This window comes from Ignavibacteriales bacterium, from assembly GCA_026390795.1.
Lineage (GTDB): Bacteria > Bacteroidota > Ignavibacteria > Ignavibacteriales > Melioribacteraceae > Fen-1258.
Genome location: JAPLFG010000001.1, coordinates 346,028 through 403,698, shown reverse-complemented (window position 1 = coordinate 403,698; position 57,671 = coordinate 346,028). Strand labels below are relative to the sequence as shown.

57 protein-coding genes (2 of these 57 running past the window's edge) are annotated in these 57,671 nt (G+C 36.4%); 36 read left to right on the top strand and 21 right to left on the bottom strand.

Features of this window, described 5'->3' with window-relative positions:
* From guaB to purD, 3 genes are all read left to right on the top strand, one after another.
* Positions 1–271: the 3' portion of an IMP dehydrogenase gene (gene guaB / locus NTX65_01720; GenBank protein ID MCX6168030.1), read on the top strand. The gene continues 1,208 nt to the left of window position 1, outside the view; only the last 271 of its 1,479 coding nucleotides appear in the window; its start codon lies off the left edge, out of view; the stop codon is at positions 269–271.
* A gap of 81 nt (positions 272–352) precedes the next feature.
* Positions 353–1,636 (top strand): glycosyltransferase, encoded by a 1,284-nt coding sequence (locus NTX65_01715; protein ID MCX6168029.1) that lies wholly within the window; start codon positions 353–355, stop codon positions 1,634–1,636.
* A complete protein-coding gene (gene purD / locus NTX65_01710; GenBank protein MCX6168028.1) occupies positions 1,636–2,910 on the top strand; it encodes a phosphoribosylamine--glycine ligase in 1,275 nt (424 codons plus the stop codon). Before NTX65_01715 ends, purD begins: the two co-directional genes overlap by 1 nt.
* 72 nt (positions 2,911–2,982) lie before the next feature.
* Here the strand turns inward: purD and NTX65_01705 are convergent, their stop codons facing one another.
* Genes NTX65_01705 through NTX65_01670 form a run of 8 tightly spaced genes read right to left on the bottom strand, consistent with a single transcriptional unit; the run spans position 2,983 to position 10,744 of the window.
* A complete protein-coding gene (locus NTX65_01705) occupies positions 2,983–3,366 on the bottom strand; it encodes a histidine triad nucleotide-binding protein (GenBank protein MCX6168027.1) in 384 nt (127 codons plus the stop codon).
* 2 nt (positions 3,367–3,368) lie between these two features.
* On the bottom strand, positions 3,369–4,721 hold the full coding sequence (locus tag NTX65_01700) for a sigma-54 dependent transcriptional regulator (protein MCX6168026.1): 1,353 nt from the start codon (positions 4,719–4,721) through the stop codon (positions 3,369–3,371).
* Positions 4,718–5,347, bottom strand: a complete 630-nt coding sequence (locus tag NTX65_01695) for a hypothetical protein (protein ID MCX6168025.1) — start codon at positions 5,345–5,347, stop codon at positions 4,718–4,720. Before NTX65_01695 ends, NTX65_01700 begins: the two co-directional genes overlap by 4 nt.
* 51 nt (positions 5,348–5,398) lie before the next feature.
* Positions 5,399–7,054: an acyl-CoA carboxylase subunit beta gene (locus tag NTX65_01690; protein ID MCX6168024.1), complete on the bottom strand. Its 1,656-nt coding sequence runs from the start codon at positions 7,052–7,054 to the stop codon at positions 5,399–5,401.
* A 12-nt stretch (positions 7,055–7,066) separates the two neighbouring features.
* Positions 7,067–8,236 (bottom strand): acyl-CoA dehydrogenase family protein, encoded by a 1,170-nt coding sequence (locus NTX65_01685; GenBank protein ID MCX6168023.1) that lies wholly within the window; start codon positions 8,234–8,236, stop codon positions 7,067–7,069.
* Positions 8,237–8,244: 8 nt separating this feature from the next.
* The gene (gene meaB / locus NTX65_01680; protein ID MCX6168022.1) at positions 8,245–9,204 is read right to left on the bottom strand and encodes a methylmalonyl Co-A mutase-associated GTPase MeaB; all 960 of its coding nucleotides are present in this window, start codon (positions 9,202–9,204) and stop codon (positions 8,245–8,247) included.
* Between the two features lie 8 nt (positions 9,205–9,212).
* The gene (nadD, locus tag NTX65_01675) at positions 9,213–9,788 is read right to left on the bottom strand and encodes a nicotinate-nucleotide adenylyltransferase (protein MCX6168021.1); all 576 of its coding nucleotides are present in this window, start codon (positions 9,786–9,788) and stop codon (positions 9,213–9,215) included.
* A complete protein-coding gene (locus tag NTX65_01670; protein ID MCX6168020.1) occupies positions 9,785–10,744 on the bottom strand; it encodes a PrsW family intramembrane metalloprotease in 960 nt (319 codons plus the stop codon). Before NTX65_01670 ends, nadD begins: the two co-directional genes overlap by 4 nt.
* Before the next feature lie 97 nt (positions 10,745–10,841).
* On the opposite strand from NTX65_01670, the gene NTX65_01665 reads away from it, so the two are divergent.
* The 24 genes from NTX65_01665 (at position 10,842) to NTX65_01550 (ending at position 33,277) form a co-directional block, all read left to right on the top strand.
* Positions 10,842–11,012: a hypothetical protein gene (locus NTX65_01665; GenBank protein MCX6168019.1), complete on the top strand. Its 171-nt coding sequence runs from the start codon at positions 10,842–10,844 to the stop codon at positions 11,010–11,012.
* Between the two features lie 6 nt (positions 11,013–11,018).
* Positions 11,019–11,345 carry a DUF177 domain-containing protein gene (locus tag NTX65_01660; GenBank protein ID MCX6168018.1) on the top strand — a complete coding sequence of 109 codons (327 nt, stop codon included), beginning with the start codon at positions 11,019–11,021 and terminating at the stop codon, positions 11,343–11,345.
* 15 nt (positions 11,346–11,360) lie between these two features.
* Positions 11,361–11,540, top strand: coding sequence for a 50S ribosomal protein L32 (rpmF, locus tag NTX65_01655; GenBank protein ID MCX6168017.1), 180 nt, complete (start codon positions 11,361–11,363; stop codon positions 11,538–11,540).
* Positions 11,541–11,555: 15 nt separating this feature from the next.
* Positions 11,556–12,584: a phosphate acyltransferase PlsX gene (gene plsX, locus NTX65_01650; protein MCX6168016.1), complete on the top strand. Its 1,029-nt coding sequence runs from the start codon at positions 11,556–11,558 to the stop codon at positions 12,582–12,584.
* Positions 12,568–13,578 carry a ketoacyl-ACP synthase III gene (locus NTX65_01645; protein MCX6168015.1) on the top strand — a complete coding sequence of 337 codons (1,011 nt, stop codon included), beginning with the start codon at positions 12,568–12,570 and terminating at the stop codon, positions 13,576–13,578. Before plsX ends, NTX65_01645 begins: the two co-directional genes overlap by 17 nt.
* Positions 13,578–14,492, top strand: coding sequence for an ACP S-malonyltransferase (gene fabD / locus NTX65_01640; GenBank protein MCX6168014.1), 915 nt, complete (start codon positions 13,578–13,580; stop codon positions 14,490–14,492). The genes NTX65_01645 and fabD overlap by 1 nt, the downstream gene beginning before the upstream one ends.
* Positions 14,492–15,106 (top strand): DUF3109 family protein, encoded by a 615-nt coding sequence (locus tag NTX65_01635; protein MCX6168013.1) that lies wholly within the window; start codon positions 14,492–14,494, stop codon positions 15,104–15,106. Before fabD ends, NTX65_01635 begins: the two co-directional genes overlap by 1 nt.
* Positions 15,093–15,836, top strand: coding sequence for a 3-oxoacyl-[acyl-carrier-protein] reductase (gene fabG, locus NTX65_01630; GenBank protein MCX6168012.1), 744 nt, complete (start codon positions 15,093–15,095; stop codon positions 15,834–15,836). The genes NTX65_01635 and fabG overlap by 14 nt, the downstream gene beginning before the upstream one ends.
* 76 nt (positions 15,837–15,912) lie before the next feature.
* Positions 15,913–16,149, top strand: coding sequence for an acyl carrier protein (locus NTX65_01625; GenBank protein MCX6168011.1), 237 nt, complete (start codon positions 15,913–15,915; stop codon positions 16,147–16,149).
* A 175-nt stretch (positions 16,150–16,324) separates the two neighbouring features.
* On the top strand, positions 16,325–17,569 hold the full coding sequence (gene fabF, locus NTX65_01620) for a beta-ketoacyl-ACP synthase II (GenBank protein ID MCX6168010.1): 1,245 nt from the start codon (positions 16,325–16,327) through the stop codon (positions 17,567–17,569).
* 3 nt (positions 17,570–17,572) lie between these two features.
* On the top strand, positions 17,573–18,337 hold the full coding sequence (gene rnc, locus NTX65_01615) for a ribonuclease III (protein MCX6168009.1): 765 nt from the start codon (positions 17,573–17,575) through the stop codon (positions 18,335–18,337).
* Between the two features lie 860 nt (positions 18,338–19,197).
* Positions 19,198–19,527 (top strand): metalloregulator ArsR/SmtB family transcription factor, encoded by a 330-nt coding sequence (locus tag NTX65_01610; protein ID MCX6168008.1) that lies wholly within the window; start codon positions 19,198–19,200, stop codon positions 19,525–19,527.
* A complete protein-coding gene (locus tag NTX65_01605; GenBank protein MCX6168007.1) occupies positions 19,521–20,051 on the top strand; it encodes an SRPBCC domain-containing protein in 531 nt (176 codons plus the stop codon). The genes NTX65_01610 and NTX65_01605 overlap by 7 nt, the downstream gene beginning before the upstream one ends.
* On the top strand, positions 20,052–20,570 hold the full coding sequence (locus tag NTX65_01600; GenBank protein ID MCX6168006.1) for a hypothetical protein: 519 nt from the start codon (positions 20,052–20,054) through the stop codon (positions 20,568–20,570).
* 542 nt (positions 20,571–21,112) lie between these two features.
* A complete protein-coding gene (locus NTX65_01595; GenBank protein ID MCX6168005.1) occupies positions 21,113–21,775 on the top strand; it encodes a hypothetical protein in 663 nt (220 codons plus the stop codon).
* 181 nt (positions 21,776–21,956) lie between these two features.
* Positions 21,957–22,535 (top strand): Cthe_2314 family HEPN domain-containing protein, encoded by a 579-nt coding sequence (locus NTX65_01590; protein MCX6168004.1) that lies wholly within the window; start codon positions 21,957–21,959, stop codon positions 22,533–22,535.
* Positions 22,536–22,994: 459 nt separating this feature from the next.
* Complete coding sequence (locus NTX65_01585; protein MCX6168003.1) at positions 22,995–23,501, top strand: DinB family protein; 507 nt, start codon at positions 22,995–22,997, stop codon at positions 23,499–23,501.
* Positions 23,502–23,902: 401 nt separating this feature from the next.
* Positions 23,903–24,850 (top strand): NAD(P)-dependent alcohol dehydrogenase, encoded by a 948-nt coding sequence (locus NTX65_01580; protein MCX6168002.1) that lies wholly within the window; start codon positions 23,903–23,905, stop codon positions 24,848–24,850.
* A 235-nt stretch (positions 24,851–25,085) separates the two neighbouring features.
* A complete protein-coding gene (locus NTX65_01575) occupies positions 25,086–25,532 on the top strand; it encodes an SRPBCC family protein (protein MCX6168001.1) in 447 nt (148 codons plus the stop codon).
* An 856-nt stretch (positions 25,533–26,388) separates the two neighbouring features.
* Entirely contained in the window at positions 26,389–27,789 is a 1,401-nt protein-coding gene (locus NTX65_01570; protein ID MCX6168000.1) for a FapA family protein, read from the top strand.
* Positions 27,790–27,907: 118 nt separating this feature from the next.
* Positions 27,908–30,799: an aminomethyl-transferring glycine dehydrogenase gene (gene gcvP / locus NTX65_01565; protein MCX6167999.1), complete on the top strand. Its 2,892-nt coding sequence runs from the start codon at positions 27,908–27,910 to the stop codon at positions 30,797–30,799.
* Entirely contained in the window at positions 30,796–31,218 is a 423-nt protein-coding gene (locus NTX65_01560) for a CoA-binding protein (protein MCX6167998.1), read from the top strand. Before gcvP ends, NTX65_01560 begins: the two co-directional genes overlap by 4 nt.
* A 114-nt stretch (positions 31,219–31,332) precedes the next feature.
* Positions 31,333–32,580, top strand: a complete 1,248-nt coding sequence (locus NTX65_01555; GenBank protein ID MCX6167997.1) for a hypothetical protein — start codon at positions 31,333–31,335, stop codon at positions 32,578–32,580.
* A complete protein-coding gene (locus NTX65_01550) occupies positions 32,561–33,277 on the top strand; it encodes an RsmE family RNA methyltransferase (GenBank protein MCX6167996.1) in 717 nt (238 codons plus the stop codon). Before NTX65_01555 ends, NTX65_01550 begins: the two co-directional genes overlap by 20 nt.
* Here NTX65_01550 and NTX65_01545 read toward each other — a convergent pair.
* Genes NTX65_01545 through floA form a run of 7 tightly spaced genes read right to left on the bottom strand, consistent with a single transcriptional unit; the run spans position 33,272 to position 40,057 of the window.
* On the bottom strand, positions 33,272–34,093 hold the full coding sequence (locus tag NTX65_01545) for a purine-nucleoside phosphorylase (protein ID MCX6167995.1): 822 nt from the start codon (positions 34,091–34,093) through the stop codon (positions 33,272–33,274). The two genes, NTX65_01550 and NTX65_01545, sit on opposite strands and share 6 nt — an antisense overlap.
* On the bottom strand, positions 34,090–35,442 hold the full coding sequence (locus NTX65_01540; GenBank protein MCX6167994.1) for a NupC/NupG family nucleoside CNT transporter: 1,353 nt from the start codon (positions 35,440–35,442) through the stop codon (positions 34,090–34,092). Before NTX65_01540 ends, NTX65_01545 begins: the two co-directional genes overlap by 4 nt.
* 15 nt (positions 35,443–35,457) lie before the next feature.
* Positions 35,458–36,030 carry a thymidine kinase gene (locus NTX65_01535; GenBank protein ID MCX6167993.1) on the bottom strand — a complete coding sequence of 191 codons (573 nt, stop codon included), beginning with the start codon at positions 36,028–36,030 and terminating at the stop codon, positions 35,458–35,460.
* Positions 36,027–36,512 (bottom strand): cytidine deaminase, encoded by a 486-nt coding sequence (gene cdd / locus NTX65_01530; protein ID MCX6167992.1) that lies wholly within the window; start codon positions 36,510–36,512, stop codon positions 36,027–36,029. Before cdd ends, NTX65_01535 begins: the two co-directional genes overlap by 4 nt.
* Before the next feature lie 41 nt (positions 36,513–36,553).
* Positions 36,554–38,548 (bottom strand): ATP-dependent helicase, encoded by a 1,995-nt coding sequence (locus NTX65_01525; GenBank protein ID MCX6167991.1) that lies wholly within the window; start codon positions 38,546–38,548, stop codon positions 36,554–36,556.
* Positions 38,548–39,069 (bottom strand): hypothetical protein, encoded by a 522-nt coding sequence (locus tag NTX65_01520; GenBank protein MCX6167990.1) that lies wholly within the window; start codon positions 39,067–39,069, stop codon positions 38,548–38,550. The genes NTX65_01525 and NTX65_01520 overlap by 1 nt, the downstream gene beginning before the upstream one ends.
* Entirely contained in the window at positions 39,062–40,057 is a 996-nt protein-coding gene (gene floA / locus NTX65_01515) for a flotillin-like protein FloA (GenBank protein ID MCX6167989.1), read from the bottom strand. Before floA ends, NTX65_01520 begins: the two co-directional genes overlap by 8 nt.
* Before the next feature lie 190 nt (positions 40,058–40,247).
* Here floA and NTX65_01510 point away from each other — a divergent pair, with 190 nt between their 5' ends.
* From NTX65_01510 to NTX65_01480, 7 genes are read left to right on the top strand one after another with little or no spacing between them, the layout of a single operon-like run.
* On the top strand, positions 40,248–42,749 hold the full coding sequence (locus NTX65_01510) for an ATP-dependent Clp protease ATP-binding subunit (GenBank protein ID MCX6167988.1): 2,502 nt from the start codon (positions 40,248–40,250) through the stop codon (positions 42,747–42,749).
* 18 nt (positions 42,750–42,767) lie between these two features.
* Positions 42,768–43,052, top strand: coding sequence for a 4a-hydroxytetrahydrobiopterin dehydratase (locus NTX65_01505; GenBank protein ID MCX6167987.1), 285 nt, complete (start codon positions 42,768–42,770; stop codon positions 43,050–43,052).
* Positions 43,049–43,627: an orotate phosphoribosyltransferase gene (gene pyrE, locus NTX65_01500; protein MCX6167986.1), complete on the top strand. Its 579-nt coding sequence runs from the start codon at positions 43,049–43,051 to the stop codon at positions 43,625–43,627. Before NTX65_01505 ends, pyrE begins: the two co-directional genes overlap by 4 nt.
* A 19-nt stretch (positions 43,628–43,646) precedes the next feature.
* A complete protein-coding gene (locus NTX65_01495) occupies positions 43,647–44,915 on the top strand; it encodes a M64 family metallo-endopeptidase (GenBank protein MCX6167985.1) in 1,269 nt (422 codons plus the stop codon).
* 8 nt (positions 44,916–44,923) lie between these two features.
* A complete protein-coding gene (locus NTX65_01490; GenBank protein MCX6167984.1) occupies positions 44,924–46,159 on the top strand; it encodes a PP2C family protein-serine/threonine phosphatase in 1,236 nt (411 codons plus the stop codon).
* Between the two features lies 1 nt (position 46,160).
* On the top strand, positions 46,161–47,474 hold the full coding sequence (locus NTX65_01485; protein ID MCX6167983.1) for a 4Fe-4S dicluster domain-containing protein: 1,314 nt from the start codon (positions 46,161–46,163) through the stop codon (positions 47,472–47,474).
* A gap of 57 nt (positions 47,475–47,531) precedes the next feature.
* Entirely contained in the window at positions 47,532–48,083 is a 552-nt protein-coding gene (locus NTX65_01480; GenBank protein ID MCX6167982.1) for a BMC domain-containing protein, read from the top strand.
* A 108-nt stretch (positions 48,084–48,191) separates the two neighbouring features.
* Here NTX65_01480 and NTX65_01475 read toward each other — a convergent pair whose 3' ends face one another.
* The 3 genes from NTX65_01475 to NTX65_01465 all read right to left on the bottom strand — a co-directional run bounded on the left by NTX65_01475 (position 48,192) and on the right by NTX65_01465 (position 49,765).
* A complete protein-coding gene (locus NTX65_01475) occupies positions 48,192–48,785 on the bottom strand; it encodes a YdeI/OmpD-associated family protein (protein MCX6167981.1) in 594 nt (197 codons plus the stop codon).
* 52 nt (positions 48,786–48,837) lie between these two features.
* A complete protein-coding gene (locus NTX65_01470) occupies positions 48,838–49,182 on the bottom strand; it encodes a hypothetical protein (GenBank protein MCX6167980.1) in 345 nt (114 codons plus the stop codon).
* 112 nt (positions 49,183–49,294) lie between these two features.
* The gene (locus NTX65_01465) at positions 49,295–49,765 is read right to left on the bottom strand and encodes a RidA family protein (protein ID MCX6167979.1); all 471 of its coding nucleotides are present in this window, start codon (positions 49,763–49,765) and stop codon (positions 49,295–49,297) included.
* Positions 49,766–49,890: 125 nt separating this feature from the next.
* Between NTX65_01465 and NTX65_01460 the strand changes: the two genes are divergently transcribed.
* Positions 49,891–50,685: an SDR family oxidoreductase gene (locus tag NTX65_01460; protein ID MCX6167978.1), complete on the top strand. Its 795-nt coding sequence runs from the start codon at positions 49,891–49,893 to the stop codon at positions 50,683–50,685.
* An 8-nt stretch (positions 50,686–50,693) separates the two neighbouring features.
* On the opposite strand, the gene NTX65_01455 is transcribed toward NTX65_01460, so the two are convergent.
* The 3 genes from NTX65_01455 to NTX65_01445 are packed head-to-tail and all read right to left on the bottom strand — an operon-like array spanning position 50,694 to position 57,044.
* Entirely contained in the window at positions 50,694–52,382 is a 1,689-nt protein-coding gene (locus NTX65_01455; GenBank protein MCX6167977.1) for a hypothetical protein, read from the bottom strand.
* Positions 52,382–53,107, bottom strand: coding sequence for an ABC transporter ATP-binding protein (locus tag NTX65_01450; GenBank protein MCX6167976.1), 726 nt, complete (start codon positions 53,105–53,107; stop codon positions 52,382–52,384). The genes NTX65_01455 and NTX65_01450 overlap by 1 nt, the downstream gene beginning before the upstream one ends.
* 25 nt (positions 53,108–53,132) lie before the next feature.
* Positions 53,133–57,044: an AAA family ATPase gene (locus NTX65_01445; GenBank protein MCX6167975.1), complete on the bottom strand. Its 3,912-nt coding sequence runs from the start codon at positions 57,042–57,044 to the stop codon at positions 53,133–53,135.
* A 162-nt stretch (positions 57,045–57,206) separates the two neighbouring features.
* Here NTX65_01445 and NTX65_01440 point away from each other — a divergent pair, with 162 nt between their 5' ends.
* Positions 57,207–57,671: the 5' portion of a DUF2807 domain-containing protein gene (locus tag NTX65_01440; protein ID MCX6167974.1), read on the top strand. It continues 183 nt past the right edge of the window; 465 of the gene's 648 nt are visible here — the first part of the coding sequence; the start codon lies at positions 57,207–57,209; its stop codon lies off the right edge, out of view.

The following is a 57,671-nucleotide window of genomic DNA, read 5'->3' as shown; positions in this document are numbered from 1 at the left end:
TTTCCAAGATATAGAAGCTGATATAAAGAAGTTAGTACCGGAAGGCATAGAAGGACGCGTTCCATTTAAAGGATCTTTGTCCGATACAATTTATCAATTCATTGGTGGATTACGCGCAGCAATGGGTTATTGCGGCGCAAAAACAATTAAGGATCTTAAAACAAAATCCAAATTTGTCAAAATATCAAATGCCGGATTGCGCGAAAGCCATCCGCATGATGTTTTAATAACCGAGGAAGCTCCGAACTATCAGATGACTAAGAAAATTTAATTCAACGTCTTTAAATTGATTATAAGAGATTAAAAATTGAGCGGTCTAAAAGAATAATTACTCATAAATAAATTATACTCTATGTTCAAAGTACTCGTTATTGCTTATTATTATCCTCCACTCGGTTTAAGCGGGGTTCAGCGGACTCTGAAATTTACAAAGTACATGAGCCGTTACAATTGGGAACCGACTGTTATAACTACAGGTAATGTTGCCTATTTTGCACACGATTTTTCTTTGCTTAAAGAAGCTGAGGAAGCCGGCGTTAAAATCATTCGAACGGAAGCTTTTGATATTAATACAATTCTTGGCAAACAATATAATACTGTGAGTATGCCTAAAGAATTTATACGTAAAATTCTTTCGAGGATTAGTAAAGCGTTCTTTATCCCGGATAATAAAAATTCTTGGTCAAAGAAAGCTTATAAAGTAGCCAGAGAACTTTTACAGAAAGAAAAATTTGATATTATATTTGTTTCAGTTCCACCTTATTCGGGATTTGTAACAGCTTCTAAACTGAAAAAGGAATTTGGGATCCCTCTATTTGTAGACTACCGCGATTTGTGGTTCGGAAATCATTTCTCTTTTTATCCTTCGCCCTATCACCGTTACAAACACAAGAAGATGGAGTACAACGCATTACGAACTGCGGATAAAGTTGTTGCTATAAATCGTAAGATCAAAGAAAAAATTTTATTAACGTATCCATTTCTTTCTTTTAACGATGTGATGTTAATTCCTCATGGATTTGACCCGGCGGATTTTGAACCTTCGAAAGAAAAAATTGCTTCCACCCATAAAATGAAATTGACTTATGCAGGTATATTTTATGAAAATATAACCCCTGAATATTTTTTGAAGGCATTTAAAGAACTCTCTGTAGAAAGACCCGATATTGCAGCTAATATTGAATTGGAATTTATAGGACATCTTCGCAATGAAAACAAAAAACTAATTAAAGAACTTGGTATAAATGAATTTGTTAGAGATCATGGATATTTAGAACATAATGAAACGGTTAAGAAATTAAAAACAAGCGATATATTGTGGATGATGATTGGAAAAATTCACAACGCAGATACTATCTCTACTAGCAAACTTTATGAATATTTTGGTTCTCGTAAACCGATTCTTGGATGCGTGGTTGAAGGAACTGCTAAGTCTGCCATGCAAGAATACGGCGCTTCATTTATTACGGCTCCAGATGATATTAAAGAAATAAAAGAAACTATAATTAAAATACATGATCTATTTCAGAAAAAAATATTACCGGTTCCAAACGAGGAATTTGTTTCTAAGCATGATCGAATAACATTGACCCAGCAGTTGACAAAAGCATTCCAATTTTATTTGAAGGCAGAATAATGAAAATTGTGATAATTGGCTCCGGTGGAAGGGAACATGCCCTTGCGTTAAAAATTGCTGAATGTAATTCGACTGAAAAACTTTTTATCATCCATGGAAATCCGGGAACGCAGCATGTTGGAGAAAATATTCAGATTGACCAAGATGATCATGAAATGATAAGTAAGTTTTGTCTGGAGTGTTTAATTGATCTTGTTATTATAGGTCCGGAGAAACCTTTAATTGATGGGTTGGCTGATAAATTACGAGAAGATGGTATAAAAGTTTTCGGACCATCGAAGAAAGCTGCGCGGATTGAAGGGGAAAAATCATTCGCAAAAAATCTGATGAAGGAAGCAAAAATTCCAACCGCGTCTTTCGAAGTATTCGATAAAGATAATTATGACATTGCCATAAATTATTTAAATAAAAGCACTTATCCGGCAGTAATTAAAGCAGATGGTATCGCCGCCGGTAAAGGTGTTATGATTGCCGATACTTTTGAAGATGCAAAAGAAGCACTAAAAGAATGTTTTATTAATTGCTCGTTTGGTAGTGCCGGTGATAAAATTGTAATAGAAGAATTTATGACCGGGCATGAAGCCTCGATCTTTGCTATCACTGATGGAAATAATTTTATACTTTTACCGGCTGCGCAGGATCATAAAAGGGTTTATGATGGCGATAGAGGAAAAAATACTGGCGGAATGGGTGCGTATGCTCCAACTCCTTTCGTAACTAAGAATGACCTCGATTATGTTGCAAATAAAATAATCGAACCGACGCTTAGAGCATTACGCGAAAAGGGAATTCCCTTTATAGGATGCCTTTACTGCGGATTAATGATGACAGACTCGGGACCTAAAGTAGTAGAATTTAATTGCCGTTTTGGGGATCCGGAAACTCAAGTAATCCTTCCATTACTTGACGGAAATTTTGTTGAACTTCTGTACTCTGCCGCTTCCGGCAAAATTAACAAAGAATCAGTTTGGTATAATGGAGGAGCATCCGTTTGTGTAGTCGCCGCATCCGGTGGTTATCCCGACAAATTCGAAAAGGGTTTTATAATTACCGGTTTGGAAAATGATTTTCCAAATGCAAAAGTATATCATGCTGCTACAAAAGAAGTAAATACAAAAATCATTACGAACGGTGGAAGAGTATTGAGTGTTTCATCCTTTACAAAGAAGAACGACCTAATTGAAGCTAAAAGAATATCTTACGATGCTATTTCAAAAATAAATTTTGATGGTATGCATTACAGAAAAGATATTTCCGACAAAGCTTTGAAGTAATTTTTATATCGAAATATTCTTACTAACCAAGTTGACTTATTCGCAATTATCCATTCTAAATTCTCAATTAATTTATCCTGGTGGCCAGTTCATTTTTCGACCGCCCAATAAATGCATGTGAAGATGATAAACTTCCTGCCCGGCATCCGGACCGCAATTCAAAACCAATCGGAATCCAGTTTCACTCACTCCAAGTTCTTTAGCAATTTTATTCGCTGCATCGTATAATGCTCCGAGCAGGGCTGCATGCTTTTGCGGATCAATATCACGGGTGGTCTCGATTTCCGTTATCTTAGGAATTATAAGAACATGAACGGGTGCCTTAGGATTGATATCATTAAATGCCAGCACTTGATCATTTTCAAAAACAATTTGTGCAGGAATCTCTTTTCGTATAATCTTGGAAAAAATTGTCCCGCCATTTGCGGGATCCCGTTTTGCGGTGATTTCTCCCATAACTATTCCTTTTCTATTTCGTATTTCTTTAATTTATTATAAAGATGGCTTCGTTGAATTCCAAGTATATCGGCCGTTTTACTAATATTCCAACCGTTCGCATTAAGTTGTTTGATGATAAATGCTTTTTCCGCTTTTTCTTTGAATTCTTGGAAGCTGTTCGAAATATTAAGAAGATCATCAACGTTTGAATTGGAACTCTGTGTGAAGATTGATACATCTTTCTCGTTTATCTCAGATTTAGGAACCATTATAACAATGCGTTCAACAACATTTCGCAGTTCGCGAACATTTCCTTTCCACTGAAGAGTTTGAAGTGCTTTTAATGCGGCATCAGAATACCTTTTAGGTGAGAATTTATTTTTTTCACAAATAATTTTAGAGAAGTGCTCTACCAATAGAGGAATATCATCTTTCCGTTCTCTTAAAGGCGGAACATGAATCGGAATTACATTCAATCTATGAAAGAGATCTTCCCTAAAGTTTCCTTTCTTAATTTCTTCCTGTAAATCCTTATTTGTCGCTGAAATAATTCTAACATCGACTTCAATTTTGGAATTTCCACCAACTCGTTCAATTTTACCTTCTTCAATAGCCCGCAAAACTTTTGCCTGTGCCTGGAGGCTCATATCTCCGATTTCATCAAGAAAAAGATTCCCTCCGTTTGCTTGTTCGAATTTTCCTGTATGTTGTTTTATCGCGCCAGTGAAAGAACCTTTCTCATGTCCGAACAATTCTGACTCAATTAATTCATGGTGTATTGCGGCACAATTAACCTCAATTAAATCTTTATTAGCCCGGACGCTCAAACGATGAATCTCTTGTGCCACTAATTCTTTTCCGGTACCATTTTCACCGGTGATTAGAACTCTTGCATCTGTCTTTGCAACTCTTGAAATAGTTTCGTGAATGGTTTGTATCACTTCACTATTGCCTATTATTATCTCAGAACCTGAGAGTTCACTTTTTAATTTCTTGTTCTCTTTTACAAGGTTTGTTTGATCGACAGCATTCCGTACGCTTATTAATAGTTTGTCGCGATCAATTGGTTTTTCGAGAAAGTCGAATGCGCCTAGTTTAGTAGACTTAACAGCATTCTCAACGCTTGCATGCGCCGAAATCATAATAACTTTCAGTTCAATCTCTTTTTCATGAAGCCAGTTTAGAACTTCAAAACCGTTTTTGCCAGGCATTTGAATATCCAGAAGAAGAGTATCATAATTTCCGAATTCGATCTTCTGTAATCCTTTATAAGAATCGGTTGTGTAATCGACAAGATAATCTTCATACTCCAGAATCATCTTAATGCTTTCACAAATTTCTCTTTCGTCGTCAATAACTAAAATTGATTTCATGGGTAGATTCTAAAATTAAGTAGTTGATAAACCTTTAATGCTTCCGACGGCTTTGCGTCCGAATTGTTCCGGACCATTAAGGAAAATAGTTCACCAAGATGATTCGCAATTAAATCCCGTCTGTCATAACCGCCCTGAAGAAAAAATCCTTGTTCGAAATACTCGACAAAGATACCTAGAAATTCAGACAAATTAAAAATGGTTACATCGTATTTGAGGAATGCATTAGCAAAAAAGTGAGCCAGTTTGTCTTTATCACCAAAATCATTATTAGGGGAATCATAAAATAATTTCTTGGGAGTATTCTTCAATTTTTCATTAAATACTTTTTGCGGCGGAGAGGGAAGTGGAATTCTAATATGTGTGCCGATTAGCGGAAGTTTCATTTCAATTTTGTTATAAGGAATAAAAACAAAAGTAAGACAAAAAAAAGTTTCAGATTTGTCTCCGTCAAAAAACTTCAGCGCTTTTTCATAAATAAAATCAACAGATTCCAAATCATTGTGAGATTTAGAGAACTGCTTAAATTCGTCTGAGGCAATATATCTTGTTAAATAAAATAACCCGCCGTAGAAAGATTTATCATATTCAGACTGCGCTTTTATTGGTGAACTGATCATGACCATGAGTAATAGCAAGATCACAGATTTATTTTGAATGAATTTGCTCACCAAAATTTATGTTTGAATAACGCCGGGATTAAAACGGGGGATGTTAGGATTATTATTAGCGCATTCTATAGAATATGAAATGTACTCGCGTGTTTGAGCAGGGTCAATTATTTCATCAACCCATAAACGGGCTGCTGCATGAAGCGGATTGCTTGTTTCTTCATAAGATTGCATAATTTCATTTAGCAATTTTTCTTTCTGTGCTTTTGTAAATTCTTTACCGGTATTTTCCATTTGCTTCAGGCGTATATCAAGAAGAACTGAACTAGCTTGTGCACCTCCCATAACCGCAATTTTTGCATTTGGGAATGCAAAAATAAAACGGGGATCGTAAGCTTTTCCGCACATCGCATAATTACCGGCTCCAAAACTATTCCCAATAATTATTGTGATTTTTGGAACAACAGTATTAGCAACGGCATTCACCATTTTTGCGCCGTCCTTAATTATTCCGCCATGTTCAGCTTTGCTTCCAACCATAAATCCGGTTACATCTTGCAGAAAAACGAGTGGAATTTTTTTCTGGTTGCAGTTCATAATAAAACGTGTAGCTTTATCTGCACTATCGCTATAGATCACACCGCCAATCTGCATTTCACCTTTTTCTGTTTTTACGACACTACGTTGATTAGCAACGATTCCAACAGCCCATCCGTCTATCCGGGCATAAGCTGTAATTATACTTTTTCCGAAACCGGATTTATATTCGTCAATTTCTGAGTTATCAACTATCCGCGCGAGCAATTCGTAAGTGTCGTACGGTTTGGAACCATCCTCTGCAATTACACCATAGATATCTTTAGTCTCAAATTTTGGAGGAACTGAATCTGTGCGATTAAAACCGGCTTTATCATTATCTCCATATTTACTTACCAGGCTTCTGATCTGAGACAGACATTCATCATCATTTTTCATTATATAATCTGTTACACCGGAAATATTGGATTGCACACGAGCGCCGCCGAGAATTTCGTTTGCAACTTCTTCACCAATTGCGGCTTTAACTAAATGAGAACCGGCAAGAAAAACAGATCCTTCACCTTCTACAATTAATGCCTCATCGCTCATAATTGGAAGATAGGCACCTCCAGCAACACATGGACCCATAATTGCGGCAATCTGCGGAATTCCCATTGAGGACATGATCGCATTGTTGCGGAAGATTCTTCCAAAATGTTCCTTATCTGGAAAAATATCTTCTTGAAGTGGGAGGAATACTCCGGCACTATCAACGAGATAAATTATTGGCAAACGGTTTTCGATTGCGATTTCTTGTGCACGTAAATTTTTCTTTGCTGTAATTGGAAACCAAGCACCGGCTTTAACAGTTGCATCATTGGCTACAATTACAAAATTCTTTCCGTGAATTTTTCCAATTCCGAAAATTGTTCCGCTGCTTGGAGCGCCGCCGTATTCCTTATACATATCAAATGCCGCGAAAGTATTCAGCTCAAAAAATGTTGTTCCGGTATCTATTAATTTTTCAATACGCTCACGTGCGGTAAGTTTCCCTTTTTCATGCTGCTTATCGATTGCAACTTTTCCTCCGCCGAGTTTTATAGTATCTCTAACCGCGTTTATCTTTCTAATAAGATTTTTATGAAAATCTTCCCTTCGAAGAAAAGTTTCGCTCTGATTTAATTGAGTCCCGATTTGTGCCATAAGTAATTCGACTTAGTCCTTTAAAAGATTTCTTGCGATGACCATTCTCTGAACCTCAGATGTACCTTCGCCAATTGTTAAAAGTTTTACATCGCGGTAAAATTTTTCAACCGGATAATCTTTTGTGAAACCATATCCGCCGAATATTTGCACGGCTTCATTTGATGCACGAGTTGCAACTTCACTGGCAAAAAGTTTTGCTTTGGAGGCGATATCTAAAATATTTTTCTTTTCATCTTTCATTCTGGCAGCTTTAAAAGTCATTAGGCGAGCCGCCTCGATTTCACTTGCCATATCCGCCAGTTTGAATTGTATAGCTTGAAACTCAGACAAAGTCTTACCAAATTGTTTTCGTTCTTTAGAATAAGAGAGAGAGGCTTCAAGACAACCTTGCGCAAGTCCCACACTCAAAGCGGCAATAGAAATTCTTCCGCCTTCAAGAATTTGCATTGCTTGGATAAATCCTTCTCCTTCATTGCCGATCATATTTTCTTTTGGTACCCGGCAGTTTTCAAAAATTAATTGTGTCGTCTCACTTGCGCGCATTCCCAATTTATTTTCTTTCTTGCCAACAGAAAATCCTTCGGTTCCTTTTTCAACTATGAAAGCGGAGATACCCTTTTTATTCTTACTTTTATCGGTGACTGCAAGTACAACTGCTGTCTTACCAACACCCCCATGTGTGATAAATGCTTTTGTACCGTTCAATATAAAATAATTATCATCTTTAATTGCAGTTGTCTGCATCGCCGCGGCATCGCTGCCGCTTCCGGGTTCCGTTAATCCCCAGGCTCCAATAATTTTTCCGGAAGCAAGATCCGGCAAATACTTTTTCTTGAGTTCTTCATTTGCAAAAACATTAATATGATTAGTGCAAAGTCCATTATGAGCCGCAACCGAAAGCGCAACGGAAGGGTCAATTCTTGCCACTTCTTCAACAATCAGCGCATATTCAACATAACCAAGTCCCGAACCACCGTATTCTTCGGGAACAAGTATTCCGAGGAATCCTAGACCTCCTAACTGCTGCATCAATTCCATTGGAAAGTGCTGTGATTCGTCGTATTCCATGACGTGCGGTTTTAATTTTTCTTCAACAAAGTTTCTTATTGTTTCTTTTATTGCAAGCTGGTTTTCATCCAGCTCAATTATAAAATTAATTTCTGTATTAATTTCTGCCATGATAAACCTTATTGCTTTATGGTTGATTTGAAATTGTTAAATATTGATTCGGCAATTTGATATGGAGATGTTTCTCCTTCAACAACTTTTGCTAGGGAAGCTTCTAAACTTTCAGCCCGTTCATCTTTCCACAATTCATTTTTCATAAGATGTTCAACAATTTCTTTGATACGTACTTTGTAATTGGATTCGCGCTTCTCTTTAAGTAATCCGTTTTGTTCCAAATAGTTATGATGACGTTCTATTTCATCTGCGATTTCTTTTGTACCGTTATTTTCAGATGCGATCGCTTTGATAATATTCGGCAGCCAACTTTTTTCGGTATGATCACGAAGCATAAGAATTGTTTTAAGCGCCATCATTGCGCTTTCGGATCCCGGACGGTCGCTTTTATTCAATACGAAAAAATCGGCAATTTCCATCAAGCCGGCTTTCATTGCTTGAATGGAATCACCGGATTCCGGAACAAGAACTACAATAGTTGTATCTGCCGCTTTTGCAACATCAAGTTCTGATTGACCTACACCGACTGTTTCAAGAATTATGAAATCATATCCGGCAGCATCAAGAACATCGGCGGCATCAATTGTTTTTTTACTTAATCCTCCGAGACTTCCGCGTGTTGCCATACTCCGGATGAATACTCCTTCGTCGCTTCCGACTTCACTCATTCTAATGCGGTCTCCGAGTAGAGCACCGCCGGTAAAAGGACTTGTCGGATCAACCGCAATGATTCCGACTTTTTTATTTTGTTTTCGGAAATATTTTGTAAGCTGATTTGTGAGAGTAGATTTTCCAGCTCCGGGGGGACCGGTTATTCCTATCCTGTAAGCTCGTCCTATATTTTTGTGCAGTTCTTTAAGAATCTCTGTTGAAATAGAGTTTCCCGATTCAATAATACTTATTGCACGGGCAACAGCACGTTTATCGTTTAAAAATATTCTATCAATTAAATTATTTGATAACATGAAAGTATCTAAATGTATAATCTGTTTTGAGAAATATATTCTTTTACTTTTTGCGGAACAAGATAATCAATTGGCAAACCATTCTTCACACGGCTCCGGATTTCTGTAGAGGAAATATTAATGAGGGGAGTATCAAGTAAAATTGCCGAGTCGAAATATTTGTTATGCACAACCGGAATGCTATCAATTTCCCGTTTAAGTACAATGACCTTAGCAAGTTTAAAAATATCATCCGGACGATTCCATTTATCGAACACAATCAAATTATCGAAACCGATGATGAGTTCTATATCAGAATATTTTTTTCTTAACTCAACCAATGTATCATATGTATAAGAAACATCTCCTTTGCGGATTTCATAATCGCAAGTTTCAAATAAAGGAGAACTTTCAATAGCGAGATTGACCATATTCAAGCGATGTATATCTTCAGTCGGCGTTTGATCTGTCTTATGCGGAGAGATATGACACGGTACAAAAATAATTTTTTCTAAATTCCGTCGCTTGATAACATCGAAAGATGTTGTAAGGTGACCAATATGAATCGGGTCAAAAGAGCCGCCAAATACACCAACAGTTTTCATTTTATTTCAAGTGTGTTCGTTTTTAAAAGTGAACCGACAATCTGCCTATTCTTTTCGATTTCAAAAGCATAAAAGTCTTTAGAACCATCTTTCACGTTTTTAAATTGATTTTTGCTGAAAGCAAGCCTGATTGCATAGCGGCAATAAAGTTTTCTAATCTTTTCATCTATCCATCCTTTCCTAAATCTCAAATGGCTGCTGAGAATCTTTATATGCTCTTCCGGAATTAAACCATCATTGCTTTCTTCAAATAGTTCGCGTTCAACAATATATTTTTCATTTTTGATAGACAATCTAAAAACAAAAAAGAAAACGAGTGCTAAAAAAATCATAAAAATAAATCCATAAAAAAAAGTAGTTTCAAAACTGATTGTCGCATTCCACAAAAAATGGATTAACATTGCAAAACTCAGACCGGCAATTGGAAGAACTCTCTTTAATACAGGGGATGAAAATTTTGCAATTGCGAGAAAAGCGCCGAATGTTGCTGTAGAAATACAATGCATCACAGCAGAAAAGAGTGAGCGTACTAATACGAGGTAAATCCATGATGAGAAAGAATCTCCATAAGTTAAAAAGTAAATGAAGTTTTCCGTCATACCAAAACCGAGACCAATAGCTGCGCCGTAAACAATTCCGTCTGTGATGTTATCAAAATGTCTTGAATTTATTGAATAGAGGAGAAATAGACCTTTTGCAATCTCTTCGCTGAAAGGCGCAAAGAAAATTGTTTGAATCAACGATGATGATTTTGAAGACGCTCCGGCATCGCCGGTGACGGACAATAGAATCATGTTTCCGATAATACTTATTATTACGGCACCAAAAGCACCCCAAAGAAAATGGATAAAAAGAAAAGGGAATGGTTCACGGTCGTACTTATCCATCCACCAAATTAAGAGAAGATAAACCAACATTGGAATTAATGCAGCTAAAAGTGAAGCAAAAACCGGCATAGCTTCAAACTCTTTGATTAATAATCAAATTAACAGTTTCCTTGATTATAAAAGATTGGCTGTATATATTTTGACCCAATTTTTCCATGTTCTTCAAATGATAATAAAATATACGACTTTTTCTGACGGTATACATAATTTCCAACTTTCGGCACCCGTAAAGAAGCTCGGACTAGAAGAATTGTTCTTTGGAAATGTTGAAGTTGATTGTAAGATGGATAAATCACATCATCAGATTGTTCTCGATTGCGATTTGCTGGTTCATTAAAGAAATATTTGCGACAGATGCGCCGTTGAATTTGAAACTAATCTGACAAGTCATTTCCAGATTAGCTATCTTTTCACTCGGGAAACTGTGAAATCTGACGAATACAACGTAAAGTATCTTTCACCGGATCAAGAAAAGATCTACTTGAAAGAAGATATTTATGAATATGCCGAGCTTTCGATCCCTTTAAAACGTTTATGTAAAGACGATTGCAAAGGTTTATGCCCGCATTGCGGAAAAAACTTAAACGAAGAAACATGTAACTGTAAAGACGAAAAAACCCATGATGTATGGGAACCTTTAAAAAAATTAAAAGGTAATTTTAATAACTAATAAACAGGTAGTACGATGCCAAATCCGAAACGCAAGATGTCTAAAACAAGAAGAGATAAGCGAAGAACACACTATAAAGCGACTGTTCCTTCCTTGAGCCGCTGCTCTAACTGTGGTGAAATTAAATTGAGCCATAGAGCTTGTCCGAACTGCGGCTATTATGCCGGCAGATCTATGTTCGTTCCAGAGTCGTAACATTCTTTCTCTTAGATGACAGAAAAAAAATTAGAAAAATGCAGAATTGCAGTTGATGCTATGGGGGGCGACTATGCCCCTAAGCATGAACTTCTCGGTGCTTTCGATGCATTGCAGGAAGATTCGAATTTTGAATTAATTCTTGTCGGTAATAAAGAGAAAATCTTAAAGACTGCGCGTGAAGAAAAAATTGATCTTGACGAAAAATTGATTTATCACACATCTCAAATTGTTGAAATGCATGATAAACCGACCGAGGCAATTAAATCGAAACGCGATTCTTCTCTTGTTGTTGGCGCCAGATTGGTTCAAGAGAAAAAAGCGGATGCATTCGTAAGTGCCGGTAATACCGGTGCTGTTGCAGCTGTTTCTACTTTATTAATCGGCCGTTTAAAAAATATTGAAAGACCAACGATCGGAAGTTTTATACCGAGCGAGAGCAACGCAACTTATCTTTTTGATGTAGGCGCTTTTGTGGATGTTAAACCGCAGCATTTGTTTCAGTATGCGGTCTTAGCAAAAATATTTGTAAGCGAATTACATGGAATTGAAAATCCGACAATTGCTTTACTGAATGTCGGTGAAGAAGATGAAAAAGGAAATAAGCAGGTTAAAGAAACTGCGGAATTGATGAGAAATTCAGATCTGAATTTTATAGGAAATGTTGAAGGAAGAGATATTCTAAAAGGAAAAAGCAATATTGTAATTTGTGACGGCTTTGTAGGAAACATCCTATTAAAATTCGGCGAAAGCGTTCCTGGATTTATGAAGTATTTATTAAAAAAGCATTCCGAAACAAGTTTCTTTGAAAAAATAAAAATCGGTTTGTTCAAGAGCACTCTTAGACAAGCACTCAGTCCTTTGAATCCTGATCTTTACGGAGGAGTTCCGCTTCTCGGAATAAACGGAATTAGTATAATCGGTCACGGTTCAAGTTCTCCATTAGCAATTAAGAATATGATTCTCCGTGCAAAAGAAATGTATGATAAAAATTTAATTCAAAAATTTGAGAAAGCGTTAGAAAATTATGCAAGCAAAAATTAAAAAATTACGGAATGCTTCAATCACGGCTGTTGGAATGTACGCTCCGGAAAAAATCCTTGATAATAAATATTTCGAGAGTATTGTTGAAACAAACGACGAATGGATAACATCCCGAACCGGAATTCGTGAAAGACGAATGATGGAAAACGGAGCTACAAGCGATATGGCTGCCATGGCATGTGAAGATCTTTTCAAAACAACAAATGTAAAACCGGAAGAGATCGATGTTATAATTGTAGCTACAGTTACACCGGATATGTCCTTTCCAGCAACTGCTTGTTTGGTACAGGAAAAGATCGGCGCGAAGAACGCATGGGGATTTGATCTCTCAGCAGCTTGTTCCGGATTTCTATTTGCACTTCAAACCGGGGCAAGTTTAATTGAAAGCGGTTCATATAAAAAAGTTTTAGTTATCGGTTCCGATAAAATGAGCGCGATAACAGATTACACCGACCGCAATACATGTATTCTATTCGGCGATGCCGCTTCAGTAGTTTTGCTTGAGCCCTCGGAAGATTTAAACTTCGGCATAAAAGATTCGCTGTTATATGTTGATGGTTCCGGTAAGAATGCTCTTAATATGAAAGCTGGTGGAAGTGCTCTCCCGGCATCTCACGAAACTGTCGATCAAAAATTACATTACATCTACCAAGACGGTAAAGCGGTTTTTAAAGTAGCGGTTAAAGGAATGGCGGATATTTCTTTTGAGATTATGGAGCGGAACGATTTAAAATCAGAAGACGTTTCTTACCTGGTTCCTCACCAGGCTAATTTAAGAATAATTGATGCAACGGCTCAGAGGATGGGAATTCCGAAAGATAAAGTTATGATCAACATTGATCGATACGGAAATACTACCGCTGCTACAATTCCTCTTTGTTTAACAGAATATTATAGGGACGGAAAAGTTAAAAAGGGTGATAATCTAATTCTTTCGGCATTTGGTGCTGGTTATACCTGGGGTGCTATCTATTTAACCTGGGCAATTGATTAATGGGTAAGAGGGCATTCATATTTCCAGGTCAAGGTTCGCAGTATGTCGGAATGGCAAAAGACCTTTTTGAAAATTCTGTTGAAGCGAAAGAAATGATTCGCACAGCAGAAGAAGCAATAGGTCTTACAATTTCTCATACTATGTTCAACGGTCCGGAAGACACTCTTAAACAAACCGATGTAACGCAACCGGCAATTTTTATTCATAGCGTAATACTTGGAAGTGTAATTAGAACATTGGAACCCGACATGGTTGCGGGTCATTCTCTTGGTGAATACTCCGCGCTTGTTTCCGCTAAGGCAATTCAATACTATGATGCTGTTCAGCTTGTCGGCTTGCGCGGAAGTGCGATGCTTCAGGCTGGAATTGATGAGAAGGGAACGATGGCTGCAATTGTTGGTTTAGATTCCGATCTTCTTGAGGAAATTTGTGCCGAAGCTTCTTCAAAAGGAATTGTTCAATGCGCTAATTTTAATTCGCCGGGACAAATTGTAATTTCCGGCTCGGTTGAAGGTGTTAATGCCGCAATGAAGATCGCAAAAGCAAAAGGAGCTAAGCTTGTAAAGGAATTAGTTGTAAGCGGAGCTTTTCATTCACCTTTGATGGCAAGCGCAAAAGAGAAATTAAAATTGAAATTGGATACAACTCCTTTTTATGATGCAAAAATTCCGGTTTACGCAAACGTAACCGCAAAACCGGTTCATCAAAAGGAGGAAATAAAAAATTTGCTTTACCGGCAGCTTGATAGTCCGGTAAGATGGGAAGAAACAATTGTTAATATGATTAATGACGGCGCAGATGAATTTTATGAAATTGGTCCCGGTAAAGTTTTGCAAGGACTAGTTAAAAGAATTAATCCGGATGTAAAAGTTTTCGGGATCGACAAATATTCTGATGTAGAAAGGTATTTATAATGGAGCAAAAATTTGAGAAGAAAATTAACGGGATGTATATAGATCCTGTTATCTTTACTAAACCGTTCGTAAAAGCTTGCGATGTTTGCATCTGCAGCGGAGAGTGCTGTTACTACGGCGTTTATACTGATAAATCCGAACACGAAATAATTATGTCTGTAAAAGATAAAATTATTTCGCATATGGATGACTCGCAAATTAAGGAGCCGGAAAAATGGTTTGAAGCTCCGGAACCCGATAACGATTTTCCATCGGGTGTTGCAGTCGGTACCGAAGTTTACAACGGCAAATGTGTTTTTTTAGATAAACAAGGTTTTTGCACACTTCAAAAGATGGCAATGGTAGAGGGTGAATACAAGTGGAAATATAAACCCCTATATTGTATATTATTCCCGCTTGTAATTTTTGAAGGCGTCTTAACATTTGATGATGAGCATTTAGATAGAATGCATTATTGCAGCGTTCCGAAGAATCAAGTCTCTACAATTTTTGATTGCACAAAGAATGAATTAAAACATCTTTTAGGCGATGAAGGATTTGAAGAACTACTTAAATACAGAGAAGAATATCTGAACAGACAAAAAACAGAAGAGACGGAAATTGAAGCTGCTTAATAAAAGAGCAATTGTAACCGGCGGTACGCGCGGTATCGGTAAAGCAATAGTTAAAGAGCTTGTCGCGAATGGTTGTAATGTGGTTTTTACTTATTTCAGCTCGGATGAATCGGCACTCGCGATTGAAAATGAGTTGTCGAACGAATCAGTAAAAATATTTGGATTCAAGGCAGATGCTTCTTCCTTTGCAGCGGCAGAAGAAACAGTTAAATTCGCGCTTGAAAAACTCGGCGGTATCGATATTCTTGTTAATAATGCCGGCATTACTAAAGATACTTTGATGCTTAGAATGACAGAAAAGGATTTTGATCTTGTGATCAATTCGAACTTGAAAAGTGTATTTAATTATACCAAAGCAATTTTGAAACCGATGATCTCACAACGCTTCGGGAAAATTGTAAATATAAGTTCTGTAGTAGGAATAGTCGGAAATCCCGGACAGGCAAATTACGTTGCCTCGAAAGCAGGTGTAATAGGATTGACAAAATCGAACGCTAAAGAATTGGCATCGAGAAATATTAATGTAAACGCGGTTGCACCGGGATTTATAGAAACCGATATGACGGGTAAAATGAACGATCAGCAGAAAGAAGCAATATTATCTAATGTTCCGATTAAACGTCTAGGCAAACCGGAAGATGTCGCAAAAACAGTATTGTTCTTATGCAGCAGTGATTCAGATTATATCACTGGGCAAGTCTTAACGGTTGACGGCGGAATGGTAATGTAGTTTTTTGTAATTCAATTTTTATTAAAAAAATAAATCAATTAATCAAATATCATTTCAATCACAAAGAGGAGCAGAAATGGACGTTGAAGCAAAAGTAAAAGAAATCGTTATGGATAAACTTGGTGTGGAAGAATCACAAATTACACCAGCAGCTTCATTCACAAACGATCTCGGTGCAGACTCACTTGACATCGTTGAATTAGTTATGGGTTTTGAGTCGGCTTTTGATATTTCCATTCCAGATGAAGACGCCGAAAAAATCTCTACTGTTGGCGATGCAACTAAATACTTGAAGGAAAAATTAGGCAAATAAAATTACGGTAACGAGGATGTCTCAAAAGTAATCTGTTTTGAAAATAACGGCTCATTACAAAATATTATGCGCCGGCAGGATTAAAACAGATCATTTTAAGAAATTTGGAGAATTACTTTTGAGACCGCCTTTGTTATAAATTCAACTCCTTCAAAAAAATAAATAAGGAATAGTGATGAGTAAAAGAAGAGTAGTGGTAACCGGCATCGGCGCATTAACTCCGATTGGTAACAACGTCCAGGAATTCTGGGAAGGTTTATCAACCGGCAGAAACGGCGTATGTCAAATTACAAAGTTCGATCCATCTTCTTTTAATACTCATTTTGCTTGCGAGCTTAAAAATTTTGATCCACTCAACTATATCGACAAAAAAGAACTCCGCCGTATGGATCCGTTTACTCACTACGCTTTAGCAACCGCAACAATGGCAATGGAAGATTCCAAACTTGATCTTTCTAAAATCAATTTGGAAAGAATAGGCGTTGTTTTCGGAAGCGGTATCGGCGGTATGGTAACATGGGAAGAAGAACATACAAATTATATGAACGGCGGCGCGAAAAGGATCAGCCCTTTCTTCGTACCTAAAATGATTCCGGATATTGCCGCGGGACAGATTTCAATTCGCTTTGGTTTAAAAGGACCGAACTATGCAACAGTATCGGCATGCGCAACTTCATCGCACGCGATTGCTGATGCATTCATTTTGATCGAACGCGGTTCGGCAGATCTTATGGTAACCGGCGGATCGGAAGCATCAATCACACCGATGGCAATCGGCGGATTTAATTCCGCGAGGGCGCTTTCAACCTGGAATGATAGATACATGGAAGCATCAAGACCTTTTGATAAAGACAGAAACGGTTTTGTAATGGGAGAAGGTTCGGGTACTCTTGTACTGGAGGAATTAGAACACGCGGTAAAACGAGGAGCGAATATTTACGGTGAAATCGTCGGAGTCGGTTTGACAGGCGATGCTTATCACGTTACAGCTCCACCGCCGGGAGGCGAAGGCGCGGTTCGTTCCATGCGTGAAGCTTTACGCGACGGAGGGATTCAGCCGAATCAAGTTGATTATATAAACGCTCACGGTACTTCTACAGAATTAAATGATCAGAATGAAACTCAAGCTATAAAAACGGTCTTCGGGGAACACTCGTATAAACTTGCCGTCAGTTCTACAAAATCGATGACGGGACATTTACTCGGAGCCGCCGGTGCGGTTGAAGCGATAGCTACTATTCTTGCAATAAAAAACTCTCTTATTCCTCCAACAATTAATCATGATGCGGCTGAACCCGAAATGGATCTGAATTACACACCGAAAGTTGCGGTGAAGAAAGAGATCAATTACGCTATAAGTAATACATTCGGATTCGGCGGACATAATGCGTCTTTACTTTTCAAAAAGTTTGTAGGATGATTTTTGTCTATTCTTGATAGAATAAAGTTTTTTTACAAAAGAGATTTCTCAACTGAAAATTATTTCAAAAAAGAATTACAGAAAAAATTATCAGATCTTCAAAGAACTCTTCACATATCTATAAAAAATCCAAAATTTTATATTAAAGCATTAACACACAGTTCATTCCTCGATCTTCATCCGGAATTTCAGAAATCGAATGAACGGCTGGAATATCTAGGCGATTCGGTTCTAAGTTTGGTTATTGGGAAATATCTTTTTGAGAAATATCCCTACGAAGAAGAAGGATTCTTAACAAAGTCGCGCTCGCTGTTAGTTAACCGGGAGAGTCTTGCATCTGCAGCCGATTCAATAGGACTTCAAAATTATATTCTTTACAATCAGAGATATTTAAAAGATACGGTTGAAGGAATTCAATCGATACTCGCGGACGCACTCGAAGCAATTATCGGCGCAATCTATCTAGACCACGGACTTGCGAGCGCAGAAAAATTTATAATTAACCAGCTTGTAAAACCATTGGAAGAAGGAGATTCATTTCTGATGGATACAAATTACAAGGGACAGTTATTAGAATTTACGCATGCGCATAAAATGGCATCTCCGCATTATATTGTGACCGCGGAGGAAGGACCGGCTCATAATAAAGAATTTACAATCCAGGTTTTTGTAGGAGAAGAATTAATGGGGACGGGTTTAGGCAAAAATAAAAAAACCGCAGAGCAAATGGCATCACAAACAGCACTCCAGAAGTTGAATCAAACTTAGTAAATTTTGAAATTGTGAACACACCGGAAATATCTGATAAGTTAAATGTTTTATACGATGAATTTATTATATGTCGTGAAACGAAAGACGAAAAACGAGAAAAATGAAACGGGAAACGAAAGATCAAAAACGGAAAATGACAATTTATAGTCAAACGAAGCCCGTCTTACTATTAAAAATGCCCGTCAGTGATTAAGTATTGCTCCCCAGTCTTTTAAAAATGAGAGTTTCATTTTAAAAAATGCCGGTTGCGACTGACAAAATGTCAAAAATATTTTAAAAAATGCCCGTCGAAGTTTAAAAAATGAGAGTATCAGTTTAAAAAATGCCCGCTGCGGTGTGACGAAAATCAAAATGAGTTTGCCAAATGCCGGTTGAGTTTTAAAAAATGACGACTGCAATTTAAAAAATACCGGTTGCAAAGTGATCAAAATCAAAATGAGTTTAAAAAATGCCCGTTGAACTTTAAAAAATGGAGAATGTTGATTAAAAAACACCCCTGCTTCTGACAAAATTGCCGAAATGAAGGGAAGAGAGGTGCAAGAGGTTAGGTTCAAGAAGCGAGAATCTGATACTTGACGCTGGTAGTTTGTATTGAACTGATCGCGCTGTCCGGTGACCGCTGAAAGCTGAGAAATTGAAGTAAAAACCGAATACTACCGCAACCAGAAAACTGACCACTAGTAACTGACAACCCAAAACTATCCACAGATAACCAATAACTGACTGCCAACAACTGATAGCTGACCGCTGATAGCTGATAGCTGAATGCTAATTCCAAAAAATAATTAAAAATAAACTTGCGCAATCAAATAGTTGCACTTATATTTGCAACCAGATAATTGCAGAATCAAAATAATATGAAAACAAGACGAGATGCATTTCAGGCAATAGCCGACCCTACGCGAAGGACAATTTTGTTATTGATTGCCGCACGGACAATGACACCGAATGCAATTGCAGAAGAATTTCACACAAGCAGACAAGCGGTTTCAAAACATATTCAAATTCTTACAGAATGTGAATTGGTAAAGCAGGAACAAAAAGGAAGAGAAATATACTATCGCATTAATGTAAATAAGATAAACGAGATTGATGAATGGGTTGAGAAATTAAAAAAGATTTTTGAAACCCAGTTCACTCAACTTGATAAAGTATTATTAAAACTAAAGAAAGGGAAAAAATGTTGAACGAAGATAAATCCAACAAGGCGGGGGAAAATAAATTGCAATTTGATTTTACCGTTGACAAGGGAGCAAAAACGGTATTAATAACAAGAGAATTTGACGCCGGTCTTTCTCTGGTATGGGATGCTTTTACAAAACCGGAAATTCTCGACCAGTGGGTTGCACCTAAACCGTGGACGTCGAAGACAAAATATATGGACTTCAAAGTGGGCGGACGAAGATTTTATGCTATGGTAAGTCCGGAAGGAAATGAGCGCTGGGCGATTCAGAAATACACTTCAATTAGTCCAAAAACCAATTTCAAAATGTATAATACTTTTGCGGACAAAGATGAAAATCCCGAATTAACGAGTTCTGATTGGGATTACACTTTTAGCGAACAGAACGGAAGGACAACAGTGCGTATTACTATTTATAATGAATCTCTTGCCCGTATGGAGAAGATGATTGAAATGGGCTTTAAAGAAGGATTCACTATGAGCATGACCAACCTTGAAAATCTGTTGGCGGCTTTATCCAAAAAATAATTGGATAATAAAATAGTAACAAACCTGCCTGCCAGCCGCAGGCAGGTTTTACTTCAAAGAAATGGAATAAGAATGAACGTAAAAGGACAAATAAAAGAATATATTGCAAGTCAACCCGAACCAAAACGGAGCGACATGCAAGAGTTGCACCGCATCATCCTGGAATTAAAACCGGCATCTAAATTATGGTTCCTTGATGGTAAAGACAGCGAAAATAAAACTGTTTCTAATCCTAATATAGGATATGGACTTCAAACCATAAAATATGCCGATGGAAAAACAAGGGAGTTTTATCAAATTGGTATCAGTGCAAACAAAACCGGAATCTCTGTCTATATCCTGGGTATCACTGATAAGAAATACTTAGCCAAAACGTATGGAAAAAAAATAGGCAAGGCGCGCGTGACCGGTTACTGCATTAAGTTCAAGACTCTAAAAGAGATAAACATTAAAATACTTGAATCGGCAATACGATACGGGTTTGAGGCGGGAGGCGAGAAGCTTGCAGCTAGAAACTAGATACTTGATACTGGATTCTTGTTGCTGGAAGTTTGTATTGAGCCCATCTCTGTCTGCTGACGGCTGAATGCTAAATGCTGAAAGCTGATAGCTGAATCCACTCCGCTGTCATTATGTGCGAGTTTACGAGCGAAAGAAAATCTCTTCTAATACTAACGTGAAGCGTGAAAAGTGAAACGGAAGTTTTCGTTTCTCGACTCCTATGCTTATTTGTCAAACGTTTACCGTCTTCCGTTTCTCGTTTTTCATTTCACGTCCCCATTCTTTCCGCTTGATTCCCTCACAAGTTAAAATTAAATTGTTTCCGGATTTCAAAGGCTTATAGAAAAACACTTCCCAGCGGCGGGGATAAAATTGAAAAGAATTAACTCTTATAGATTTCTTTTTCTGATCAAACACACTGCGGTTAACGGCTTCAGTATATAAATATTAGAATATATTTAAAAAAGAACATAGAAATGTAATTGTGCGCATATCTATGTTCTGTAAATAAATAACCCATTCAGCATAAGTAATAGTTAGGCAAATATTTGAGGTGATATATGTATTTGACTGAATTTCAAAAAGAATTAGTTAAGGCGATTATTGATAAAAAAATTAATGACATTGAATCATTTTTCCACAACTTTTGTGAACTGACTGAGTCAAGAAATCAAGGTGCGATACATATGTCTGACTTTGGGACTGTTCAAAACAATTCTAAAATCTATATCGCCAAAGATGAAGATTCTGCTTTACTAAAGACAAAAGAATTTATTACTCTCTGGATTGCGTTAGAAAGAGTTGACTTAATTTTCTCAATAAAAAGTCCAAATAAAAAATACAATACACCAATATTTAAGAAAAACAATAGTCCTTTCAGCGAACTATCATCTATATCAAAAGATTATTTTACAACAGAAATTGTCTATACGCCAGCACTTAATAAATTTTACGAACGAAATTATTTGACAAATATGGAATATGAGCAAAATCAAGAAAGACTTGATAGAAAAGAATCACAAAAATTAACAAGAAAGATTGCGTATATCTCAATTTCGATAACAATTGTGGTTTCAATTCTTACTGCTATTTTCAATTATTTAACCTACTCAACTGACAGAAATGTTAAAATAACAAACAAAGAGGCATTCAAAGATACTATTGCTGTTAAAATTGTTACAAAACCTGATTCATTGAAATTAGAAAAAGATATAAATAAATAATTTGCCTAACACGCAACTCAAAGCGACTGCGTCTTCGACGCAGTCATTTGATGTGGTTATTGGGTTTAGTTTTTCAGAGTAGGTTTGTTGTTAAAGGTTGATTTATAAAACGTAGTTGCCAAGAGCGTCATTGTAGTTATGGGCGGCGCTTTAGTTGCAACGCCGTTAGCTATCTAAAAAAATGATATTATCTCAACAAAATATTTTTATTCAGTTAGACAGACATTTATGCGCAGAGTATGAAGATCGTGAATTAATGTGTCTTGATGATTATAAGATAGATGATACACTGGCATTTTCCTTTTATCACAGGATTATAGATAAAAAGATTAGAATAAATAGTTTCAACAGTGTCGACATGATATTTGACATTCAATTTATTAGCCAAGACATTAAATTCTTGACGGGTCTCTTATTTCTTCTTCGTCCATTTATAAACATTCCATCTGAGGAGGGAGGAACATATTTCCAGAATAGATATGATGCTAGATATTTACCACTCGCAAGTCTTGCGCATCAAAATGTTTACAATTTCTGGGATAGAATTGGAGATTTGTTATACTTCTTTTTTGACACTGGACTCGAAGAGAGAAAAGTTTATTTCGCAACAGTTATGAGCCATTTCCCAAATCAGTATCGGTCAAGTGAATATTTCATAAAGCTAAATGACTTATATGAACAAAAAATTAAATCATTGATTACCGCTAGAACTCAGATTGTCCATTATAAACAAATTGAGACAAAACATTATCTAGGCTGATTACCGCTAGAACTCAGATTGTCCATTATAAACAAATTGAGACAAAACATTATCTAGGCACTTTCCAAAATTATAATAATCAACAAATAAAAGAAGATTTGGAAAAAGAAAAGAAAGGTTATCCTGAATATTTTAAAAATCATTTAGAATATTGTAATACTGGTTTTAAATACGCTTTAAAATTGATAAATGAATTGCCAGATAAAACTGAATGATAGCTAACAAGTTCTTCAAGACCGACCGCTTTAAACATTGCGGCATTTTTATAATTATAAAAATATGTATGCAAAATATGGTTGTTCTATAAAGTAGTTTGTTCAAAGAAACATTTTTATAAATTAAAAAGTGATTGCAACTATTTTACATTCTTTTTCAAGGTTGCACCGAAAATGTCGAATAAATCGGTTAGCGACAACGTTGTTCGGTTTTATTTAATTTATAATATGAGGTGCGTATAATATGGAACTACCAAATGATCAGGATAAAATCCTTGAGTTATTTAAGCAGGGACCTGATATTCTTGAAAATGCCTTAGCTGGTTTGAGCGACAAAGCGTTAGATTATGTTCCATCGAAAGGCGGGTGGTCTATACGTCAGATTGTTCATCATATTGTTGATGGAGATGATCTATGGAAAATATGCATCAAAATTGCATTGGGTAATGAAGAAGCTGAATTCACTCTCAATTGGTACATTGCGTTTCCGCAGATAGAGTGGGCAAAACAGTGGAGTTATGAAAAACGATCAATCGATGTATCATTAGCCCTATTCAGAGCAATTAGAGATCATATACTTCAATTGTTAGAATATGCACCTGATGGATGGACCAAATCTGTCCAATTTCGAAATCCCAATGGAGAAATAGAAGTAGTACCGGTAGGTGTTGTAATTAAAATGCAGGCTGATCATGTTGTTCATCATGTTAAGCGAATCTCAGCAATTCGTCAAGAGATTTCCAACACGTAATCCGCAACTCGAAACGAATGACCCGCAGAGTGGGGTAAACTCTCTTCGAAGCGGTATTGTTGAGTCGCATTAGTGTTTAGCTTTGGGGCGTAAGATAGTAGAACGAAAAATTAGTATTGAAGAAAGATTTATTAAGTAAAAGGATAGTGAGTTAATAATAAATATTATCTCACGCCCTTAACAAAATTTGTTTGTTGTTAAAGTTCAATTATAAAACGAGAATAAATTTAAAACAAAAAGGTAGTTGCCAAAAGCGTAATTGTAGTTTCTCAAAAAAAAACTGCGGGGAAAGCTGATTGACGGGATAAACACTACACCTTTAGGTTTCCCAAACTTGCATGATAAATTGTTTTAGACTCTATAGAAAAAGATTGAATCAAATTAATATAGAAGAGATACTTATGAAAGCAGTTATATGCACAAAATACGGTCCGCCTGAGGTCCTTCAGTTTATAGAAATTGAAAAACCTTTTCTTAAAAAGAATGAAGTACTGATAAAAGTAAATGCTACAACAGTACACATCGGGGATACTAAGGTTCGGCGTTTAGAACCAGGTTTAGGTCCAATCAGAGATTTCTTTTTCAAGCTATTGATGCGATTTATGATCGGTTTCAACGGACCCAGAAAAAAAATACTTGGAATGGAACTGGCAGGAGAAATAGAGGCAGTTGGTAAAGATGTTACCTTGTTTAAAATAGGCGATCCGGTTTTTGCATCTACCGAATTTGAATTTGGCACTTACGTCCAGTACCGCTGTATGCCTGAAAATGGTATCCTTGCAATAAAGCCAACCAATATGACCTACGAGGAAGCGGCCCCGCTTTCTAATGGCGGATTAACCGCCTTGATAAATCTTAGAAAAGGAAATATTCAGAAGGGTCAAAAGGTTTTAATTTATGGAGCTTCCGGCAGTGTTGGTACTTATGCAATACAACTTGCCAAGCACTTTGGGGCAGAAGTTACGGGAGTATGCAGCACGGCAAATTTGGAAATGGTAAAATCTCTTGGAGCCGATAAACTTATTGATTACACTAAAGAAGATTTTACACAAAGCAATAATACTTTTGACGTTATTTTTGATGCGGTGGGGAAGATTGCATCTTCAAAACGAAAAAAATCTTTGACCAAGTCGGGAATTTATATAAGCGCTCTTGCCTTGTCAGGCAACATAAAGTTGAAGGTTGAAGACCTGATCTTTCTCAAAGAACTCTGCGAGGCAGGAAAGTTGAGATCAGTAATAGACAAATGTTACCCGATGGAACAAATAGTAGAAGCCCATAGATACGTTGACAAAGGACATAAAAAAGGTAATGTAGTCATAACTATCAGTCATAACGATAAAACCTGATAATTTTTCAAGTTGACTTTATATAAGCCAGTGGTTGGTAATTTCGGCGAAGAAAAAGAATGATTGATAAAACTTGCGTCAATCTTTCGTCAAGTGGTAATCTAAGCTTGCTTTCCTTGTTAATCGGTCGGAAGAGTACACTGCCCAATATGGCGTTATTAAAAAAATATTATTAAAATGCATTTGTATTTTCTAAAGAACAACTACAAATAAAAGCAGAAAGGACATTTATATCATGTCAACAAATAAAGTTTCACTTCATCGTGTACTACGTGCGGCCCCTGAAAAAGTTTATCGTGCATTCTTGGATGCCGAAGCAGTGTGCAAATGGTTTCCGCCAAACGGATTTACTTGTAACGTCCATCATCTTGATGCTAAAATTGGAGGAACTTATAAAATGTCCTTCACCAATTTCAGTACGGGTAAAAGTGATTCATTCGGCGGAAAATATATTGACCTCGTTCCAAATGAACTTTTAGCAATGACGGACGAATTTGACGATCCGAATTTACCCGGTACAATGAAGACAACAGTTTCATTGAAGAAAGTATTTTGCGGAACCGAAATAAATATAGTTCAAGAAGGGATACCGGATTCAATTCCTGTAGAAGCTTGCTATCTCGGCTGGCAAGATTCGTTAATACTGTTAGCAAAACTTGTGGAAGCAGAGATTAATGATTAGTATTTCAATCGTTCGATTCAGTTCTTTAAATTAATTTACCCCGTTAAGAAGGCGGGAGAATTAAAACTAAAGTTGTGCCTGAATACCATTTATTACTTCAGCAATTCGGTAACAGCACGGGAGCAATCTAAAATTTATTTGCGCTGAAAATTCCAAAGGGATGCTGAATTTTGGAAATCAATTATCAAAAAATCAAAATCAATCATCTTCAAAATATTTGTGGCAATCTTGTTGTTGTCAATTATTGTTTACACAATTATAGAAAGAAGATTAAGAAACTTAACATTAGCGCACTCATATTAAGCGGAGGGATCAGCAAACTAATAGACAGAATCACTAATGAAGGGAAAGTTATTGACTTCATCGTTATCGGGATCTCAAAGTTTCATACATGTATTTTCAACTTAGCCGATCTCTATATTACAACTTGAGTAATCTTATTTATTATTTCGAAAATAACTTTTAAGAAGCATTCATTGGCAATTGCAACTTAAACAGAAGAAGCCCGGTCTCTTTTCCAGTCCCGGGCTTCTTTGCTTTCATTATCCGGAGATCCTTATTTTATAAGGCAATTCTATTTATAGATTAAAAAATTCTCACGAGGGTAAAATTGACATGATATTTAGACTTATCACATTGATAAACCCGAGAATATAAGACTAAATAAGCGCTTCCTGATACAAATTGATCATAATAACCACGCTATTATTAACAAAAGCGTATTATTTTCGATTATAAAGCAATAAATAGAATAAATTTTTGGAGGGGTTAAATACTGAACTCAAAGCAGATCTAGAATGGTTCACAGAAAATAATCTAGACCGGTGAATAAGGTAATAAATTATCAGGAGTAAGAATGGCAGATGATGTTCAAAATGATTTCTCTTCAAGAGTTAAGTTAGAAATTGTTGAAAAAAAGATGAAAGCATTTCTTGAAGTTAAAGAACCTGAATCGGATCAGAGTCTGCCAATTACTTTGCAAGATCTTCTGGATTTAATTTCCAAAGAAGGAATTAAATACGGTGTTAATGAAAATCTCCTTAATGAAATAATTGAAGGGAAGAAATGGGGAGAAAAATTTATTGTTGCGGAAGGATCGCCGCCATTGTTTGGAGAAGATGCCAAACTAGAGTTTTATTTCCCAACTGTTAAATCACTGAGGCCGCAGATTAGTGAAGACGGTCATATTGATTACCGCGAGATTTCAGTTGTAAATAGTGTAGACAAAGATGATGTTTTAATTAGGAAAATAGCACCAACATTAGGTCCGAAAGGAATGGATGTTTTAGGTAACGAACTTCCCGGAAGTTACGGCAAGGATATGAACATTCTGTTAGGTCAGGGCACTTATAGGGATTCTGCAGATAATATGATAATAAAAGCTTCTGCTGATGGAATTATATTTTATGACGAGCAAAAAGTCAGTATTGAAGTTCAAAAAATATTTTTAATAAAAGGATCCGTAGATTTTTCAACCGGTAATGTAAACGTCAAAAGTTCTGTGGAAATTCACGGTGATGTGAATCCGGGATTTTCAGTAAAAACACCATATAACATTCAGATAAACGGCACTGTTGAGCAGGCAACAATTTTATGCGACGGCACTTTAAAAGTGAAAGAAGGAATTGTTGGAGATGGTAAACTTTTAATTTATGCGGGCGGAGATATTCATTCCGGTTATATAAACAACCAGCACTTAAAATGTAAGGGAAGTTTATTCGTAGGCTCGGAACTTAGAAATTCCGTTGTTGATTGCGGTGACGAAGTTATGATGCTGAAAAACACCGGAGTTATAATCGGATGCAAATTATACGTAAGCAATAAAGTTACTTCAGCAACAATCGGGAATAAATATAATGTTCCTACCGAGATAGAAGTTGGTATAAATTTTAAGTTCAAGGAAACGTACGATCTTAAAAAAGCTGAAATAATTGCTGTTCATAAAGTGATTGATACTTTGAAAAAGAATATTGCACAGATATCACAACAAGCTGAGACCAGTCTAAATACTAAAAGGATATTAACATTTCGTGATGAATGTGATGCTTATACTGTAAAACTCGAAAAGTTAAGGAAAGATTTACAAGAAATTGAAAAACAGTACTATGACGTTGGCAATCCGGCTGTTTATGTAACCAAAACGGTCTATCCGGGAACAATTATCAAATTAAAACACACAACTTTTGAAGTGAAGGAAGATATTTCACACGTGATGTTCAAACTGGTTGGTGATGAAATTGTAACAACAAATCTTTAATAAATTAGAAATCAGTTAAAATTAAATTTTGTTTTTCCCCCTTCCAATTTTCATCTTTTACTTATATTTGTCTCACAAAAATTAATCCTTTTGACAACATTCTAATGAGAAAATAATAATGAACAATTACGAATTCTACGACAAATTTGTTGACCGGCATGTTGGTCCTAACCAAGAAGAAATAGCAAAAATGTTAAATGCAATTGGTGTATCCTCCCTTGATGAGTTGATTGAAAAGACAGTCCCAGCTTCCATAAGATTAAAAAATGAATTGAACATTGATCCGGCTCAATCTGAATATGAATTCTTAAACAATTTAAAAACATTAGCCGATAAGAATAAAGTCTTCAAAAACTATATCGGACTGGGATACAACGCAACTATTACACCAGGGGTAATTAAACGGAATATATTGGAAAATCCCGGCTGGTACACACAGTACACACCTTATCAGGCAGAAATATCACAAGGACGATTAGAAGCATTACTGAATTTTCAAACAATGATAGTAGATTTAACCGGTATGCCGATTACAAATGCATCGTTGCTTGATGAAGCTACTGCCGCTGCTGAGGCAATGACAATGCTTTTTGCGTTACGCAAAACAAATAAAAGAAATGCAAATGTTTTTTGGGTTTCTAAAGATGTACTGCCTCAAACAATTGATGTACTTAAAACACGTTCCGAACCATTTGGAATTAAATTGAGAATCGGTGACCATAAAAATATTGAACTTGCAGATGATATTTATGGAATGTTAGTTCAGTACCCAACCACGGATGGAGAGGTTTTTGATTATGCAGAGCTTTTCAAACAAGCAGATGCTAAAGGTATTTACAAAGCTGTTGCGGCAGATTTATTATCGCTCGCAATTTTAACTCCTCCGGGAGAATTCGGTGCCGATATAGTAGTCGGCTCAACACAACGATTTGGGGTTCCGATCGGTTTCGGTGGTCCGCATGCTGCTTATTTTGCAACTAAAGATGAGTTCAAAAGACAAATTCCAGGAAGAATTATCGGAGTTTCAATAGATTCGCACGGAAGACGCGCATTGCGAATGGCTCTTCAGACAAGAGAGCAGCATATAAAGCGAGAACACGCAACAAGCAACATCTGTACGGCACAAGTACTTCTGGCAATCATGGCGGGAATGTACGCAGTTTATCATGGACCAAAAGGAATAAGAGCAATTGCGGAACGCGTGCATAATTTGACAGTGTTATTAGATCAGGCTCTGCAAAAAATCGGAGTCAGTCAAACAAATAAAAATTATTTTGATACGCTGAAAATTGAATTGAACTCAACCGAAGAAGCATTAAATGTTAGAGCCGAAGCGGTTAAAAATAAATTAAACTTTCGGTACATAGATAAAAAATCGATCGGAATTTCAATCTCCGAACCAATCACTGTAAAAGATATTAGACAGATTGTAAAAGTTTTTGCTACGGCGTTAAACAAGAAATATGATGACTCAATATTTTCGACTGAATTTAAAAATGGAATATCACAAGAGTTGCAGCGTCGGTCCAGTTTCTTAACACACCCGGTATTCAATTCTTACTATTCAGAAACCGAGATGATGCGCTACATTAAAACTCTGGAGAAAAAAGATTTATCGCTCACAACATCAATGATACCACTTGGTTCATGCACCATGAAACTTAATGCGTCATCTGAAATGTTTGGAATAAGCTGGCCGGAGTTTGCTGATCTTCATCCTTTCGCACCGCTTGATCAAGCAGAAGGTTATTTGCAGCTCTTCAAAGAATTGGAAAATGATCTTGCTGAGATAACAGGGTTTGATTCAGTTTCGCTTCAACCTAATTCAGGTGCGCAAGGCGAATATACAGGCTTGATGGTGATACGTGCATATCATAACAGTAAGGGTCAACCAAACAGAAACATAATACTTATTCCTTCTTCTGCGCATGGTACAAATCCGGCGAGTGCAGTTATGGCTGGAAGTAAAGTTGTTGTTGTTAAGTGCGACGAACGAGGCAATATTGATATGCTTGATCTAAAAGCAAAAGCTGAACAATTCAAAGAAAATCTTTCTGCTTTGATGGTCACATACCCATCAACTCACGGTGTATTTGAAGAAGCTATAATTGAAGCATGCGATATCATTCATAAAAACGGCGGATTAGTTTATATGGATGGTGCCAATTTAAATGCGCAAGTCGGTTTAACAAGTCCGGGATTTATCGGAGCGGATGTTTGTCATCTTAATCTGCATAAAACATTTGCAATACCTCACGGCGGAGGCGGACCCGGTATGGGACCAATCGCGGTAGCAAAACATTTAACACCTTTTATTCCGGGACATTCTCTTGTGAAAATAGGTCATGATAAAGCAATACACGCTGTTTCTGCGGCACCATGGGGAAGCGCAAGTGTTCTTGTCATTTCATATGCATATATAAAAATGATGGGTGGAAATGGATTAACGTTTGCAACTAAGGCTGCAATACTCAATGCAAATTATATTAAGGCAAAATTAGAAAAACATTATCTTGTTCTTTATTCAGGCTCAAACGGGTTTTGTGCGCATGAATTAATTTTTGACTGCCGTCCTTTCAAAAATAGTGCTGGAGTTGAAGTTGAAGATATTGCCAAAAGATTAATGGATTATGGTTTTCACGCACCGACAGTTTCTTTCCCGGTTCCGGGAACTATTATGGTTGAACCGACAGAAAGTGAATCATTGCGCGAACTTGATAAATTTTGCAATGCCTTAATTGCAATCAGAAATGAAATTGATGAGATTGAAAAAGGAACAATTAGTAGAGAAGATAACGCTTTGAAAAATTCTCCTCACACTGTCGAAATAGTAGTTTCCGAGAATTGGAATCATCCATACACACGCGAGACTGCAGCTTTCCCAACAAACGATACAAAACAAAATAAATTCTGGCCGACTGTCGGAAGAATAAACAACGCATACGGTGATAGGAATCTTGTTTGCAGCTGCGTTCCGATAAATGAATATGAAGAGGAAATTGTTAAGTGAGCGATGCAAAAGAATTAATGGAAATATGCCGTTTCCTATCCGAGGCTAAAACAATTGCAGTAGTTGGTTTGTCGAATAATCCGGATAGAACAAGCAGACAAATTGCAGAGTTTCTTGTTTACAATGGTTTCAGAGTTGTTGGTATAAATCCTAATATTAAAAAAGCCGGAGAGATTGAGATCTATCCCAATCTCTCTGCCATTCCTTTCAGTGTTGATATTGTTGATGTGTTTAGAAGATCGGAAACAATTCCAGAAATAATTGATGACTTAATTAAGATTAAACCAAAAGTCCTATGGCTGCAGCAGGGGATCAGAAATGATGAAGCAGTTAAACCGGTTATTGAGAATGGTATTTATACAATTCAGGATAAATGTATCGCCGTTTATTATAATTTGTGCAAAGCGAATAGTAATTAGTTGTTCCAACAGAGGAAAATATTATTCCGTTCAGTACATCAATTTATTCTTTCAATTACTTTTATTATACTCATTACTAATTGCATTTATGCCGAAGAACCTGATTCACTTTTGGTGAATGATACCGAATCAATTAAAATTGATTCAATAAAAATTACCGGGAATGATAAAACCGAAGATTTTATAATACTGCGCGAATTAACATTTAAACCCGGAGATACAGTGACCGGGAAAATTTTACGTTATAACAGGGAAAGAATTTTCAGTCTAACTTTATTCAACCGAGTTGATTTTATAATTCTCCAAGAACACTTTGAAATTATTCTAGAGATTCGGCTTAAAGAAAGCTGGTATTTGTATCCAATTCCTTACCTTAGATCGAACAACGGTGATTTTAGTAAGGCTACTTATGGTGTAAACCTACTCTTTAAAAACTTCCGCGGCAGAAATGAAAATCTTAGAGCTATGCTCGGGTTCGGATACGATCCCACTTATTCTATTTTATATAATAATCCGGGATTAATATTTAAAAACGGAATTGGTTTCACATTCTCCGCCTCATATACTAAATTTTCAAATAAAAGTGTTGCGGCAATTAATTTAACTGGCGAAGATTACCAGTATAAAATCTTTTCTCAAACTTTATCCGTAAGCAAGCGTTTTGACCAGTTTAACATTGGATTTATTTCTCTTGGATTCAATTACTTGGAAAATCCTTTTGCATTAAAAGGAATCACAGCTTCCGGTGGAAAAATTGACAGGCTCCTCATCGGCGGATTCAGTTATATTTATGATTCACGCGACCTGAAACAATATTCAGAGAATGGTCTTTATACGATGGTGAGTTATCTTCATAAAGGATTCGGCATCAATAAAATTAATTACAACGAATTTAATTTAGACTTTCGTGAATACAGAGATATTTACGAAAAATTAAGCGGTAAATGGAGAATAGCTTATCGAACCACATTCGGAAATGTAGTCCCTTTTTATGATTACTCCTTTCTTGGATATTTTGAAAGAGTACGCGGACATTACAGAGATATTCGCGAGGGGAAAAACTATTTGTTGACTTCTTTTGAAATGAATTACTCGATTATCAAAGAATGGAATTTAAGTCTTAAACTTCCTCTTTTACCGGAAAGATTGACCTCGGCACGAATCGGTATTTATCTAACCGGATTTATAGATGCGGGGGATACATTTGATAATAAAGATGAAATTTCATTTAGTCATTTTTATTCGGGTTACGGATTCGGTTTGACATTTTTATTCTTACCTTACAGTGCGATCCGTTTTGAATATGCATTTAATGAATTAGGAAGAGGAGAATTTATAATTGGTGCCGGATTTTCTTTCTGATATTGAATTATACTATACTAATAAACAAGTTGTTGGAAATAAAATTTCAATAGATGGTGAAGAATGTCATCACATAACTAACGTGATGCGGCATAAAGTTAGTGATTCAATCTATGTTACAGATGGAATCGGGAAAATCTACCTTTCATCAATTACATCGATAGGAAAAAAAATAGTTGTTGCCGAAGTAATTAAGTCAACTCAATATGAAAACAGATCGGAAAAAATATGGTTTTGCATTCCGCGCTTAAAGAGTGCGGACCGGTTTGAATTCGCACTTGAGAAATCTGTTGAATTAGGGATTACTAATTTTATTGTTTTCGATTCTACAAGGACGGTTGCTAAAGGAGAAAAAATTGACCGGTGGGAAAAGATATTAGTTGCCGCAATGAAACAATCACTCCGAGCTTGGCTGCCGAAAGTGTCGTACGTAAAAAATCTTTCTGAAATATATAAACTGGACGGGACAAAAATTCTTTTCGACCAGAATGCCAAACAAACCTTTCAGCAATTTTTATTAAATAATCACCAATCACTCATAACTAATAACTACTTCATTTTTGGTCCCGAGGGAGGATTTACAGAAGATGAATTTAGAATTGCAAATTCAGAAATGAGAATTCGTCTTACAGAAAATAGGTTACGTTCAGAAACTGCAATTGTAACAGCGGCTTCATTGATAGCAACCGTTCTATAACAACTCTATAGCTTTCTTTACCAAACGTTCAAAGTTATGTTTAACCCGCTCTGCAGTTTCCATTACTTCCTTATGCGAAAGTTTTTGATCTGATAATCCGGCCGCATAATTTGTAACGCAAGAAATTGCAGCAGCTTTTAATCCAATTGAAGCTGCATATATTGCCTCATGCACAGTTGACATACCAACTGCGTCACCGCCGAATTTACGGATCATCTTAATCTCTGCCGGAGTTTCGTAACTCGGCCCTTTCGTAAGCCAGTAAACTCCTTCTTGCAAAGGAATTTTTTCTTGGAGTGCTGCGGATTTTATTTTTCCGTTAATCTCTTGCGATGGAAAATCCAGCAACTCATTTTTTTGGTCAAGACTAGCTAAACCAATCAGTTCTGTCAATTCAGTTTTAATACTTATTCCATTTAACGAAGAAGCAAGCATTAAATCACCCGGTTTATAATACGGGTTAACTCCTCCGGCAGCATTAGTTAAAATTATTTTTTTACAATTCAATTTTGATGCAACATGAACAGGGAGAACGCATTGAGACAATGTGTAACCTTCATAAAAATGAATTCTTCCTTGAACGATTAAAAGTTTTTTATCATGATATTTTGAGAAATGAAGATAACCTTGATGACCTTGCACCGTAGATATTGGATAATTAGGAAGTTTAGCAGTAGAAATTGATTTTACAGTTTCAACTTTCTCGGCAAAATCGCCAAGTCCGCTTCCGAGAATCAAACAGATCTCAGGTTCAAATGGAATTTCTTTGACTATAGCTTCTATGGTCTCTCTATATTTAGCATTTAGATTTATCATTGAATAAGTATTCCCGCAAGTGTTGCTGTCATTAATGTGGCTATTGTACCGCCAAGGACAGCTCTTAATCCTAATGCGGCTATATCTTTTTTTCTGGATGGAGCTAATGGACCGATACCGCCGATTTGTATTGCAATCGAAGAGAAATTGGCAAACCCGCACAGAGCATATGTAGCCATCATCATACCTTTAGGGCTCATGGTCCCAGCTTTTATTATTGTTGTTAAATCAACATAAGCAACAAATTCATTCAAAACTACTTTGGTGCCGATCAAACTTCCGAAATTATAAGCATCGTTCCATGGAACTCCGATACCAACTGCAAGATAACGCAGCACGACTCCAAAAATTAGTTGCATAGAAAGCGGTGCCCCAAATGTTGCTCTCAGGTAATTATTTACTCCAATTAAATCTCCCAAGCCGGTGAACAAATAATTTACCAAAGCTATCAAAGCAATAAACGCAAGAAGCATTCCGGCAACATTTAGTGCGAGCTGCAAACCATCCGCTGCACCATTAGCAGTTGCTTCAATCACGTTCGATGCATTTTTATCAACTTTTAACCTAACGGTTCCGCGTGTTACAGGATCTCCGGTTTCCGGATAAAGAATTTTTGCAACAACTAAAGAAGCGGGTGCTGCCATTGTACTTGCGGCAAGTAGTTGAATAGCGAATTTAATTTGAGCGTCTTGAATACTTATCTTATAAACCTCGGCAAAAGTTTGTCCAAGCATCTGAATGTAACTTGCCATTACACCACCGGCAATAGTTGCCATACCGCCAATCATAATTGTTAGGAGTTCAGAGTTAGTCATTTTTTCAATGTAAGGTCTTATCAGCAAAGGCGCTTCCGTTTGTCCCACAAAAATATTTGCTGTGTTTGAAAGAGATTCAGCTCCGCTTGTTCCCATTAGTTTAGCCATTACCCAGGCCATCCCTTTTACAACCAGCTGAAGAATTCCCAGATAATAAAGAAGAGAGGTGAGAGCGGACACAAAAATGATAGTTGGTAATACCTGAAAGGCAAAATAAAACCCTAAACTGTCCGGGCCATAACTGTTAGCTAATTTTCCGAATACAAATTTGGATCCTTCTATTGTGAAGCCAAGCAGACTTACGATTGCAGTCCCTAACCAGTTAACTAAATCTTTTGGCCAACCAAGAGGGAAGAACCAATGCCGCAATGTTTCACTATGAAGAATAAAAATGGCAAAAAGAATCTGAATAGTTATGCCTGTTGCAACAAGACGCCAGTTAATTTTCCTTTTATTATTTGAAAAAATAAATGCAATGCCAAGTAAAATAATTATTCCGCCAATGCCTCTTAAGAGAGATATAAAGAATTCCATTTAGGTCCTATTTGTTTATTCAGGAATGTAATGACATTTTCGGCAGCGGGCTTCATAACTATCTGCAGCACCAACGAGCACACGTTCTGTTGAAACAACTTTGCGTTGAGTTTTATCGGCTGGATTTCCGCATACGACACAAATAGCTAAAGTTTTTGTAATATATTCTGCAATTGCAAGAAGCTGCGGCATTGGTTCAAATGGAATCCCGCGGTAATCCTGATCAAGTCCGACAACAATAACACGTTTGCCTTGATTAGCAAGCTTATTACAAACTTCGACTAAATCATTACTGAAAAACTGAGCTTCATCAATTCCAACAACCTGAGCATCTTCGGATAAGGTTAATATTTCATTTGGCGAGTCAACAAGAATAGAAGGCATAGATTGTTCGCTGTGAGAAACAATTTCACATTCAGAGTAGCGAATATCAATCTTCGGTTTGAATATTTTTACATTTAGGCGGGCTATATTAGCTCTGCGTAATCTTCTAATCAATTCTTCTGTTTTACCGCTGAACATACATCCGGCAACGACTTCTATCCAACCGGTGTTACTAGGACTTGAGTGGGGAGTAAATTCCATCATGGTTTTAAAAATTCCTCGCCGAAAGAAAAAGGAAGAAGTTCCTCTAATCTAAATGTTTTAATTTCACCTTTCTGATTTGTTAAAATTACTTCAAGATCTTTTCCGCAAAGGTCTGCAAGTACTTGTCTGCATGCACCGCAAGGAGGAAGAAAATCTTCCGAGTCGCCTGCAATTGCAATCGCTTCAAATTTTCTTTCACCATCAAGAATTGCTTGAAATACAGCTGTTCTCTCGGCACATATTGTTAATCCGTATGACGAATTTTCAATATTAGCACCTTTGTAAATAACACCTTTTTCCGTCAACAATGCCGCTCCAACGTGAAAGTTGGAATATGTGGGAAGAGCTTTGCTCTTTGCTTCAACTGCTTTACGTGCTAATTCTTTTGCGTCAAACATTTTTTGTCTTCTAATTTTCTTAATAGCAAGATAGCTGATTGAATAATTAAATGAAACATTTGATTGAGAGTGAAAAAGAAACATGATAATTATTTTTGGTTTACAGTTAGTTAATAATTAATCGGTTATTCTTCCAGAAGCCACTGTTCCGCCATCTCGTCGGCAATTCCATCAATAAAACGTGACGGCTTTGCAAACGTAATCCCTTGATGACGGTCAAATATCTGCATCGGGTAACAAACATATAAATTTTGTTTTGCTCTTGTTGAAGCTACATACATTAAACGCCTTTCTTCTTCAAGCGACTCTACTTTATCAACTGATTGCGATGAAGGGAAGAAGCCCTCTATTGCATGAAGAATAAAAACCGTGTGCCATTCAAGTCCCTTTGCAGAATGAATAGTAGAAAGAGTTAAACGCTCCTTATCTTTATCTTCTGCTTCGATATCTGTAACACTGTCGTGCGGTGGTTCAAGCGCCATATCGGAAAGAAAACTATCCAGACTTCTATAATTTTCCGCAAGATTCATGAAAATTTCCAAATCCTTTTTCCTTTTATTCCAATCGTCATATTTTTCTTTAAATAACGGTTCGTAATAATTAAATGCAAGTTCGGTTTTTTCCGCCGGCGACTGGTTTTTAACATGCATTTGATGAAGAAGATTGAACAAATTAAATATTCTGTCGTTATAATTTTTACTTACCGCCGTTTCAGGTATTTTATCAATCGTAAGATTATTGGCTGCAATTTCATCCATAATCATCTGGGCCTTTTTTGGACCGATTCCTTCGTGTAGTAAGAGAACACGGTACCAGCTAACAAAATCAACCGGATTGGCTGAGATCCGAAGAAATGCCAATACATCTTTTACATGTGCCGTTTCAATAAATTTCATTCCGCCGAATTTTACATACGGCACATTAGCTTTATTTAATTCAATCTCAAGATTAAAAGAATGGAAAGATGAACGGAAGAGAATTGAAATATCTTTTAACGGAACACCTTCTTCCCGCAATTCTAAAATTCTTTCTACAATAAAACGAGACTGCATATTTTCATTTGCCGCAGAGATAATACCAGGTAGCTCACCGCCTGTTTTCCTTGTGTATAGATGTTTCGGATATTTTTCTACTGCGAATTCAATTATATGATTGGAGAAATTCAGAATCTCCTGAGTACTGCGGTAATTTTCTTCAAGCGTTATAATTTTTACATTTCTGAAAAGTTTTGGAAACTCCATAATGTTCTTAAAATTCGCGCCGCGGAATGAGTAGATCGACTGAGAATCATCACCAACAACCATCACATTTTGATTGATCTGCGAAAGTCCTTGTATTATCTCCGCTTGAAGTTTATTCGTATCCTGGTATTCATCAACCATAACAAACTTGATTGTTGACAAAAACGATTTTGCAGCCGGACCCTGCCCTAACAAAAAATCCCGTAGGAATATCAGCAGATCATCATAATCGAGTAAATTGTTTTTTCTTTTGTAAGAGGTATAAATTTTCTGAATCTCTAAAATTTTCTCCGTGTATTCTGCAAAGTGAGGATATTCTTCTTCTAAAATATCTTCAACCTTTCGTTCGGTGTTGGCACTGAAACTGAGAACCTTGAAAATTGTTGCTTTATTGGGAAATCGCTTTTTATGCTGCGATAGATTCAACTGCCCGCGGATTAAATTAATTACATCTTCACTGTCGGTCTGATCAAGGATGGTAAAACCATTCTCAAGATTTACAGCTTTAGCGTATTTACGCAATACAATATTTGCGAATGAATGAAACGTACCGCCGTTAATTTTAGAACATCGGTTATCAAGAAGAATTGCCGCCCTATCCATCATCTCTTTGGCAGCTTTTCTTGTAAATGTAAGAAGTAATATTGAAGATGGGTCATAACCTAATTCGGTTAATCGGGCAACTCGGTAAACTAATGTTCTTGTTTTTCCACTTCCTGCACCGGCAATGATTAGATAACTTCCTTCAACTGCGCTTACAGCTTCGTATTGTGCCGGGTTAAGTTCTTCACGATAATTAATCTGAAAGCGGGATTCATCAACAATCGGTTTGTGCTCTTCTACTAAAGCAGTTCTTCTGAGGATGTATTTTCTCGCCATTATCTACGATGGGCTTTTGGCTTATTAAGAATTTCTGATATCAGATATAATTCTTGAAGTGTTTTTGCGCTTTTAATTTTTTGTTTTAAATCGGTTGTCCGGGAATTAAAACTGAATCCAACTTCATAAGCTTTATGAATTTCTTCTTCCGGGACAGAAATATTTTTTTGCTGAGTTTCAAGAGAAGGCAGTTTATCGTAATCAATATCCGGTAATTTTACTCGCTCCGGCTCAATCTGATTGAGAGTATCTTCACCACCGGTCTCATAATTGGACGGATATTTATTTGAAGAATATGTTTCATACTCACTACCGGTTTTTGGAATTTTCATTCCGAACAAATCTTGTAAGACATCGGTAGGTGAATATTGAGAATTGGGAGAAGTTTCAGTTTCTTCTTCTCCCGGATTCTCTTGAGGAATTTTTTTGCCCGTATTCTGCGGTTTCTTTTTACCAGCTATTGTATTAAATATTGTATAAATGACAAAAAGAAATATTAACAGTTGAAATATATTATCCATTTGTATCTTTGTTCTTCTTGTCATCCGGTTTAGCAATTGAGTTTCTCATTTCCGTATCCGACTGAATATTTCTAAGATTATAATAATCCATAACACCGAGATTTCCTTTATGAAACGCATCCGCAATTGCTCTCGGAATTTCAGATTCGGCTTCAACAACTTTAGCACGCATACGTGCAACTTCAGCGCTCATTTCTTGTTCTAAAGCAACTGCTGCGGCGCGTCGCTCTTCTGCCTTTGCTCTAGCAACCTTAAGATCAGCCTCCGCTTGATTTGTCTGAAGAATTGCACCGATGTTTGATCCGACATCAACATCAGCAATATCAATTGAAAGAATTTCATAGGCTGTACCGGCATCTAATCCTTTCGATAGCACGACTTTTGAAATTTTATCCGGATTTTCGAGAACTTCTTTATGAGAAATACTCGATCCAATTGTAGAAACAATACCTTCTCCAACACGTGCTAAAATTGTTGCTTCGCCGGCGCCGCCGACTAATCTTTCCAGATTTGTTCTAACAGTAACTCTTGCCATTGCCTTCAATTGAATTCCATCTTTTGCAACACCGGAAACAAGCGGAGTTTCAATAACCTTCGGATTAACTGACATCTTCACGGCTTCAAGTACATCACGCCCGGCAAGATCAATTGCTGCGGCTTTTGAAAATCCGAGATCAAGATTAGCTTTATTAGCAGAGATTAAAGCGTTTACTACTTTTGTTACGTTTCCGCCGGCTAGAAAATGTGCTTCCAATAACGAGGAATTTAACGGAATACCAGCTTTTGTACCGGCAATCAAATTGCGGACAATTACTTGAGGTGAAACTTTTCTTAAACGCATTCCAATCAAATCTTTGAAAATTTTAACTTTTACACCTGAAAAATAAGCAGTAATCCAAAGTCCGATCGGGACGAAATATAAGATCATCATGAGGACAATTATAGATACTACTATTATCATTACCGATAAACCGGTCAAAGCTTCCATTATTTCTCCTTTATTAACCAAATACAAGATATCAATTCAATTTCATTATTACAATTTCTGAATTTAACAAACGTCTTTATTCATCAATGCCGATGTTCCTTGATATGAGTAAAATCAATCTATATATTTGCATTGGAAACCATTTGAATAAGTGTGCTGTTTACACATAAAGAATAATAAAGGAAATGATATGGAAGGAAATTTTTCGGAACGGGTGCAGGAAGTAATCAGATTAAGTCGCGAAGAAGCCTTAAGACTTGGGCATGATTATATTGGAACCGAGCACTTATTGCTTGGGATTATAAGAGAAGGACAGGGTGTTGCCGTACGCATTCTACGTAATCTTGACGTTGACTTAGTAAAGTTAAAAAAGGCAATTGAAGATACAGTCAGAACTTCAGGCGGAACTTTGACAATCGGAAACATTCCGTTGACAAAACAAGCCGAAAAAGTTTTGAAGATCACTCAAATTGAGTCTAAGATTTATAAATCGGATGTAATTGGAACAGAACATATACTTCTCTCGTTATTGCGTGATGAAGACAATATCGCAACACAGATTTTGCATCAATTTAATTTAACGTATGATAACTCACGTGCAGAATTAAATAACATTCTCAGCAGTAAAGATCCATCAAAAGCTGCTACACCCCCTCAATTTGCAACTGGAAAGAAGCAGGACAAAACAAAAACTCCTGTACTCGATAACTTTGGTCGCGATCTCACAAAATTAGCGATTGATGATAAACTTGATCCGGTTATTGGACGAGAAAAAGAAATTGAACGTGTCGCGCAGGTCTTAAGCCGTAGAAAGAAAAACAATCCGGTGTTGATTGGCGAACCCGGTGTTGGTAAGACCGCAATTGCGGAAGGATTAGCTCTTAGAATAATTCAGAAGAAAGTTCCCCGGATTTTACAGGAGAAGAGAGTTGTTACACTTGATCTAGCTGGTTTGGTAGCCGGAACAAAATACCGTGGACAATTTGAAGAACGAATGAAAGCTCTAATGACCGAACTTGAGAAGGCGGATGATGTTATTTTATTCATTGATGAACTACATACAATAGTTGGTGCCGGTGGCGCTTCCGGGTCTTTAGATGCTTCTAATATGTTCAAACCAGCTCTTGCACGCGGCGATATACAATGCATCGGAGCTACTACACTAGATGAGTACCGTAAATATATTGAAACCGATGGTGCTCTTGATCGCCGTTTCCAAAAGGTTATGGTTGAACCGCCTTCTGTTGACCAGACAATTCAAATTCTTGAGCATATCAAGTTTAAATATGAGGAACATCATCACGTTCGTTATTCAAAACAAGCTATCGAAATTGCTGTCCGTTTAAGTGAGAGATATATAACTGACCGTCATTTACCGGATAAAGCCATCGATGTTCTTGATGAAGCCGGATCGCGTGTTCATATGGGAAATTTCACAGTTTCAGAAGAAGTATTGAGATTGGAAGAAGAAGTTGAGAAAATTAAGCAACTAAAGATTCAAGTTGTAAAACAACAGGATTATGAAGAAGCAGCTAGGTTGCGTGACAAAGAGAGAACACTTCAATCCGATCTGGAAATTGCTAAACGTGAATGGGATGCTAAAACAAAAGATATCATTTACGATGTAAGTGAAGATGACATGGCTACGGTTGTTTCTATGATGACCGGCATTCCTGTTACAAGGGTTGTTCAGGCTGAATCTGATAAATTAATGAAGATGGAGACTGCTCTCAAGGGAAGAATAGTTGGGCAAGATGAAGCCGTTTTGAGACTAACAAAAGCAATTAGAAGAACGCGTGCCGGATTAAAAAGACCGTCAAAACCGATTGGTACATTTATTTTTCTTGGACCAACGGGCGTTGGTAAAACAGAATTAGCCAAAGAACTTGCTCGTTATTTATTTGACTCTGAGGATGCACTTATTAGAATTGATATGAGTGAGTACATGGAAAAATTTGCTGTATCCCGACTAGTTGGTGCTCCTCCAGGTTATGTCGGTTATGATGAAGGCGGACAATTGACAGAACGTGTTAGAAGAAAACCTTATTCTGTTGTTCTTTTTGATGAAATTGAAAAAGCTCATCCTGATGTATTTAATATTCTCCTTCAAGTTCTCGATGACGGAACTCTTACAGATAGTCTCGGTCGTAAAGTGGATTTCAAGAACACAATTATTATAATGACTTCGAATGTTGGGACAAGAGATATTCGAACTACTGGCGGATTTGGATTTGGCGGCGAAACGGAAGCTGATCAGTATTCTCATCTTAAAAATACCGTTGAAGATGCAATGAAAAAACTCTTTAACCCGGAATTTGTTAACCGTCTCGATGAAACTATAGTTTTCAGAAGCCTGGATAAGGAAGATATCAAGCAGATCATTTCAATTGAGATGAAAGACTTGATTAAGAATATCAGCGATAACAAGATGAGTATCGAGCTTCACAAATCTGCAAATGAATTTTTAGCAGATAAAGGATTTGACCCAAAATTCGGAGCAAGACCATTAAAAAGGGCAATTCAAAAATATGTTGAAGATCCGTTAGCTGAAGAACTTTTACTAAGTCACTTCAAAGAAGGTGATAAAATAGTCGTTAAGCATAAAAAAAATACTGAAGAACTTTATTTTGTAGCCGGTAAGACAGCGGAACCTGAGGAACAAGATAATCAAGAGAAAGAAACTGTTGAGTAAACCTTGAAAGGTACGTAAATGAAATTACTTAGCACTGATGAGATAACTGAAAAATTGGCTTTATTAAACGGCTGGTTTTATCTGGATGACTCGTTTGTAAAGGAGTTTAAGCTGAAGAGTTTCTCAGATGCCGTTGCTTTTTTAGTGAAAGTCGGCTTTGAAGCAGAGAAAATGGATCATCATCCGGATTTGCTCCTTCATTCATGGAATAAATTAAAAATCACAATTTCAACTCATAGTGAAGGTGGAATAACAGAAAATGATTTCAACCTCGCTCAAATAATTGACACAATTAGACAATGACAAATCAAAATATTTTAGAAATTTTTCAGAATACGAATGCCCTTTTAAATGGGCATTTTTTATTAACGTCGGGGCGTCATAGTAATCAATATTTTCAATGTGCTCTAGTACTCCAGCATCCTAACTACAATGAAATTATTTGCGGTATGATTGCAGATCATTTCAGGGGGACTGAAATCGATACCGTAATTTCACCGGCAATCGGTGGAATTATTGTAGGTCAGGAAGTTGCACGACTTCTGAGTAAAAAATCGATTTTCGCTGAGAGAGAAGAAAAGATTTTAAAACTCCGCCGCGGCTTTAATATTGAAGAAGGAAAAAAATATTTAGTTTGTGAGGATGTTGTAACTACCGGCGGTTCAGTATTTGAAGTAATGGAAATAGTAAGAAACAATGGCGGAACTGTTGCCGGTGTAGGTTATATTGTTGATAGAAGCAATAATAAAGTTCAGTTTGGTGTACCGCAGTTTAGTACTCTACAATTAGAGGTAATCTCTTATAACCCGGATGAATGTCCGTTGTGCAAGCAAAATATCCCCGCAATCAAACCGGGTTCAAGAAAAGTTCAACCGTAACATCTTAAGGAATTAATAAATGCGAAAAGTATTTGCTCTTTTACTCTGTTTTGTGATAATTACAAATGCCCAGATTAAATTTGATGATTATTTTGTTAATCAAACACTCCGACTTGATTTTTTCCATACGGGAGATAAAACAACAGAAACAATTTCATTTGATAAGTTGGTTAAAGAAGGGGAATGGAGCGGTCCAAAAAATAATTTGATTGATCCATTTGGTTATGGCAATTATTTTTTAAAAGTATTTGATGCTACTTCAAAAAAATTAATCTTTTCGAGGGGCTTCTCAACACTATACCAGGAATGGCAGACAACAGAAGAATCAAAGAATACCATACGTTCCTTCTCCGGATCACTCATTATGCCGTTTCCGAAGTCAAATATTCGAGTCGAAATATTCAGAAGAGATCGAAAAAATAATTTCGAGAAAAAATTTGAGTACTCTGTAGATCCTAAAAATTATTTCATAATCGCAGAACGAATTAAGCCTTATGAAAATTTCAAAGTTCATTATTCTGGTGATCCTTCATCTAAGTTAGATATTGTATTTGTTCCGGAAGGATATACTAAAGATGAGATGGATAAATTTCATAAGGATTGTGATAGATTCGCCGGTTATTTGTTTGAATATTCTCCTTACAAAGAGAATAGAAACAAAATAAATATCTGGGGAATTGAAGCACCGTCTAACGAATCCGGAACCGATATTCCGGCAAAAAATATTTGGAAGCAGACATTAATCAATTCCCGTTTCTATACTTTTGACAGCGAACGCTATTTAATGACTACAGATTATCAAACAGTCCGAGATGTTGCCGCAAACGCTCCGTATGATCAAATATTCATTATGGTAAACACTTCTATATACGGCGGCGGCGCTATTTATAATTTCTACTCAATGACTTGCGTTGATAATAAAGCGGCTAAGCAAGTTTTTGTTCATGAATTTGCACACGGTCTAGCCGGTCTCGCAGATGAATATGGGAACGATAATACATATCAAGATATGTATCCCACGGATGTTGAACCTTGGGAGCCGAACCTAACAACAATGGTTAATTTTGATAGCAAATGGAAAAATTTAGTTGAACCCGGAACTCCGATTCCTACACCTCCCGAAGATAAATACAAAGATAAAATTGGTGTTTTTGAAGGAGGCGGATATGTTGCAAAAGGTGTTTACCGTCCTACATTCAACAGTATCATGAATTCATTCACATCGAACGAGTTTAATAAAGTTTGTAAAAATGTGTTACAAAATATCATAAACTATTATTCGGAATAAACTGCTTAATGGATCAGAAAAAACTTTACAGAACAATTGAAACAGTAGCATCAAAAAAATTTGAGTCAGATGAAGAATTGCTAGCCGATATTGTAAAACAAATCATAAATAATGAAGAGATTAAATTAACCGGCGGACGGATCTGGAAATTTAATCCAAAGAAAAAAACTTATAATCTATCATTCCAAAGCGGTAAAGTTTCCAAAATTGCCGACGGATACGCACTTGATATTAAAAATTATCCTTTTTTTGAAAGAATAGCTTTTGAAAGAACCATTCTTGCGACAGAAACTGATAAAACACTTATCAAGAAGGGAATTGTTAACTACTCTGCAAGTGGAGTAGGAAGAAAAATAAAAGTCGGCGATAAAAAATATTATGAATATCTAATTGCTGTGAACAGCGATATGATAGGCGATGATCTGCGTGATACACTTAATATTGTTGCTACTGTTCTAACTTCTAAATTGAACGAAAGATACCTTCACCAATCGAGAAGAAATCTAATTGCGGATATTGACAAAGCTCGAGAGATTCAAAAAAGTATTCTGCCCGAACATCAATACAGTTTTAATGCGTACGAAATTTTTGGAGTTACTCTCCCAGCACAGACTGTCGGCGGAGATTTTTATGATTACCTGAAAGTCGGTGAAGGGGAAGAGCGTCTCGGTATTTTAATGGGAGACGCCGCTTCAAAAGGATTAGGAGCAGCTGCGGAAGCTATGTACATTTCCGGTGCTATGAGGATGGCAAGCACTTTTCAAGTTAAAATTTCCTTGATGATGTCGCGCATGAATCAACTTGTGAACAAAATATTCAGCGATGATAAGTTTGCTTCGTTGTTTTATGGAGAACTCTCCAATGATAAAAAGGGATTATTCCTTTACGCTAATGCCGGGCAAAACCCGCCAATGTTTTTTAGAAAGAAATTTAACGATATTATTTTACTCGATTCAACCGGACCGTTGTTAGGACCATCCCCGAATGCAAAATTCGAAACCGATAGTATCAACTTTCACAAGGGTGATGTTTTGGTGATCTATTCTGACGGATTAGTTGAGGCGGCGAACGATAAATTTGAATTTTACGGTGAAGAAAAATTGGGGCATATTATATTGGATAGTGTTAATTTGTCGCCCAAAGAAATTGCAGCATCAATTCTTGAAGACGTAATTAAATTCAGTACAAATGAAAGTCAATATCAAGACGACAAAACAATTGTTGTTATAAAACGAAACCGATAATATGGATCTTGTTCAAAAAATATTTGATGCAGGTGTTGTTGGAGCCGGAGGCGCTGGATTTCCGACTCATGTAAAAGCAAAATCGAAAGTTGAATTTGTTCTTGTCAACGGCGCCGAATGCGAACCACTCATTCATAAAGATTTTGAGTTAATGAAAAATTTTGCTCCGGAGATTGTTAAAGGCGTAGAGTTAATGACCAAACAAACTTCTGCAAAAAAATCTTACTTTGGTATAAAAGCAAAAAATGCCGATGCAATTGAAGCGATCGAAAGAAATTATTCTAACGGTAAAATTGAAACTTGTCAGCTCGGTGATTTCTATCCCAGCGGCGATGAATACGAACTAGTTTATGCCGCAACAAAAAGATTAATTCCCCCATACGGTTTACCTCTTGATGTCGGCTGTGTTGTAAACAACGTTGAAACATTTTATAATATCTGTAGAGCCGTTGAAGACAAACCGGTTACACAGAAATTTGTTTGTATTGCCGGCTGTGTCAAAAATCCGTCATCGTTTTTCGTTCCTATCGGCACAAGTTTGAAAGAGTTAATTGCTCATGCAGGCGGAGCCACTGTTTCCGATTTTGGAGTTTTTGTCAGCGGTATTTTAATGGGGAAACTTACTTTTGATCTTGATGAAGTTGTAACTAAAACTACTGCCGGAATTATTGTTCTTCCTTTCGATCATTATCTTGTAAACAGAACTAAGAGACCAATTCAAGATAAAAATAGAATTGGCAAATCCGCATGCGACCAATGCAGTTATTGTACCGAGTTTTGTCCTCGTTACCTTTTAGGTTATGATGTTCAGCCTCATAAAGTTATGCGGTCGCTCGGATTCTCTACAACTGGAAGCGCCGTGTGGAATCAATATGCCGATCTCTGTTGTTCTTGCGGCTTGTGTTCTTTATACGCGTGTCCGGAAGATTTATATCCTCGCGAAGCATGCGATCAAGGAAAAGTTGAAAATAAAAAATTGGGAACCAGATACGAACAACAAAAACCGGTAAAAGTACATCCAATTAAAGAAGGGAGACGCGTTCCACTAAAACAATTGATGAAACGAATTGATGTTTTAAAATATGATGCGCATACACCATTTGTAAATAAATCGCCGGATGTTTCACAAGTTATAATTGTGTTGAAACAGCATATCGGAATTGCGGCGAAACCAATTGTTAGACTCGGTGACAATGTACTTGAAGGAACATTGATTGCTGATATTGAAGAAGGAAAACTTGGAGCAAAAATTCATTCTTCAATTAGTGGTAGAGTGACGCATATTTCTGATGAGTATATCAAAATTTCAAAATAAAATTGTTCGCGTTGTGTTATAACTAATTACGCAATGATTAATTGAAAGGTATCAATAATGGAAATGAATTCTCTAGGCTTAATCGAAATGACAAGCATTGCGGCCGGTATGCAGGCGGCTGATATTATGTTGAAGACATCTCAAGTTGAATTAATTCTCTCCCGTACAATTTGTTCGGGAAAATATATTGTTCTTATCGGCGGAGATGTCGCTGCTGTTCAATCATCGGTTGATGCTGCGGTTAATCAAATTGATTTTGCTGTTATTGATACTTTTGTAATCCCAAATGTTCATCCCGATATTTTTCCGGCTTTGTCAGGTCACTCAGATGTTACACTTCTTGAAGCATTGGGAATTATCGAATCCTTCTCCGTGGCGTCACTAATAGAAGGTGCCGATGCAGCAATTAAAGCCGCCAATGTACGCATTATTGAGATTCGATTAGCAATGGCTCTTGGCGGGAAAGCATTCTGTACACTAACCGGAGAAGTTGCCGCTGTTACTAGCGCAGTTGAATCCGGTGCTAAAGTAATTGCCGATAAAGGATTGCTTGTGAATAAGATTGTAATTGCTCAGCCGCGACCTGAATTGTTAAGTGAAATGATCTAAAAGATTTCTTCCTGTTTTAGACTTGATACATTAAATCCCGCCATTAAAATCTATACTCATCAATGAAAAAGAAATATTTACTTTTAAAACTCACTTTTATCTGTGCACTCACTTTGTAGTATAATTTTTAATATTCCATCTTAGCGGCGCAATCTTTTGTTTATTGAATGAGTCGGTTATTAAAATATTCAATCTTCGTAAACGCGTTTCTTCCAGTTTTGCACTGTTAACCCAATGAATTGCCGGCCTTCGATATGATGGTACTTGTTCTGAAAAAAAAATCCAAGCTTTATTATTTTGCTTGAAAATATTTTCATATGCCTTAGTAAGTTTTACATTATTCTGTTCGAATGAATAAATTTTTGATTTGGTAAGATCAAGTTTGTTGAATGCGGCAATTCCGGCAGGTTTCATTAATCCAAGACTAGTAAGATTTTCAACTTTCTTGATATTTATAGCACTCCAAATACTTTTAGGATTCCTTGGAGTAAACCTAATAGTATAGCTGAGATCATCAATTGATTTTCGAATTCCGTCAATCCAGCCGAAACATAAGGCTTGATCCACAGACTCCGGCCATGTCACACTTTGTCGGCCTGAACTTTTTTTAAAGTAACCAAGTAAAAGTTCTTTTTCTTTTAAGTGATTCTTTTCAAACCATTTCCTTAATTCAGATTGATCAGCAAAAAATATAGGTTCCATCTTTTTGATTGTAGACTAAATGATTGATAAACTCTACTTTCTTAAAATTTTTTTACCAGTCTTTGACTGCTAATCTTAAAACAAAACAATAAAAATAAAATAGTGCTAGCGGTATCAATCTGATAATAGATGCGTAAGTGGAATCGCTTCCTAAAAGGAAGACTCCGCACACCGGAATAACCACAATCAGTAGGAAAAATATTATCCAGCCGAATCTTCTCTCCTCAAAAAGAATTTTTATCATAAACGGTGTAAACAAGAACGCTGCAATAATCATCAGAAATATAGCAAAGTTCCAAAACCAACTTAGCAGCATCAATGCTAATGAAGATAGTTCGTAATCGAGCCATTGTTGAAGTCTACGTGCATTATAGTTTTTTGAAATTTCTATTTCCATGAAAGAAACTGCCTTTTTCGAATTCTTTATTACTTACAACCGTACAAAATAAATTAATTATATGCATAATTTAGAATAACAATACCGATCACTAACAACCGATAACTAACAGCTATTTTACAGCTATACACTCAATTTCAATTAAAACGTCTTTTGGTATTCGTGCTGCTTGAATTGTTGACCGTGCAGGTTTATTAGTACCAAACTCCTCGGCATAAACCGAGTTCATTTTTGCAAAGTCATCCAAATTTTTCATAAATACCGTGCACTTGACAACGTTAGCCAGGGTTAAATTCTCTGCTTTCAACACGGCTTTAATATTACTAAATACCTGTCGTGTTTGCGATTCAATATCGTCACCGACAATTTGCATTGTGACTGGATGCAGCGCAATTTGTCCGGAACAGAAAACAAGATTACCAGACACTACAGCTTGGGAGTAAGGACCAATAGCAGCAGGAGCATCGGAAGTAGAGACAATTTTAATTTGTGCATCTAAATATGATGAAAAGAAAAGCAGAAGGAAAAAGCTAATTTGAAAAGAAGGAATAAAAAAATATTTTTTAATGAAGATCTTTTTCATAAAACCCCTTAAGAATATCTGTTTCAATATGGTAATGATTTAGTAATTTATCAATCATATTTAATCAAATAGAACACAGATGACGCGGATCAAACGGATAAACACAGATAAAGAGGAATAATAAAATGACATTGAAAGAAAAATACGGCAGTTGGGCATTGATAACCGGCGCGTCAAGCGGAATAGGAGAGGGTTTTGCAAGACGTCTTGCGTCCGAGAATATGAATTTGATATTAGTTGCTCGAAGAAATGATCGTCTTATTAAACTTTCTGAAGAGCTGAAGAAAAAGTACAATGTTGATATTGTTGTAGCTCCGGTTGATCTATCCAAAGATAATTTTATGAAAGATATAGAAGAAGCAGTTGATGATAGAGAAATTGGAATGCTAATTAACAATGCCGGATTTGGATCTGCCGGAGAATTTGCTGATTCAGAAATTGAACAACAGACAAACATGATTCGTGTGAATTGTATCGCACCGACAATACTGAGCCATCATTTTATTCAGCAAATGAAAATAAGAAAAAAAGGTGCTATCATTTTTCTCGGAAGTCTTGTAGCCTACCAGCCCACACCATTAACTACAACTTATTCCGCAACAAAAGTGTTTAATCTATTTATGAGTGAAGGACTCTGGTATGAGTTACGAGATTATAATATTGATGTTCTAGCTCTCAACCCTGGCGGAACCGATACCGAATTTCAAATGAAGGCAAATACTACTTCCGGTCCGTCACCAAGAACTGTGGAAGAAGTCATTAATACCGCTATGATAAGTCTAGGTAGAAAGATCAGTGTTGTAGACGGTTCATTTAATAAATTGCTTTCATTCATTCCGAGAATTGTTACAAGAAAATTTATTGTCAAATTAGCAGGCAGAGTTAGAAGGAAATATTATACGTCTCTATCAACCAAATAATAAAGTCGTTAAAAATCTCTTTTTATGGAACTGAGAGCAATCTTAAAAAATGTTAGGGCTATAATTATTGATAGAAGTCCAATTAGAATTGCAGGCCAGAATAAACTATTCACAATAAATCTTTGATTTAGCATTATTGATAAAAATAATCCGCTCAATGGTTTGTAAAGTAGTACCACAAGAAAAAACATATATAGAATATTGAATAAAAAAGAAAGAGAAGCGCCTTGAGATGATGACAGTCTAATTGCGTTCTTTTCTCTGAAGTTTGAGTATATACCTCCCATTCCAAAATTGATTGAGATTATAGCCATTGCAGCTATTAAGGTTATAAATGAAGAAAATACCGTCAGCACAATCCCAAATTTGTAATTTGAAAAGAAGCTCAAGCTCAAAGAAATTAATAAAATGAGTGAGCTGAAAATCGTGATTTTACTTTTAAGAAATATTTTATTCTGAACAGGCGATGATTTCAATTTCCAAAAAGCTTGCCCTTCCAGACTAATTAAAGGGAAAATAAAACGGAGTGAGAGAGTGGAAATGAAAAGAAGATTAAACATGAATAGGGATAAATAAATCATTGTCTGTAAATTATAATTACCTAATCCTACAAATTTTACTCCGGCAACACTAAAAATGAAAACAGCGATTAAAAAAAGGAGAACTAAAAAATGAATGTACTGGCTTGGTTCTCTGATGAACATTATGAGGTCGCGTTTAATTATTGATTCTGACTGTGGTTTCAAAAATGAATTATTTTCCAAATTAAAAAATATTCTGCCCTTTTTCTGATTGTAGGTAAAATCCGAAACCATTTTTAGATTAAGGAGCCATGTCTTGAAATACCATCTGTGGCCAAGATAAATCGCGATTGAAAAGAGTAGTAAAGAAAATGCAATTTGTAATATTAGATATCCCATTGATAATAATAGGTCATTGTTTAATAGCCAGAAAGCTGATTGTGCAAACCAATTATTCGGAAACATTTTAATTAATGGTGAGACCAAATTTCCAAGATAAATGTCCTTTGTGAGAAACGGATAATATTTCATTACTGACGCTACTAAAGTTTTTGGAGAATTAAGATTGAAGTAAAAAGTGATGATAAGGAAATAAGAAAAGATCAAAGTATAAATCACTTTTTTAATCCCAAACCGACTGGCTAATCTTATCACTATTAAAAGAATTATAATACCGAGCGATGCGGCGCTGAACATTAACGGGATGAAATTAAAAACAAGAAGAAGAAATGCCCATATGCTAAGCTTAAAATAGACTACATAACCGGCAAGAAGTGAGATCAGCAACATAATTAGCGTTGATGAACTGTAGAAAAAGTTATCTAAGAATTTAATAGTGAATATTTTTGCGGGTGCAATTGGCTTTGTAATCAAGAAAGATATTTCACTCGATTTGTAAAGTGTTGAGTATGACACTATAATATTTCCAACATTAACCGAAATAAAAAATATAAATAGAATCATAGAGATGAATTCATGCAATAAAAACAAGCCGACTTTTATATCAACCAGGAGAAAATGGAATAATCTTTGGACAAATAAAAAACCACCGACCGCGAATGCGATGTAGATTAAGCTGCTGCCGAAACTTTTAACAATGCTGTTGAATGTAGCTTTCGTATCGAGTCTTAGAAAAGCAATTAATTTGAATTTCAGTATGTGAAGAATTTGCTTCATTACTCTTCATTTGTAAGTTGAATGAAAAGTTCTTCAAGATTGTGATTGTTTTCACGTTTTAGATCGTGTAGAACTTCGATGCTGCTGTTAAAAATTATATTCCCGTTGTTAATAATTCCAACATGCGTGCAAATTTCTTCTACAACATTTAAGCTATGAGTCGACATGAATATCGTCGTTCCGTTCTTAGATTTTTCTGCAAGCATTTTTTTCACATCGAAAGCGCTCTGTGGATCAAGGCCTATCATCGGTTCATCAACTATAAGTAATTCGGGATCGTGAAGAAATGCGGATGCAATTACAATCCTCTGTCTCATTCCTTGTGAATATTCCTCAGATCGTTTATCAATCCAGCTTCCAATTTTTAACTGCTCGGATAATTCAGTAATCTTATTTTTTATCTTATCCTTTGTCAGGTTATAAAGTCCACCGCTGAAATAAAGAAATTCTTTCCCGGTTAATTTATCGTAAAGAAACGGCTGATCCGGTATATAGCCGATTTTCATCTTAGACTCGATCGGTTTAACCCAGACATCAATGCCGTCCAAAAATATATTTCCATGTGAAGGTGAAAGTAATCCTGCAATCATCTTAATCGTAGTAGTTTTCCCGGCACCGTTAGGACCAAGGAAACCAAAAAGTTCTCCTTTATTGATCTTCAAATTAATTCGATTAACTGCAGTAAAACTGCCGAATATTTTTTCAAGATTCAGTAATTCTAACATAGAGCCTTAGTAAAATGTGGGTGAGTTAGATCTTGATTTTTTGAACGTCTTCAAGTGTAATGGTTTTCAAATCAACATCATCTTGTTCGAAGATGTTAAATATTCTTTCTTCTTGATTTGTAATTGCCGAGTATAAAATGTTTTTTGCCAGGTTTCCGTTATCAAAATTCTTTTCGTGTTTTTCGACGAGTTGCTCGAATCGGTCAAGCAATTCTTGCAAAGCACCTTCATCAAGAGCGTACCCATTTTTCTCTGCAATATCGGCGGCTATGCAAAGTAGCTGCATTGGAGAATAATCATCGAAATTAAAAACATTAGGAAAATAAGCCGACAAACCAGGATTTGATTTAAGAACGGATTTCATCTTTTCGCTTTGACTTGTAAGTATAACAAAAAATCTTCCTTTAAAATCGTGCATCCGTTTCAATATCATTTCTATTGCTTCCTGACCGTAATTATTCTCATCGGAGAATAAATTATGAGCATCCTTAATAATGAGTGTACCATCGAGTGCTTGTTGGATTATTTTATCGGTTTTTACAGCCGTTTGACCTTGATAACCGGCAACAAGATCGGCACGGTCAACTTCAACAATGTGATCCTTATGCAGTATACCAAGTTCTTTAAATATTTTGCTCATCAGTTTTGCCACTAATTTTTTCCCTGTACCGGAATTGCCAATAAAAACAGAATGCAAATTGCGGTCAACCGATTGCAGACCACGTTCTTTTTTCAACTGTGATATTTTTGCAAAACTGATCAATTTGTAGATATCACGTTTTACGTTATCGAGTCCAATTAATTGGTTAAGCTCATCAATATATTCTTGAAGTTTGAGCGGGTCACCTTGAACATCAAAATGTTTTGCCTCCACATCACGGTTTAGAACTTCGTTTATATCGCTAAGTTCTATTGTGTTAACTTTCTCTTCACTTCGTTCTTCTGTCGGAATGTCGGAAAGTCTGAGCAGCATTTTTTGTTTTACGGATTCAAGAATATTTCTAACAATACGCGCATTACCAAATTTTTTATCTCGGTTCTTATACAATTCATCAAAATGTTTCTGCAATTTTTCTTCAGCTTCTTTTGATATATTTTTTTTCTCTCTAATTAATGTTCTGTTCACAATTTCCATTAGTTCAGTAGGGGAGTAGTCTTCAAAGGTGAATGATTTACTGAACCGCGATTGTATACCGGGATTACCTGATACAAAATTCAACATTTCGTCGGTATATCCTGCGGCTACTACAACAAATTTACCGCGGTCATCTTCCATTCTCTTTAGTAAAATATCTATAGCTTCTTTCCCAAAATCACTACCGGAATCACTTGGCTTTAACAACGCGTAAGCTTCATCAATAAACAGCATTCCACCGAGAGATTTATCGATTAGACTAGTAGTTTTTTCTGCAGTTTGCCCCACGTAACCGGCAACCAAACCTTGCCGGTCTGTTTCAACAAGGTGCCCCTTTGATAAAATTCCAAGTGCCGAATAGATTTTTCCAAAAATACGCGCAACAGTAGTCTTACCTGTTCCGGGATTGCCAAGAAACAGAATATGTTCGCTGAATACTTTTCTAATATCTTCTCCCTGCTCATTAAAATAACGTGCAAGTTTCACCATATCCGCAATTTCTTTTTTGACTAAATTTAAACCGACAAGGTCTTCTAATTCCTTTAATGCTTCATTCAAGGATTCTTCGTTAATAGGGAAAATAATTGTTTTGGTAGATCTTTTGGAAAGGGTAGCCTTTATTACTTCATCATTGAAAGTTGTTATTAGCTCTTTCGTTCTTTCCTCTTCCGGTATCATCAAACATACTTTGCTAAGATTTCTTTTCGATTCATCAAAAAGTCTTTTTACAAGACGTGCGTTGCCGAACGATTTATCTCTGCTTTTGAAAAGCGAGATAAATTCTTTTTTCAATAATTCTTGCGCGTCCTCAGTAATTGCATAATCTTCTTTCTTCAAAAGCTGATTAAAAATAAGAATCATTTCGTCCGGAGAATAATCATCAAAAACAAATGTTTGGCTGAACCTGGATCTAAGTCCTGGATTGGAATTTAAAAACGATTCCATCTCTTCGGGGTAGCCGGCGACAATTACAACGAATTCTCCTTTGCGGTCTTCCATTCGTTTCAAAAGAATATCAATTGCTTCTTGACCAAAATCTTGACTACCGCCTTTTTTAATCAAAGTGTAAGCTTCATCAATGAATAAGACCCCGCCTATTGCATCATTAATTAGTTTTTCTGTCTTCTGAGCAGTTTCTCCAATGAATTGTCCTACAAGTGCAGAGCGGTCAACTTCAACGACATGACCATTCGGAAGAATTCCCATTGCGTAAAAAATATCTCCGAGCATTCGAGCAACTGTTGTCTTTCCGGTTCCGGGATTACCTAGGAATACCGCATTGATTGCAATTTTTTCTTCGGCTTTCAATCCGAGTCGTTTCCTCTCTTTCAGAAATTCAAGATAGGAGACAAAACTCTTAACAGATTCTTTTATACTAACCAATCCGGTAAAGTGATCTAGCTCTTCAAGAAGTTCCGCTAACGATTTTGTTGTATGTTGGGATTTGTTATTAGTTGACGGTCTCTCAATTTTCTTCTGCTCAAATTGTTTATCAAATGTTCTTTTTTCCGGAATGTCGAATCTCTCGTCAGTTTCCCGTACATTTTTATTTCCTATCCCGAAAAATTTTTCCCCGGTTTTGAAATTGTTAACATAAAATTCAATGCGTGCTTGTCCGGACTGCCAATCTTCAGATTGTTCAGAACTTAGAGATTGAACGAATATAACGGAGTCCCAAGCTTTGAGTACACTCATCTGAAAATTATTTCTACCAATCTCAAAATCATTATGATACCAAACCAGAGAACAGCTAAAGATTTTATCTTCTTTTTTATAATAAAGATTATTAAAAATAATTTCTGCGGCAATTATTCGTGTTGAGTTAGCAAAACTTTTGCAATAAATACGGGAACCGGATTTAGATTCTTCTACCGCGTCAAATAATTTTAAAGAATAAATATCAACGAAATCGTTCGGGTAATGATATGATTCAGTCTTATAATCATTTTCTGCAAATGAAGTAGTAGATTGTGATCGTTCCCGGATCATTCGTTCATGTGAAATTCTTTTCTGCGGTTCTGTCTTTACATCGGATTCCTGCTCCAGCTGAGAAAATTTTTTTAATGCATTATGAATGCTAGTAAATCTTTCATTCTTTTTATACTTATTTGCTAATGAATCTGCTTTCTTCAATGCAGGTTTAAGTTGGAAAAGATGAAGCATCGATTCTAATTCCATCAATTCCGCTTCGTCGTTTTTATTTTTCTCTAAAATTTTTCTAGCACAATAAAGAGAGAACCAAAATTCTTTGGCTTTAATTGCTTGCCCGGCACTTTCCAATATTGTATTAATATTCTTCGAGTTGATCAACATCTTACCTGTCCGGATTTGATTTGCTTGATCAAGCCAATCACGCATTTCTTTCCAAGAAGGATTTTTACCGTTATCTATTATGAGAGCTAGTTCAAGTGCGGCATTTGCATCTTCAAATTTTTGAAGTCCGGCATACGATTTAGATCGATTTAAATAGGTCCATGCAAGAATTTCTTTTTGTTTATCAATTGATTGATCTGTGTCCGCAATTGCACCTTCAAAGATGCTCATCCGGTAAAGCAGATAAGACCGATAAACACGAGCTTTGATTGAATCTCCCTTTAATTCAACAGATAGATTCGCATAATCCATTGCTTTTATAGGATTTCCATTTTCCAATAGTGCCCATGCGTAACAGATCGCAGCTTCACTATCATCGGGACGCGACTGGTAGACCTTTTCAGCAGCATTTAATGCTAAACGAAATCTGCCATTCCATAAGTGATCGTAAGCTTCTGCTTGTAGAGTATTTAGTTCTTCATCAAACAATCTGAACCCCGAATTGAATAATAATTGCATCTCGTAATTTTATAAAGTTAATATAATAACTTAAGTAGATTAACTGAAATATCCGGGATGTGTAATTTTTATTATTTTTAGATGAACAAATTGTAGGAAAACACGTCTAATGATCAAAGTTATGAGGTCTTTATGAAAATGAAATTAATTTCTGCAGTTTTATTTTTAGCATTTATTATTAGCGGCTGTGGTTTTTGGGGAGTGCGTGGAAATGGAAGGATTAGAGATGAAGCTCGTAAGGTAACAGAATTCCATAAAATTGAAGCTGGCGGTGCCTTCTCGATACATGTAAAAGTTGGTTCTGCAGCTTCTTTAAGAATTACTGCCGAAGAAAATTTATTGGGTTATATCCGGACAACCGTGAGAGGGAATAGACTTATTATCGATACACGTAAAAATATTTCCCCACGCAAAGAAATCTTAATTGAGATCACAACTCCAAATTTAACTGATATACAAGTTTCCGGCGCGAATGATATTGAAGTTGAAGGAATTAAGGAAACAGAATTTAATGTGGAGCTTAGCGGAGCCGGTAATATTCATTTACTTGGTGAGGTAGAAAGACTTCGTGCTGAACTTTCCGGCGCAGGTAATATT

Coding starts and splice junctions, on each gene's coding strand:
- NTX65_01715 (MCX6168029.1), top strand. CDS start 353: ATGTTCAAAGTACTCGTTATTGCTTATTATTATCCTCCACTCGGTTTA.
- purD (MCX6168028.1), top strand. CDS start 1,636: ATGAAAATTGTGATAATTGGCTCCGGTGGAAGGGAACATGCCCTTGCG.
- NTX65_01705 (MCX6168027.1), bottom strand. CDS start 3,366: ATGGGAGAAATCACCGCAAAACGGGATCCCGCAAATGGCGGGACAATT.
- NTX65_01700 (MCX6168026.1), bottom strand. CDS start 4,721: ATGAAATCAATTTTAGTTATTGACGACGAAAGAGAAATTTGTGAAAGC.
- NTX65_01695 (MCX6168025.1), bottom strand. CDS start 5,347: ATGGTCATGATCAGTTCACCAATAAAAGCGCAGTCTGAATATGATAAA.
- NTX65_01690 (MCX6168024.1), bottom strand. CDS start 7,054: ATGGCACAAATCGGGACTCAATTAAATCAGAGCGAAACTTTTCTTCGA.
- NTX65_01685 (MCX6168023.1), bottom strand. CDS start 8,236: ATGGCAGAAATTAATACAGAAATTAATTTTATAATTGAGCTGGATGAA.
- meaB (MCX6168022.1), bottom strand. CDS start 9,204: ATGTTATCAAATAATTTAATTGATAGAATATTTTTAAACGATAAACGT.
- nadD (MCX6168021.1), bottom strand. CDS start 9,788: ATGAAAACTGTTGGTGTATTTGGCGGCTCTTTTGACCCGATTCATATT.
- NTX65_01670 (MCX6168020.1), bottom strand. CDS start 10,744: ATGCCGGTTTTTGCTTCACTTTTAGCTGCATTAATTCCAATGTTGGTT.
- NTX65_01665 (MCX6168019.1), top strand. CDS start 10,842: ATGATAATAAAATATACGACTTTTTCTGACGGTATACATAATTTCCAA.
- rpmF (MCX6168017.1), top strand. CDS start 11,361: ATGCCAAATCCGAAACGCAAGATGTCTAAAACAAGAAGAGATAAGCGA.
- plsX (MCX6168016.1), top strand. CDS start 11,556: ATGACAGAAAAAAAATTAGAAAAATGCAGAATTGCAGTTGATGCTATG.
- NTX65_01645 (MCX6168015.1), top strand. CDS start 12,568: ATGCAAGCAAAAATTAAAAAATTACGGAATGCTTCAATCACGGCTGTT.
- fabD (MCX6168014.1), top strand. CDS start 13,578: ATGGGTAAGAGGGCATTCATATTTCCAGGTCAAGGTTCGCAGTATGTC.
- NTX65_01635 (MCX6168013.1), top strand. CDS start 14,492: ATGGAGCAAAAATTTGAGAAGAAAATTAACGGGATGTATATAGATCCT.
- NTX65_01625 (MCX6168011.1), top strand. CDS start 15,913: ATGGACGTTGAAGCAAAAGTAAAAGAAATCGTTATGGATAAACTTGGT.
- fabF (MCX6168010.1), top strand. CDS start 16,325: ATGAGTAAAAGAAGAGTAGTGGTAACCGGCATCGGCGCATTAACTCCG.
- NTX65_01610 (MCX6168008.1), top strand. CDS start 19,198: ATGAAAACAAGACGAGATGCATTTCAGGCAATAGCCGACCCTACGCGA.
- NTX65_01605 (MCX6168007.1), top strand. CDS start 19,521: ATGTTGAACGAAGATAAATCCAACAAGGCGGGGGAAAATAAATTGCAA.
- NTX65_01595 (MCX6168005.1), top strand. CDS start 21,113: ATGTATTTGACTGAATTTCAAAAAGAATTAGTTAAGGCGATTATTGAT.
- NTX65_01590 (MCX6168004.1), top strand. CDS start 21,957: ATGATATTATCTCAACAAAATATTTTTATTCAGTTAGACAGACATTTA.
- NTX65_01585 (MCX6168003.1), top strand. CDS start 22,995: ATGGAACTACCAAATGATCAGGATAAAATCCTTGAGTTATTTAAGCAG.
- NTX65_01580 (MCX6168002.1), top strand. CDS start 23,903: ATGAAAGCAGTTATATGCACAAAATACGGTCCGCCTGAGGTCCTTCAG.
- NTX65_01575 (MCX6168001.1), top strand. CDS start 25,086: ATGTCAACAAATAAAGTTTCACTTCATCGTGTACTACGTGCGGCCCCT.
- NTX65_01570 (MCX6168000.1), top strand. CDS start 26,389: ATGGCAGATGATGTTCAAAATGATTTCTCTTCAAGAGTTAAGTTAGAA.
- gcvP (MCX6167999.1), top strand. CDS start 27,908: ATGAACAATTACGAATTCTACGACAAATTTGTTGACCGGCATGTTGGT.
- NTX65_01545 (MCX6167995.1), bottom strand. CDS start 34,093: ATGATAAATCTAAATGCTAAATATAGAGAGACCATAGAAGCTATAGTC.
- NTX65_01540 (MCX6167994.1), bottom strand. CDS start 35,442: ATGGAATTCTTTATATCTCTCTTAAGAGGCATTGGCGGAATAATTATT.
- NTX65_01535 (MCX6167993.1), bottom strand. CDS start 36,030: ATGATGGAATTTACTCCCCACTCAAGTCCTAGTAACACCGGTTGGATA.
- cdd (MCX6167992.1), bottom strand. CDS start 36,512: ATGTTTCTTTTTCACTCTCAATCAAATGTTTCATTTAATTATTCAATC.
- NTX65_01525 (MCX6167991.1), bottom strand. CDS start 38,548: ATGGCGAGAAAATACATCCTCAGAAGAACTGCTTTAGTAGAAGAGCAC.
- NTX65_01520 (MCX6167990.1), bottom strand. CDS start 39,069: ATGGATAATATATTTCAACTGTTAATATTTCTTTTTGTCATTTATACA.
- floA (MCX6167989.1), bottom strand. CDS start 40,057: ATGGAAGCTTTGACCGGTTTATCGGTAATGATAATAGTAGTATCTATA.
- NTX65_01510 (MCX6167988.1), top strand. CDS start 40,248: ATGGAAGGAAATTTTTCGGAACGGGTGCAGGAAGTAATCAGATTAAGT.
- NTX65_01505 (MCX6167987.1), top strand. CDS start 42,768: ATGAAATTACTTAGCACTGATGAGATAACTGAAAAATTGGCTTTATTA.
- pyrE (MCX6167986.1), top strand. CDS start 43,049: ATGACAAATCAAAATATTTTAGAAATTTTTCAGAATACGAATGCCCTT.
- NTX65_01495 (MCX6167985.1), top strand. CDS start 43,647: ATGCGAAAAGTATTTGCTCTTTTACTCTGTTTTGTGATAATTACAAAT.
- NTX65_01490 (MCX6167984.1), top strand. CDS start 44,924: ATGGATCAGAAAAAACTTTACAGAACAATTGAAACAGTAGCATCAAAA.
- NTX65_01485 (MCX6167983.1), top strand. CDS start 46,161: ATGGATCTTGTTCAAAAAATATTTGATGCAGGTGTTGTTGGAGCCGGA.
- NTX65_01480 (MCX6167982.1), top strand. CDS start 47,532: ATGGAAATGAATTCTCTAGGCTTAATCGAAATGACAAGCATTGCGGCC.
- NTX65_01475 (MCX6167981.1), bottom strand. CDS start 48,785: ATGGAACCTATATTTTTTGCTGATCAATCTGAATTAAGGAAATGGTTT.
- NTX65_01470 (MCX6167980.1), bottom strand. CDS start 49,182: ATGGAAATAGAAATTTCAAAAAACTATAATGCACGTAGACTTCAACAA.
- NTX65_01465 (MCX6167979.1), bottom strand. CDS start 49,765: ATGAAAAAGATCTTCATTAAAAAATATTTTTTTATTCCTTCTTTTCAA.
- NTX65_01460 (MCX6167978.1), top strand. CDS start 49,891: ATGACATTGAAAGAAAAATACGGCAGTTGGGCATTGATAACCGGCGCG.
- NTX65_01455 (MCX6167977.1), bottom strand. CDS start 52,382: ATGAAGCAAATTCTTCACATACTGAAATTCAAATTAATTGCTTTTCTA.
- NTX65_01450 (MCX6167976.1), bottom strand. CDS start 53,107: ATGTTAGAATTACTGAATCTTGAAAAAATATTCGGCAGTTTTACTGCA.